The sequence below is a fragment of the Amycolatopsis sp. NPDC031561 genome (assembly GCF_055580625.1).
On the sequence record NZ_JBVILA010000012.1, the window covers coordinates 1 to 57137 of the forward strand.

General features: G+C 68.4%; 54 protein-coding genes and 2 pseudogenes (1 of these 56 running past the window's edge). 32 read left to right on the forward strand and 24 right to left on the reverse strand.

From position 1 onward, the window contains the following. Window positions 1-322: 322 nt before the first annotated feature. The 3 genes from ACZ5IK_RS23265 to ACZ5IK_RS23275 all read right to left on the reverse strand — a co-directional run bounded on the left by ACZ5IK_RS23265 (window position 323) and on the right by ACZ5IK_RS23275 (window position 1713). Complete coding sequence (locus tag ACZ5IK_RS23265) at window positions 323-1045, reverse strand: hypothetical protein (protein ID WP_465489562.1); 723 nt, start codon at window positions 1043-1045, stop codon at window positions 323-325. Window positions 1046-1166: 121 nt separating this feature from the next. Next, window positions 1167-1520 carry a hypothetical protein gene (locus tag ACZ5IK_RS23270; protein WP_465489563.1) on the reverse strand — a complete coding sequence of 118 codons (354 nt, stop codon included), beginning with the start codon at window positions 1518-1520 and terminating at the stop codon, window positions 1167-1169. Further along, window positions 1504-1713 (reverse strand): hypothetical protein, encoded by a 210-nt coding sequence (locus ACZ5IK_RS23275; RefSeq protein WP_465489564.1) that lies wholly within the window; start codon window positions 1711-1713, stop codon window positions 1504-1506. The genes ACZ5IK_RS23270 and ACZ5IK_RS23275 overlap by 17 nt, the downstream gene beginning before the upstream one ends. Before the next feature lie 44 nt (window positions 1714-1757). Between ACZ5IK_RS23275 and ACZ5IK_RS23280 the strand changes: the two genes are divergently transcribed. Further along, complete coding sequence (locus tag ACZ5IK_RS23280) at window positions 1758-1952, forward strand: hypothetical protein (RefSeq protein WP_465489565.1); 195 nt, start codon at window positions 1758-1760, stop codon at window positions 1950-1952. A 68-nt stretch (window positions 1953-2020) separates the two neighbouring features. On the opposite strand, the gene ACZ5IK_RS23285 is transcribed toward ACZ5IK_RS23280, so the two are convergent. The 4 genes from ACZ5IK_RS23285 to ACZ5IK_RS23300 all read right to left on the reverse strand — a co-directional run bounded on the left by ACZ5IK_RS23285 (window position 2021) and on the right by ACZ5IK_RS23300 (window position 4279). After that, window positions 2021-2239, reverse strand: a complete 219-nt coding sequence (locus ACZ5IK_RS23285; RefSeq protein ID WP_465489566.1) for a hypothetical protein — start codon at window positions 2237-2239, stop codon at window positions 2021-2023. 299 nt (window positions 2240-2538) lie between these two features. Further along, entirely contained in the window at window positions 2539-2901 is a 363-nt protein-coding gene (locus ACZ5IK_RS23290; protein ID WP_465489567.1) for a hypothetical protein, read from the reverse strand. Beyond that, on the reverse strand, window positions 2898-3725 hold the full coding sequence (locus ACZ5IK_RS23295) for a hypothetical protein (RefSeq protein WP_465489568.1): 828 nt from the start codon (window positions 3723-3725) through the stop codon (window positions 2898-2900). The genes ACZ5IK_RS23290 and ACZ5IK_RS23295 overlap by 4 nt, the downstream gene beginning before the upstream one ends. Beyond that, window positions 3725-4279: a GntR family transcriptional regulator gene (locus ACZ5IK_RS23300; protein ID WP_465489569.1), complete on the reverse strand. Its 555-nt coding sequence runs from the start codon at window positions 4277-4279 to the stop codon at window positions 3725-3727. The genes ACZ5IK_RS23295 and ACZ5IK_RS23300 overlap by 1 nt, the downstream gene beginning before the upstream one ends. Before the next feature lie 245 nt (window positions 4280-4524). On the opposite strand from ACZ5IK_RS23300, the gene ACZ5IK_RS23305 reads away from it, so the two are divergent. From ACZ5IK_RS23305 to ACZ5IK_RS23320, 4 genes are all read left to right on the forward strand, one after another. Further along, complete coding sequence (locus ACZ5IK_RS23305) at window positions 4525-5316, forward strand: competence protein CoiA family protein (RefSeq protein WP_465489570.1); 792 nt, start codon at window positions 4525-4527, stop codon at window positions 5314-5316. A 239-nt stretch (window positions 5317-5555) separates the two neighbouring features. Next, a complete protein-coding gene (locus ACZ5IK_RS23310; protein WP_465489571.1) occupies window positions 5556-5711 on the forward strand; it encodes a hypothetical protein in 156 nt (51 codons plus the stop codon). A 100-nt stretch (window positions 5712-5811) separates the two neighbouring features. Beyond that, window positions 5812-6885: a hypothetical protein gene (locus ACZ5IK_RS23315; protein WP_465489572.1), complete on the forward strand. Its 1074-nt coding sequence runs from the start codon at window positions 5812-5814 to the stop codon at window positions 6883-6885. Between the two features lie 199 nt (window positions 6886-7084). Then, the gene (locus ACZ5IK_RS23320; protein ID WP_465489573.1) at window positions 7085-7429 is read left to right on the forward strand and encodes a hypothetical protein; all 345 of its coding nucleotides are present in this window, start codon (window positions 7085-7087) and stop codon (window positions 7427-7429) included. A 49-nt stretch (window positions 7430-7478) separates the two neighbouring features. Here the strand turns inward: ACZ5IK_RS23320 and ACZ5IK_RS23325 are convergent, their stop codons facing one another. Continuing rightward, window positions 7479-7649, reverse strand: coding sequence for a hypothetical protein (locus tag ACZ5IK_RS23325; protein ID WP_465489574.1), 171 nt, complete (start codon window positions 7647-7649; stop codon window positions 7479-7481). A gap of 46 nt (window positions 7650-7695) precedes the next feature. Here ACZ5IK_RS23325 and ACZ5IK_RS23330 point away from each other — a divergent pair, with 46 nt between their 5' ends. From ACZ5IK_RS23330 to ACZ5IK_RS23340, 3 genes are all read left to right on the forward strand, one after another. Further along, a complete protein-coding gene (locus ACZ5IK_RS23330; protein WP_465489575.1) occupies window positions 7696-8118 on the forward strand; it encodes a hypothetical protein in 423 nt (140 codons plus the stop codon). 967 nt (window positions 8119-9085) lie between these two features. Further along, window positions 9086-11158 carry a DNA ligase D gene (gene ligD, locus ACZ5IK_RS23335; RefSeq protein WP_465489576.1) on the forward strand — a complete coding sequence of 691 codons (2073 nt, stop codon included), beginning with the start codon at window positions 9086-9088 and terminating at the stop codon, window positions 11156-11158. 336 nt (window positions 11159-11494) lie between these two features. After that, window positions 11495-12301: a hypothetical protein gene (locus ACZ5IK_RS23340; protein ID WP_465489577.1), complete on the forward strand. Its 807-nt coding sequence runs from the start codon at window positions 11495-11497 to the stop codon at window positions 12299-12301. A 120-nt stretch (window positions 12302-12421) separates the two neighbouring features. On the opposite strand, the gene ACZ5IK_RS23345 is transcribed toward ACZ5IK_RS23340, so the two are convergent. Beyond that, window positions 12422-13033 (reverse strand): site-specific integrase, encoded by a 612-nt coding sequence (locus ACZ5IK_RS23345; protein WP_465489578.1) that lies wholly within the window; start codon window positions 13031-13033, stop codon window positions 12422-12424. Window positions 13034-13143: 110 nt separating this feature from the next. Here ACZ5IK_RS23345 and ligD (ACZ5IK_RS23350) point away from each other — a divergent pair. After that, window positions 13144-13608 (forward strand): annotated as a pseudogene (gene ligD, locus ACZ5IK_RS23350) (non-homologous end-joining DNA ligase LigD). Between the two features lie 111 nt (window positions 13609-13719). Here the strand turns inward: ligD (ACZ5IK_RS23350) and ACZ5IK_RS23355 are convergent. Together ACZ5IK_RS23355 and ACZ5IK_RS23360 are read right to left on the reverse strand one after the other, a co-directional pair. Beyond that, window positions 13720-17004 (reverse strand): CHAT domain-containing protein, encoded by a 3285-nt coding sequence (locus tag ACZ5IK_RS23355; RefSeq protein WP_465489579.1) that lies wholly within the window; start codon window positions 17002-17004, stop codon window positions 13720-13722. Between the two features lie 13 nt (window positions 17005-17017). After that, window positions 17018-18826 carry a WD40 repeat domain-containing protein gene (locus ACZ5IK_RS23360; protein ID WP_465489580.1) on the reverse strand — a complete coding sequence of 603 codons (1809 nt, stop codon included), beginning with the start codon at window positions 18824-18826 and terminating at the stop codon, window positions 17018-17020. 235 nt (window positions 18827-19061) lie between these two features. Here ACZ5IK_RS23360 and ACZ5IK_RS23365 point away from each other — a divergent pair, with 235 nt between their 5' ends. Genes ACZ5IK_RS23365 through ACZ5IK_RS23380 form a run of 4 tightly spaced genes read left to right on the forward strand, consistent with a single transcriptional unit; the run spans window position 19062 to window position 22520 of the window. Continuing rightward, window positions 19062-19409: a hypothetical protein gene (locus ACZ5IK_RS23365; protein ID WP_465489581.1), complete on the forward strand. Its 348-nt coding sequence runs from the start codon at window positions 19062-19064 to the stop codon at window positions 19407-19409. Window positions 19410-19413: 4 nt separating this feature from the next. Then, window positions 19414-20325, forward strand: coding sequence for a hypothetical protein (locus ACZ5IK_RS23370; protein ID WP_465489582.1), 912 nt, complete (start codon window positions 19414-19416; stop codon window positions 20323-20325). Beyond that, window positions 20326-22023: a tetratricopeptide repeat protein gene (locus ACZ5IK_RS23375; RefSeq protein WP_465489583.1), complete on the forward strand. Its 1698-nt coding sequence runs from the start codon at window positions 20326-20328 to the stop codon at window positions 22021-22023. Then, complete coding sequence (locus ACZ5IK_RS23380; protein WP_465489584.1) at window positions 21987-22520, forward strand: hypothetical protein; 534 nt, start codon at window positions 21987-21989, stop codon at window positions 22518-22520. Before ACZ5IK_RS23375 ends, ACZ5IK_RS23380 begins: the two co-directional genes overlap by 37 nt. Before the next feature lie 42 nt (window positions 22521-22562). Here ACZ5IK_RS23380 and ACZ5IK_RS23385 read toward each other — a convergent pair whose 3' ends face one another. Then, window positions 22563-23066, reverse strand: a complete 504-nt coding sequence (locus ACZ5IK_RS23385; protein WP_465489585.1) for a hypothetical protein — start codon at window positions 23064-23066, stop codon at window positions 22563-22565. Window positions 23067-23108: 42 nt separating this feature from the next. Further along, window positions 23109-23786: a hypothetical protein gene (locus tag ACZ5IK_RS23390; RefSeq protein ID WP_465489586.1), complete on the reverse strand. Its 678-nt coding sequence runs from the start codon at window positions 23784-23786 to the stop codon at window positions 23109-23111. A 414-nt stretch (window positions 23787-24200) separates the two neighbouring features. Here ACZ5IK_RS23390 and ACZ5IK_RS23395 point away from each other — a divergent pair, with 414 nt between their 5' ends. Next, entirely contained in the window at window positions 24201-24362 is a 162-nt protein-coding gene (locus ACZ5IK_RS23395; RefSeq protein ID WP_465489587.1) for a hypothetical protein, read from the forward strand. A gap of 297 nt (window positions 24363-24659) precedes the next feature. Here the strand turns inward: ACZ5IK_RS23395 and ACZ5IK_RS23400 are convergent, their stop codons facing one another. Beyond that, window positions 24660-25457: an SAM-dependent methyltransferase gene (locus tag ACZ5IK_RS23400; protein WP_465489588.1), complete on the reverse strand. Its 798-nt coding sequence runs from the start codon at window positions 25455-25457 to the stop codon at window positions 24660-24662. A gap of 95 nt (window positions 25458-25552) precedes the next feature. Here ACZ5IK_RS23400 and ACZ5IK_RS23405 point away from each other — a divergent pair, with 95 nt between their 5' ends. The 5 genes from ACZ5IK_RS23405 (at window position 25553) to ACZ5IK_RS23425 (ending at window position 29054) form a co-directional block, all read left to right on the forward strand. After that, the gene (locus ACZ5IK_RS23405; protein ID WP_465489589.1) at window positions 25553-26116 is read left to right on the forward strand and encodes an EF-hand domain-containing protein; all 564 of its coding nucleotides are present in this window, start codon (window positions 25553-25555) and stop codon (window positions 26114-26116) included. 1084 nt (window positions 26117-27200) lie between these two features. Next, on the forward strand, window positions 27201-27509 hold the full coding sequence (locus ACZ5IK_RS23410) for an ANTAR domain-containing protein (RefSeq protein WP_465489590.1): 309 nt from the start codon (window positions 27201-27203) through the stop codon (window positions 27507-27509). A gap of 241 nt (window positions 27510-27750) precedes the next feature. Continuing rightward, a complete protein-coding gene (locus tag ACZ5IK_RS23415) occupies window positions 27751-28179 on the forward strand; it encodes an STAS domain-containing protein (RefSeq protein WP_465489591.1) in 429 nt (142 codons plus the stop codon). Then, window positions 28176-28355 carry a hypothetical protein gene (locus ACZ5IK_RS23420; RefSeq protein WP_465489592.1) on the forward strand — a complete coding sequence of 60 codons (180 nt, stop codon included), beginning with the start codon at window positions 28176-28178 and terminating at the stop codon, window positions 28353-28355. Before ACZ5IK_RS23415 ends, ACZ5IK_RS23420 begins: the two co-directional genes overlap by 4 nt. A gap of 348 nt (window positions 28356-28703) precedes the next feature. Beyond that, entirely contained in the window at window positions 28704-29054 is a 351-nt protein-coding gene (locus tag ACZ5IK_RS23425; RefSeq protein ID WP_465489593.1) for a hypothetical protein, read from the forward strand. A gap of 334 nt (window positions 29055-29388) precedes the next feature. Here ACZ5IK_RS23425 and ACZ5IK_RS23430 read toward each other — a convergent pair. Continuing rightward, window positions 29389-30572 (reverse strand): annotated as a pseudogene (locus tag ACZ5IK_RS23430) (IS3 family transposase). A 490-nt stretch (window positions 30573-31062) separates the two neighbouring features. Here ACZ5IK_RS23430 and ACZ5IK_RS23435 point away from each other — a divergent pair. Next, window positions 31063-31940, forward strand: a protein-coding gene (locus ACZ5IK_RS23435; RefSeq protein ID WP_465489767.1) for an IS5 family transposase whose coding sequence is annotated in 2 segments (ribosomal slippage) — window positions 31063-31453 and window positions 31453-31940 — 879 coding nt in all. Because the reading frame shifts where the segments join, the coding sequence is not laid out codon by codon here. A 263-nt stretch (window positions 31941-32203) separates the two neighbouring features. Next, complete coding sequence (locus tag ACZ5IK_RS23440) at window positions 32204-32734, forward strand: hypothetical protein (protein WP_465489594.1); 531 nt, start codon at window positions 32204-32206, stop codon at window positions 32732-32734. Between the two features lie 151 nt (window positions 32735-32885). On the opposite strand, the gene ACZ5IK_RS23445 is transcribed toward ACZ5IK_RS23440, so the two are convergent. The 3 genes from ACZ5IK_RS23445 to ACZ5IK_RS23455 form a co-directional block, all read right to left on the reverse strand. Continuing rightward, window positions 32886-33380: a DUF6283 family protein gene (locus tag ACZ5IK_RS23445; RefSeq protein ID WP_465489595.1), complete on the reverse strand. Its 495-nt coding sequence runs from the start codon at window positions 33378-33380 to the stop codon at window positions 32886-32888. Window positions 33381-33941: 561 nt separating this feature from the next. After that, entirely contained in the window at window positions 33942-34517 is a 576-nt protein-coding gene (locus ACZ5IK_RS23450; protein WP_465489596.1) for a hypothetical protein, read from the reverse strand. Window positions 34518-35246: 729 nt separating this feature from the next. Continuing rightward, window positions 35247-35816, reverse strand: coding sequence for an SMI1/KNR4 family protein (locus ACZ5IK_RS23455; RefSeq protein ID WP_465489597.1), 570 nt, complete (start codon window positions 35814-35816; stop codon window positions 35247-35249). A gap of 304 nt (window positions 35817-36120) precedes the next feature. Between ACZ5IK_RS23455 and ACZ5IK_RS23460 the strand changes: the two genes are divergently transcribed. From ACZ5IK_RS23460 to ACZ5IK_RS23470, 3 genes are read left to right on the forward strand one after another with little or no spacing between them, the layout of a single operon-like run. Further along, window positions 36121-37398 carry a cation:proton antiporter domain-containing protein gene (locus ACZ5IK_RS23460; RefSeq protein WP_465489598.1) on the forward strand — a complete coding sequence of 426 codons (1278 nt, stop codon included), beginning with the start codon at window positions 36121-36123 and terminating at the stop codon, window positions 37396-37398. Window positions 37399-37413: 15 nt separating this feature from the next. Then, complete coding sequence (locus ACZ5IK_RS23465; protein ID WP_465489599.1) at window positions 37414-37605, forward strand: MbtH family protein; 192 nt, start codon at window positions 37414-37416, stop codon at window positions 37603-37605. 27 nt (window positions 37606-37632) lie between these two features. Next, the gene (locus ACZ5IK_RS23470) at window positions 37633-40959 is read left to right on the forward strand and encodes a non-ribosomal peptide synthetase (protein ID WP_465489600.1); all 3327 of its coding nucleotides are present in this window, start codon (window positions 37633-37635) and stop codon (window positions 40957-40959) included. 79 nt (window positions 40960-41038) lie between these two features. On the opposite strand, the gene ACZ5IK_RS23475 is transcribed toward ACZ5IK_RS23470, so the two are convergent. Both ACZ5IK_RS23475 and ACZ5IK_RS23480 read right to left on the reverse strand, forming a co-directional pair. After that, window positions 41039-42004, reverse strand: coding sequence for a ParB/RepB/Spo0J family partition protein (locus ACZ5IK_RS23475; protein WP_465489601.1), 966 nt, complete (start codon window positions 42002-42004; stop codon window positions 41039-41041). Between the two features lie 155 nt (window positions 42005-42159). Next, the gene (locus ACZ5IK_RS23480; RefSeq protein ID WP_465489602.1) at window positions 42160-42915 is read right to left on the reverse strand and encodes a leucyl/phenylalanyl-tRNA--protein transferase; all 756 of its coding nucleotides are present in this window, start codon (window positions 42913-42915) and stop codon (window positions 42160-42162) included. A gap of 82 nt (window positions 42916-42997) precedes the next feature. On the opposite strand from ACZ5IK_RS23480, the gene ACZ5IK_RS23485 reads away from it, so the two are divergent. Beyond that, entirely contained in the window at window positions 42998-43789 is a 792-nt protein-coding gene (locus ACZ5IK_RS23485; RefSeq protein WP_465489603.1) for a thioesterase II family protein, read from the forward strand. A 226-nt stretch (window positions 43790-44015) separates the two neighbouring features. On the opposite strand, the gene ACZ5IK_RS23490 is transcribed toward ACZ5IK_RS23485, so the two are convergent. The 3 genes from ACZ5IK_RS23490 to ACZ5IK_RS23500 are packed head-to-tail and all read right to left on the reverse strand — an operon-like array spanning window position 44016 to window position 48193. Next, window positions 44016-44153 carry a hypothetical protein gene (locus ACZ5IK_RS23490; RefSeq protein WP_465489604.1) on the reverse strand — a complete coding sequence of 46 codons (138 nt, stop codon included), beginning with the start codon at window positions 44151-44153 and terminating at the stop codon, window positions 44016-44018. A 31-nt stretch (window positions 44154-44184) separates the two neighbouring features. After that, window positions 44185-46020 carry a carbamoyltransferase family protein gene (locus tag ACZ5IK_RS23495; protein WP_465489605.1) on the reverse strand — a complete coding sequence of 612 codons (1836 nt, stop codon included), beginning with the start codon at window positions 46018-46020 and terminating at the stop codon, window positions 44185-44187. Next, window positions 46013-48193, reverse strand: a complete 2181-nt coding sequence (locus ACZ5IK_RS23500) for an iron-containing redox enzyme family protein (protein WP_465489606.1) — start codon at window positions 48191-48193, stop codon at window positions 46013-46015. Before ACZ5IK_RS23500 ends, ACZ5IK_RS23495 begins: the two co-directional genes overlap by 8 nt. 414 nt (window positions 48194-48607) lie before the next feature. Here ACZ5IK_RS23500 and ACZ5IK_RS23505 point away from each other — a divergent pair, with 414 nt between their 5' ends. Both ACZ5IK_RS23505 and ACZ5IK_RS23510 read left to right on the forward strand, forming a co-directional pair. Continuing rightward, complete coding sequence (locus ACZ5IK_RS23505) at window positions 48608-49711, forward strand: branched-chain amino acid aminotransferase (RefSeq protein WP_465489607.1); 1104 nt, start codon at window positions 48608-48610, stop codon at window positions 49709-49711. Between the two features lie 54 nt (window positions 49712-49765). Then, on the forward strand, window positions 49766-50581 hold the full coding sequence (locus ACZ5IK_RS23510; RefSeq protein WP_465489608.1) for an alpha/beta fold hydrolase: 816 nt from the start codon (window positions 49766-49768) through the stop codon (window positions 50579-50581). 11 nt (window positions 50582-50592) lie between these two features. Here the strand turns inward: ACZ5IK_RS23510 and ACZ5IK_RS23515 are convergent, their stop codons facing one another. Beyond that, complete coding sequence (locus ACZ5IK_RS23515; RefSeq protein ID WP_465489609.1) at window positions 50593-51378, reverse strand: SDR family NAD(P)-dependent oxidoreductase; 786 nt, start codon at window positions 51376-51378, stop codon at window positions 50593-50595. 652 nt (window positions 51379-52030) lie between these two features. Between ACZ5IK_RS23515 and ACZ5IK_RS23520 the strand changes: the two genes are divergently transcribed. The 5 genes in view from ACZ5IK_RS23520 to ACZ5IK_RS23540 are tightly spaced (at most 46 nt apart) and all read left to right on the forward strand, a layout consistent with a single transcriptional unit that may run on beyond the window. Beyond that, the gene (locus tag ACZ5IK_RS23520; protein ID WP_465489610.1) at window positions 52031-52957 is read left to right on the forward strand and encodes a chlorinating enzyme; all 927 of its coding nucleotides are present in this window, start codon (window positions 52031-52033) and stop codon (window positions 52955-52957) included. After that, the gene (locus ACZ5IK_RS23525) at window positions 52947-53228 is read left to right on the forward strand and encodes a hypothetical protein (protein WP_465489611.1); all 282 of its coding nucleotides are present in this window, start codon (window positions 52947-52949) and stop codon (window positions 53226-53228) included. The genes ACZ5IK_RS23520 and ACZ5IK_RS23525 overlap by 11 nt, the downstream gene beginning before the upstream one ends. A gap of 46 nt (window positions 53229-53274) precedes the next feature. Continuing rightward, window positions 53275-54207: a hypothetical protein gene (locus tag ACZ5IK_RS23530; RefSeq protein WP_465489612.1), complete on the forward strand. Its 933-nt coding sequence runs from the start codon at window positions 53275-53277 to the stop codon at window positions 54205-54207. Next, complete coding sequence (locus tag ACZ5IK_RS23535; RefSeq protein ID WP_465489613.1) at window positions 54204-56585, forward strand: non-ribosomal peptide synthetase; 2382 nt, start codon at window positions 54204-54206, stop codon at window positions 56583-56585. Before ACZ5IK_RS23530 ends, ACZ5IK_RS23535 begins: the two co-directional genes overlap by 4 nt. Beyond that, a protein-coding gene (locus ACZ5IK_RS23540; RefSeq protein ID WP_465489614.1) for an FAD-binding oxidoreductase crosses the window boundary here: on the forward strand, window positions 56563-57137 show its 5' end (the start). The gene runs 832 nt beyond the window's last position; the window shows 575 of its 1407 coding nt (coding positions 1-575); its start codon is at window positions 56563-56565; the stop codon falls past the right edge of the window. The genes ACZ5IK_RS23535 and ACZ5IK_RS23540 overlap by 23 nt, the downstream gene beginning before the upstream one ends.

Below are 57137 nucleotides of genomic sequence, written 5' to 3' on the forward strand. Positions count from 1 at the left end.
GCGAGGGTGTCAATGTCGGTCGTCACAACCCGTACATCGACACCCTCGCTTCACGTCTCCAGACACCCACCCCTTGGACTTACTCATCTAGTCCTCCACCACGCTGCCCCAGTCGATGTCGAACTCCGCGCACAGTTCGGCGACCTCCACGTAGGGGATCTCGACCTTGATGCCCTCGGTCGCCGGTCTTTGGCATACGGGTCTCGCCGACCTCCCTCGGACAACGCCGCGCGCTTGCTGTGCTCACCGGGCCAGCACGTCGCGACCAGTATCACCCCGGCCGCGATCAGCTCGCGAACCTGTCGACGACGGCCGGTCCGGCTCAGGTGGTCGGGAGGTAGGTGCCGACGTCGGCGAGCGCGTCGAGAGTTTCCCGGTCGACGCGGCCGCGCGCGGTGTCGGCTTCGGCGACGACGATCGCGTTGCGGTCCGGGCGGGCGTGGTAGTGCAGGCCCGTCATCTTCACGCCGGCTATGCCGAGAACCGCGGCGATGTCGAGCGGCCGGACGTCGCCACTGCCGTGCACGTCCTCGATTTTCTTGAACGCGGTCGCGTCCTTCTTCGTCTTGAACCCGACGCGGACGACGGAGACGACCGCGGCGTTGCCCTGGCCGTCGCCGACGGCCAGCAGCATCCGCTCCATCGACGCGCACGACGTCCGGACCAGGAACTCCCGCACCTGGTCCGAGGCCGCCGCCACGCAGTTCGTTCCGCGCTCGACCTCCCGCCGCAGCTTCTTGAGCCGAAGACGACTCAGCGCCTCCTCGGTCCGCCCCCGTTTCGCGGACTCCCTGCTTTCCGTGCGCCGGGTCTTCATCGACCGGCCTGGCAGCGAGTCCGCCACACCGCCGGTGTTGCCCGCGAGCGCTTCCGACGCCGCACCGGCACCGGCCTCGCCCGCCGCGCCGCCGAACGCGCCGAGGCCCGCCGCTCCCCCGCCGCCGGCGACCACCGCCACGACAGCGACGGCCGCGACCACGGGCCCCGCCTTGCTCTTGATCAAAACCTTCCGCCCGTCTCCGAGCGTCACCCATCGTTCCGCCACCCTGCGATTCCCCTCGCTGCCGGACCGAACCACGTCACCTGCGGCGACATGGTGTAGCCGACCATTCACGCACAGGCCCCCTCGCGAGGTTGCCCGCCGAACGGGCGAACCACCGATCGGGTCACGAGGCGGACGGACATCCCCGAAGATCAGTAGCGGTAGATCCGGCGGGCAGGCTCGCCGCCGCGGCCTGCACCCCGAGCTGGTCGTCGACCGACTGGCAGAACTCTCGTATCGCCCGCCGGTAGCACTGGACGTGGCCGACCGACAGGCCGACAGCGTCTTGATAGTCGACCCATTCGTCGGCCAGCTCCGCCGCCAGGCCGGCACACCGCCACTGCGCCGGATCGAACCGCACCGTCCGCGTCTGGCCGCGCGCGTCCGGACCGTGCACGACCCGGACACCGATCCGGGACGGCTCGACCTGCCGGTCCTCAACAGGGAAGGTGCTCTGGTATTCACCGCGACGAGGCATCAGCCGCACCTCCCGAGGCGAGAATATGCCGGGCGATCTCGACGTACGTGTCGTCGTCGAGCACGGACCACTCGCTGAACGCGGCGTCGACGGCGTTCATCGGGTCATCGGTGAACTCGAGGTAGGCATACGCCGTCGCCGGGCCGGCGTGCCCCAAGCGCTTACTGACGATCAGCAGCGGATTGTGCTTCACGTGGCCGCCCAGGAAAGACGGAGATCGTCGAGTACATCGACGATGTGCACGAGCGCTTCCCCGGCGATGCGGCGCACTACCTGACCGGTGGCCTTGTATCGATCGCGTTCACGCTGCTGACCCAGCTCGCGACGCTCTCCGGTGTAACCACGCACAGCCTGATCGATCAACTCGCGCTCGGCTTTCACCCCGGTCTCGACGATCCAGGCGATGAAGCCAAGCCGCCCGTGATGAGCTGATCTCCCGGCGAGGACAGCGAGAACAAACGGATACCGGTAGTGACGCACACCTCGGGCCCCCCGAATGGCTACACAGGCTCGTAGATGAGAGTGAGCGCGCAGTCGTTTTCGTTGGTGCGAGCGTAATGGTCGTAGTTCACCGCCCGGATGATCAATTTGTCCCCCTGAGCCTCGAGCCACTCGGCGGCCGCGGCGAACACGTCCTGGTCAGTGGGGCCGATGAACTCCACCGCCTTGAAACTGCTGACGTAGACGTCGGTGTTGACCGCAACCTCGGATGTCGTCACCAGGAAAGCGTTCCAGGTCGCCGCCGGCCACGATCGAGCGATAGCCCGACTGGCCGCCACAGTGTCTCGCCCCGGTCCGGCCGTTGAAGTCGCTGTAGGTGCCGCTCTACAGCCGAAGCCTTGTGGAGTAACGGTTCCCGACGCGGGGCAGGCACGCACCGGGGCGGGCGGCCCCGACAACTGTTCCTCACCCGGCAGAACCACCGGGAGTGGCTGATGGCCAGCGTCGATTCGAGTTCTACGTGGCACTCGTTCCGGACCGGCGAGCCGCGTCGCGCAGCAGACCGGTGAACGGGCAATCAGCTGGGCTCGTGATCGTCGTTCCGCGCGGTCGCGTGAATGGTCAGGAGATGCCAGCGACGATCGAGTTCGGCGGCGGCCGGGGTGATCAGCGCGTCCGCCGCCGGGCCGATCCAGCTGTTGGCCCGACCCAACGGGAGCGTGAGCAGCCCGAAGGCCTCCACGAATTCCCGTCCGGCGTCGGTCAATTCAGCCTCGGGTGCGTCTTCGGCCGGGTCACTGACCTCGGTGACGAGGCCGAGGCGCTTCACCCGGTCGAAGTGCCCGCTGAAACCCAGCAACGATCCGAAGTGCTGGCGGGCGTCGTGGTTTGGGCGGGCGGCGCCGACGACCACCGCCAGGACGTGAGTCCAGACGTTCACCCGGCGTCACCGTGCCTCGTGATGCGGGCGGGCGCGGCGTTCGGTATCTCCGAGGTCGTGTGGGTTCGCGGGTCGCGGACGGTCCAGGTTTGCCACCAGGCCGCGCCGCTCTCGGGCAAGGGGAGACCGTTGCCGAGCACGCCGTCCCGGACGATCTCGGCGTGGCGATAGCCCTCGGCGGCGGACAGGTGCGGGCACACCACGACAGCGAGGTCGAGGCATCGCCGGTGCAACGCCGCGCTGGTCACGACCCTGGCTCTGTCGAGCACGACCCACACCCGATCCTGCATTTCCTCGCCGCACAGTTGACAGCGCCACACGTTCTGGGCGGCGAGCATCCGCTCTCCGTCGGTGAGCCGCCACCACGGCCTCCCGTTGCTGACCGGAACCACCCACGGATGCGGGCCCCGGTCCATCACCGGGCGCGGCCATCCCGGACCGGGCGCTGGAGAGTCCTTGCCGCGCTCGACCCGGCGACGCTGCGCCATCCAAATTTCCTTACCCATCCCGCAATCCGGGCACTGGCCGTTCCCGCACACGACCCGGCCGGGATCTTCGGTGATCAGCTGCCGGTCGCACTCCCCGCAGGACAGATCCACTTGCGTCACGATCGCGGGCGCGCTCCAGGACGCCACGAACCTGTTCAGCTCGGTCCAGGGACCGGTGACGGTGTAACCGCGACGGGCGAGCACGGCCACGGCTTCGGCGTGCCGCTCCTCCGCCGTGTGCTGAATCCGTACTTCCAGGACGAGGCCGAACGCATCGTCCAGCCGCAGGGTGGATGCAGTGTCGGACAGTCGGGAGATCAGGGCGTGCAAGGTCATCAGTCCACGTCCCTTCCCCCGGCATCCAGCGGCGAGCCGGAACCCAGCCGTTGACGAAGTGCTTCTCCACCAGCCGTTTCGACACGTTCGGCGAGCGAATCGGCGATGGCCACGAATCGCAAGCGCTCGTTGAAGGTCCCGGCATCCGGCGCGATGTCGGCCCGGCCCTGCAGGAAGTTCTGCCAGTGCCGGAGAGCGCAGGACAGGACGTACCAGGTGTCGGCGTCCTCGGCGTCGAAGTCGAGGGTGACGCTGTGCGGGGTGGCCAGCGCGGCGAGCGCGGTGGCCAGCAGCCCCTGAGCCTGCGTGAGGGCGGCCTTGACGTCCACCGCGTGCACCGGTGTCGCGCGCAGGACGGTCGTTCCCACACCCTGCCGGGTTTCCAGCATTCCCTCCTCGACCAGGATCCCGATGGCGGCCCGAATCGTGTTGAGACCGGACACCCTGAACTCTTCCTGCAGTGCGGGAATACCGGGGAGCCTGCTTCCCACGGGGTACTCGCCGTTCTCGATACGAGCACGGAGCTCGTCGGCAATCTCCTGATACTTGGACATATACATAGCTTACTATTACCCCTCATGAGGAGCAATAGGGACCTGTGAGGGTGTTTTCGGCTCGACCGAGCCACGAGCAACGCCTGGAGTGCCCGACGTGCGGAATCGGATCGCCCTGCGCGACTTGCGTCTGCTCCCGCACGACAGGGTGCGCGGCGCAGCCCGGCTCTGTCGTGCGGGAGTCGGGGCGCTGACGGCGCCCGGCTCGCGTACCGGTCGCCGGCGGACCGAGGGATACTGACGTCGTGGCCTTGACCGCATCGTATGGACCGGACGGTCGGATCGCCGACCTGACCTTGCCCGGCCGGGGAATTGGCGTCTCGTTCGAGAGCATGGCCCACGCCAGCGCGAATTGCCGTCTCTGCGGCACCCCGGTACGAGCGACTCTCACGACGCGCGGCCACCGATTCTTCGCACACACCACCGGCGCCGGATGCCCACTCGCCGGCGACAGCACCGAATACCTCGACCTCGCGACCGCGCTCGCCCAGTACAGCCGCGAATGCGGCTGGCGCACAGAACCGGAACATAGCGGCACGGACTGGCGCGCCGATGTCCTCTCCACCGCCGCGGACGGCCGCCGGATCGCGTGGATGATCCAGCTCAGCCCCCAGACCCTGGGCCAGGCGGCCGAACGCACCGGCCGCTTCCGCCGCGACGGCATCGAGTGCGTGTGGATCGCCGTCGGCGACCGTGACGCCGACTGGCATCGGCCTCACGGCGCGCTCGTGGCCACCCCGCTACACCCCGACACCGGTCACCGCGGCTGGACCGTCATCTCCGGCCGCCGCAAACACCACATCACCACCGACGACAGTGTCGAGCACGGCACCTGGGCCGACGTCGACCGGCTCGCGCTCGACGCGATCGCACGCTCGATCCTGCGCGGGCAACTTGTTCCTCATCCGCAGCAACGGTTCGGCGCCCGCCCGTGGTGGTGGATCCGTGCCGACGAACGCGCCCGCGCCTACCGCATCGGAACCGACGTCGAGGCGGTCCACGCGGAGCGAACCCGCTCGGCGTGGCGACAGCGGTGAGGAACCCGAACCGCTACTCGTACATGGCGGTCACAACGGAAGACGAGCAGAGGGTCGGCCCCGACGTCGAGCGAATGCTGCGACGGCGGGGCCGGATTTCGCCGGGGTGGGCGGCCCGGATCGCGGCGGGCGTTCCCGTGACTACTTCAGCACCAGAGACCGCGCCATCTCCTTAAAAGCGGGAAGCTCGTCGCCCGGCCAAGTCCGGGATCAATCTGCTCGGCACCCGGCTCGGCGCCATGCGCAGCCTGGTCCTGGAGATGCCGCCCGCCGTCGCCGCCCAAGCCCTCGGCTACACCGCCGAATGCGCCGAAGACCACGCCATCCTCGCCGGAGCGACCTGGGCCAGCTACGCCTCCCACCGACGTCCGCTTGGCGAAGTGGCCAGGCCCTGACATGCGGTGACGTCGGTAACGATCAGCTGTCAGCGCGTTTTGTCGGTGGTGCCTCGTATGGTCACACCGCAATAGAGATCAATCTTGGTCTAGGAGTGGGATGAAGGCAGCTGTGCTGACGGCCGAGGAGGCCGCCGCGATCATGATGGCGGCGGGGGCAACGCCGGTAGAGGATTACCCCGGTAGCATCCACAAGCCATGGCGAGTCCGTTGCGACACCTGTGAGTCCGTGTTGCCGCGAATCACCAAGCACGTCCGCAGTCGCCATGGTTGTCGGGCCTGCAGGAACGTGCTCGCGGTCAAGGCCAGGGGGCTAGTTCCCAAGGAGCCCTACGTCAACGGACGCACAAGGTGGTTGTGCCATTGCACTCACTGCGACACCGACGTGAGGATCCTGGCCACCGACATCAAGCAGGGTGGTGCCTGCCCAGGCTGCAAGCAGGCGATCACCCCTGAGAGCGCCCTCGCGGAGATGCGCGAGTACGGGTTCGAGCCGAGCCCGACCGTGCCATACCCCGGCGCCAACGAGCCCTGGCCGAGCCTTCACGGCCAGTGCGGCAAGCTGGTAGAACCGGCGCTGACCAACCTGCGCTCCCGTCGCCGCCAAGGAACAGGCTGTAGGTACTGCTCGGGCAGGGCTTTGGATCCAGCCGATGCGGTGGCGTACATGAAATCCAAAGGCTGGACGCCCTCGGAGGCGTTTCCGGGCCCCCGAAACCGGTGGTCATGCCTGCACACGAAGTGCGGAAACCCCAGCACTCCGACCTACAAGAGCGTGCGGCGCGGCCACGGCTGCCGGTTCTGCAACAAGCAGGGGATCGACTACTCCGGACCGGGCTACGTATACGTGATGATCAACGAGCGGGCCGGCGCCGTGAAGATCGGCATTCACGGCAAGCGTGCTCAACGTGACCGCAAAACGATCCTGCGTCGGTACGGCTGGGAGACGTTCAAGTTGCTGCCCTGTCCTACCGGTGAGCAGGCGCGACAGATCGAGCAAGCGGTTCTGCGGCATCTGCGCCACGACCGAGGTCTACCACCGTTCATGTCCAAAGCGGAGATGCCGCAGAACGGCGCCAGCGAGACTTTCAGCGATGAGCACGTGACGGCGCTAGAGATGTGGGAGCTGGTCCGCAGTGAGGCCGAGCACCGCGGCGTTACCGCCGGAGCGTGATACGCCCGGTCTGCGTCAGCGCGGGGAACTCACGACACCTTGTTCGCGATGCCCTCAGTAGAGGGCCAGGGTGACGACCTTGAAGGTGAGGGCGAGTTCACCTGGCCACGCCCGGTTTCGGCAAGAGGCGTGGGCCGAGTGTGGGTCGACTGTGGGTTGGGACGTTTGCGGTCGTGCTCGTTCCGGCCACGGTTTGGCCATGAAGACCACTAAGACGGTGATCCGCACTGAGCTGCACCGCATCGTGCTGGACGAGGCGTGGGTAGCAGAGAAGCTGGCGGAGCCACAGGAATGGACACCCGAGGAGCTGACTCCCGAGCTGTGGGTCATCTTCCGAGACCGCGAATCCGACATCGAGGGCAAAGACGCCCAGCTGCCCGCCATGATCGGGCGAGTGCTCGCCGACGTCCGCACCAGCGGATTCGGGGAGGGGTCGGTGGCTTGGACACTGACCGGGCAGGCGCCGGAGGGCAGCACCCTTGCCGACGAGCTCGAACGGCTCGGCGTCACGCTGCACGAACAGCGGCCTGATGCTTGGCGATAGCGAGCCAGAACCTGTGCTGGACAGCTCGGCGAGTCAGGCGCAGCCTGGACTACCTGGATGAGGCCGAACGCGGCGGATCCTCGCCCAAGTGGCAGTCCAGGCCGCCGAGCTGCTGGCGAACACGTGGATCGAGCGCGAGCGGCGCGCAGAGGCCGGAGAGGACACCGCGTGGCTGGACCAGTTGCTGCGCGAGCTGGAGCCGGCCGCGCAGCAGATCCACGACGCGGATGTTTTCCGGGCGATTCGGGCTGTGGTGGAGCAGCACGGTGTCGGGCCGTATCCGGCTGACCGCCACCTTGTCCAACGGCTTGAAGGTCAGGATCGTCTCCGCGAAGTCCGAGACCGTGGATTCGAAAGGCTACGACTCCGGCCCGACCGAGAGCGTCCTGGTCACCATCACTACCGAGATCACGAATGTCGGCAGCGCGACGTTCATCTTCCCGACGGCGAAGGGCAAGGTCCGTGCAGAGTTGCTCTACGGCCGCAACCACGCCAAGGCGACGGACCCGGCCGTTCAGAAGGGCGACTTCACCGGCCTGCCGGAGCAGCTCATCGCGGGCACATCGGCGACGATGACGGCGACCTTCACGATGCGCGCCGGGGGCGCGGACAACGTCGTCTTCCGGTTCAACCCGGACACCACCACAGACGACATCACCTTCACGAACGTCCAGACCTTGTACAAGTAGCGCTCGCGAGCCTTCCCAGCTACCGGCTCTGCGGGGAGATCGTCGAGAGGCCCTGTCCCAGGTGTTGTGCCGCGGAGGCCAGTTCGCCCTGCGGGGTCTGCTCTCCGCGCCACCGTGATGGCGCGGCCGAAGGATCTCCGATCAGGCCCCGGGCCGCCGGCGTGTGCACGCCGGGTGCCCGGTGTTGTGGAAGGGCGGCTCTCCCCCGTCGTGAACTGGCGGTGGCTGGATCTCGCCGACTGGCCTGCCCAGGTCGTGATGTGATCACGGTGTACACCGGCGTGGCGAGCCTCCTCCGCGCCGATGCCGCTCCTGGAGCCAGCCTGCGTCCCGATCGTGACAAAGGGGTCTACCGAGGTGTAGCCGCGGTAGAAGTCGCCGAACACCACGATCACGGTGTCCGGGTCGATGGACATCAACCGGGTCGCAGCGCCGTTCCGCATGAGGTCCTGGCTCAGGCCCGGACCCCAGTCATGCACGAAGCCCTGTTCGGGCAGCCAACGGAGGGGGCAGTGGTAGAGGCCGGAGGCGCAACCGTCCGGCTCGTCTTCGCCGAGAAACGCTGTCACTCCCACGTCGAGAACGGGGACCTGGTCATGCCCGATCCCGGTCGCGACAGTGTTGTACTCGCCGTGGAAGCGCCGGCGGCCGGTTGGGCCGCCGGCGCTGGGTGGCGGCGCTGGTGTCAGCACCGCCACCCAGCCGGGTACCCACCCAACCCAAGGCAGTCTCGGGCGCGCGGATCATCGCATCCAGCACCGACAATCCCAGCAGATCCGCCGCCACCACACTCCGGCCGAGGTCATGCACAGTGCGTCCGCGACGGACTCACATGACCACCAGATCGATCATCGACGCTGGTCACACGATGTTCGATGTGGACAGTCAAGAGGCGGGACTGCGCCGTTCGAGGGACGATGAGGACCGCGGCGGAAACCCGTCGCCCTTGGGTCGTGGGAGGTGCGGGATGGCGGGTAAGCCACGCCGTGGCAGGTCCCTGGTGCCCGGGTGGGTCGAGCCGATGCTGGCCAAGCCCGACGGCGGCCGGCTGCGTGAGGGCCCGGACTGGATGTACGAGTACAAGCTCGACGGCTACCGCGCCGCGATGCAGATCGCCCCGGACGGAACCACCCAGTTGACCAGCCGCAACGGCATCGACTTCACCGCCGAGTTCGCCGACCTCACCGGCATCCTCACCCCGGCCCTCAACGGCCAGGCTGCGGTGCTGGACGGGGAGATCGTCGTCTACAACGACGCCGGGCGACCCGACTTCGGGCTTCTGCAGGAACGCCGCGGCCGCTACCAAACCCACCGCGTCTCCGCGCAACGCGACGAACCCTTCGACGACCTCCCCGTCCGGTTCCTGGCCTTCGACCTGCTCCAACTCGGCGACGACACCCTGCTCCACGCCCCCTACGACGAACGACGCCAGCAGCTGGCCGCGTTGCCGATGCCGGACCCCTACCGTGTCGCCGTGGTGCGGGCCTTTCCCTTCACCGAGCTCGACGCCGACCGCCGCACCACCGAGGATCTTCTCGCTCATGTCGCCGCCACCGGCCACGAAGGTCTCGTCGCGAAGAACCGCCGCGCGCCCTACACCCCCGGCAAACGCACCGACGCCTGGCTCAAACACCCCTTGATCCAGACGACCGAAGTGATCATCTGCGGGTACCGGCCCGGCCAAGGCCGCCTCCACGGCACGATGGGCGGACTACTGCTCGGCGCCCACGACCCGGACACCGGCGACCTCGTGTACATCGGAGACGTCGGCACCGGGTTCTCCGAAGCCGAACGCGCCCGCCTGCAGACCCGGCTCGACACCCTCGAACGGAACCGGCACCCGTTCGCGGTGGCACCACCCCGCGCGGACACCGCCCGGGCGCACTGGGTGGAACCGGCCCTCGTCGGCGAGGTCGTGTTCCGCCAATTCACCCGCGGCGCCGGCCGCCTGCGACACACCGCCTGGCGAGGCCTGCGGGACGACAAACAACCCACCGACGTCCTGACCCCGCGGCGTCGGGACTCAGCAGTTGCCGAGCCCCGCACCACTACGTCCTCCCGTGTCGCAGCGCGCACCAGCGACCACAAGACGGCAAAACCCACAGCAGAGGAACATCCCCCGGCGCGGGAACTCGGCGGGGCGAAGATCACCGTCCAGGCGGGCGCCCGACGGCTCACACTGTCCAATCTGGACAAACCCTTGTATCCGACCGGGTTCACCAAGGGCGAGGTGATCAACTACTACTCCCGCATCGCCCCGATCCTGCTACCACACCTGGCCGGGCGCCCGGTGACGTTCATCCGGTTCCCCGACGGCGTCGGCGGTGAACAGTTCTTCGAGAAGAACGTCCCCCGCGGCGCCCCATCGTGGCTGCCCACCGTCCAGATCGCGCGCAGCGGAACACGCGGCGCAGCCGAATCGATCACCTACGCGTTGCTCGACGAGCTCGCGGCCCTGGTGTGGGCGGCGAACCTGGCCGCCCTCGAACTCCACATTCCCCAATGGACCGTCGACGCGGCCGGGGCCCGGCGGCCGCTGGACCTGCTGGTGTTCGACCTCGTTCCCGGGCCCGGCACGTCGATCGTGCAGTGCTGCCGCGTCGCCGAACGACTCCACGACGACCTCACCGACGACGGCCTCACGCCACTGGCGAAAACGTCAGGGTCGAAAGGCATGCAGCTCTCCTGCGCCATCACCACCGACGATCCCGCCGCCCCCTCGGGGTATGCCAAGAAACTCGCCCAACGCCTGGCCCGCGAAACACCAGACCAAGTGACCGCAGTGATGGCCAAAGCACAGCGGACCGGCCGGGTATTCATCGACTGGTCCCAGAACAACCCCGCCAAAACCACCATCGCCCCCTACTCCCTCCGCGGCCGCGACCACCCCACCGTCTCGACCCCGATCACCTGGGACGAAATCCGCACATGCCGCCGCCCGGGACAGCTGATGTTCACCGCCGACGACGTCCTTGACCGCGTCGACAGCCACGGAGACCTACTCGCCGACCTCGACAGCACACGAGCGGCTCTCCCCTAACCACACACGCAAGCCCGGCGACCGCGCTGATCGCCTCCTGGACCGGCGCCCACTCGGCGGCAATCCTGCTCGGGTGTCGACCGGCCCTGCGGCGACCGGCCCCGAAACACACTCTCGGCACGACGGTCCCGGACCGTGCGGGGTACAGATCGCCGGCAACGTGCACGGCTCCGGACCCGCCATTACCATCGGCGCGGCCACCGGCGACCACCTCACCATCGGCACACCACCGCCTTCGGCGCAGCAGCCGCACGACCCCCGCTAGCCGACGCGGACCACGGGCACACCGCGTCGGCGCCCGACCCGCCCCACACCGCCACCACCCCCGGCACCGCGGTGACCACGAACATCCACGGCGACCTCGTCGCCACCGACCACGGTGCCGCCGTCGGCGTGGTGCACGGCAACCTGAACCTGCACCCGCCACCACCGCCCACGCCGCCCACCCCGCGGCAGCTGCCCGCCGCACCGGGACTGTTCACCGGCCGGACCGCGGAACTGGCCCGCCTGGACCGCGCGCTGACCCACGCCGTCACACCGCAGGGGCAGGGCACGACGGTGCTGGTCTCGGCGATCGGCGGTGCCGGGGGCATCGGCAAGACCTGGCTCGCCCTGGCCTGGGCATACCGGCATCTGGAGCGGTTTCCCGACGGGCAGCTTTTCGTCGACCTGCACGGCTTCAGCCCCACCGACGAACCGGTGCAGCCGGCGACGGCGGTGCGCGGGTTCCTCGAAGCCCTGGGCGTCGACCCGGACCGCATCCCCACCGACCTCGACGCCCAGGCCACGCTCTACCGCAGCCTAGTGGCCGGGCGGCAGATGCTCATCGTGCTGGACAACGCCGCCACCAGCGACCAGGTCGCACCCCTGCTGCCCGGCTCGCCGTCCTGCACCGTGCTGGTCACCGGCCGGCACCGGCTGGCGTCGCTGATCGACCGGCACGGCGCCCGCCACCTGCCCCTGGACGTCCTGACCCCCGAGGAGGCCCGCGGCCTGCTGGCCGCGCACCTGGGCGCCGACCGCGTCGCCGCCGAACCCGAGGCGGAGGACGAGCTGATCGGGCTGTGCGGGGGCCACCCGCTGGCGTTGTCGATCACCGCCCGCACCGCCGGCACCCGCCCCGGCCGAGGCCGCCGCTGCTGAAGATGCTCCCGAACACGGCGCACGATCTGTGACTCGGCCTCGACGGTGTAAATGTCGGCGGTGGTCGACAGGTGCGCGTGCCCGAGGATGACCTGCACGTCCCTCAACGACAGGCTCGCATCACGCAACATCCGTAGCCCAGCGGTGTCGCAGATCGTGCATCGTCCAGTTCGTGCCAAGCACTATGTTGACGCGGCGCCAGACCGCCCGTAACGCCTCATAGTTCATCGGATGCCGACGCAACCCGTCACCGCGGTCTCGCCGGCGCAACGTCCACCAGACCGAATCGTTTGGCTGCAGCGGCTCGCCAAGATCAGCTAAGTACAGCCGCAGCCACACAAACGCCTCGCTGCTCGCTGGCAGCCACTGCCTAGCCCGGGTGCCCTTGTCGATCCAGTACACGTAGAACGCGCGCACGACCGCGTTCGAGTGCCGGATCGTGCGAAGCTCGTAGCCGGCGCCCGGAAATCGTTTGCCGGTAATCGGGTTGATCGCGCATACCGGCCCAGCGGCCGCCGCCGCCGGGCCGGGTTTGGTGGGCCTGTCGCAGCCACAGCACCAGATCACGTGCCTCAGCTGGGTCGCCTGGTCCCAACTGACCTCGACCGCTCGCAACCACCGCCACAAGGCATAGGCGTAACTCCGCACCGAAGCTTGACTCAAATCCCTGGCGACCAAGTCGGCCAGGAACCGGCGGATCGGCTCGACGGGCACCCCGTCGTCGTCGACCACCAGCCACGAAGCCGGGCCTGCCGACCGAACCACACGGCCCCACTCACGGACCTGAACCTCCGCGACAACGCGACCACTCTCCAACACACGCACACACCTTTCTGATCAAGGTGTGTGAGGTCTACCCGCCGATCGTCACCAGCGAGTTGGGAAGCTCGGCGTGTCGCGCTTCAGTCCGGTCAACAGTCAACTACTACTCCCGCATCGCCCCGGTTCTGCTGCCGCATGTGGCCGGGCGCCCGGTGACGTTCATCCGCTTCCCCGACGGGGTCGACGGGCAACAGTTCTTCGAGAAGAACGTCCCGCACAGCGCACCCGCATGGCTCCCCGCCGTCCGGATCGCCCACAGCGGCTCACGCGGCTCGGGCAAACCGATCACCTACGCGCTTCTGGACGAACTCGCCGCCGTGGTATAAGCGGCCAACATGGCCGCCCTCGAACTCCACGTTCCACAATGGACCATCGATACAGTCGGCGGCCGGCGGTCGCCGGACCGGCTGGTGTTCGACCTCGACCCCGGCCCGGGAACCACGATCGTGCACTGCTGCCGCCCTGCGCGCGGCCCGACGACCTGACGCATCCGACGCGGACCGGATCGACTCTCCCGTGGATGGCCGAGGATCGGCTCAGGAGTCCACTCCGGATGTTCGCGGTCGCTGAAATCGCTGCTCAAGCAGTGTGGCCGATCAGGGGCCACTGTGGACGAGGGCTGCCCAGAGGTCCGGGCGGTCGTCATGGTCGGCGCGCAGGTCGCGGGTGACATGGTGCAGGATCGTCGCTGCGTCGTCGGCGACAGGTGTATCAGGCAAGCGGCGGTAGAACGCCTGCGCGGCTTCGGCCGCGATCTTGTCGTCGAGTGGCCACAGTGTGGCGACCACGTGCCGGAATCCGGCGAGTTGGAATGCCGATGCGAGGTGAAGTACTTCATCGGCGTGGCGGATTCCGTAATTGGCGGTGGAGCATGCGGACAGGTAAGCCAATTCTGCTCCGGTCAGGCGCAGGCCGCCGATCTCTGGTAGCCGCAGGACCCGGTCGTGCAGGAGCAGCCCACCTTCGGACGGCGAGACCGGGTCGGTGACGGCGTGGCACGCGAAATGCGCCCAGGTCGACGTGGTCAGGGCGGCCAGAACGTCGCCGGCGACGGCGTCCGCGTCGCGCAGTGGGGTGCCGGGCAGCGACTCCGCTTCGGCTGCGACGCCGGGCAAATCGGAATGACCGGGGGTGTGCCGCATCGCCACGACCAGCCCGCAGCGCGCCTGGGCCGGTGGCCGCCGACGGGCATCGCGCAATCCGCGCAAGGATGGGATAAAGGACGACACCATCGCGTCAAGGGCGCCGGGCTTCCCCGGGCGGCCGGCGGCATGCAGGGGCAGAAGGCCGAGTACGCCGGTCGGCGCCCACCACACCCGATGTGGAGTGTCGGACGGGGGCAATGCATGCAGTACTGGTTCGACAACCGCGTCCCACAGCCACGCGAGTATTTCCGGCACGATCCGCTGACGGCGCAACATGCCGGTCATCGTCCCGTCCGCGACCACGTTCAGTAGCGCCTCCACCCGGTCGTCTACGTCGCGCAGGTCGGGTAGCGCGATCGTCATCGGGTCGGCGTCGGATCGGACGAGGACCGCGTGTCCGCCGTGCCTGTCCGCGTTGACGAGCACCGTCGTGCCCGCGTCCGGTCGCAGGTCGTGCGCCCGTGGTGCGGCGAGGAACTCCTGGAAGCCGGGTAAGGCACGAATCTCGTGCAGCAGGGCGTCGTAGTCGGTCCACCACCGCTTCCGCTCGTCGACGGGGAAGCCGGGCGTGTTGAGCCGCTCGCACACCCACTCGAACCGGTCGGCCACCCGTGGTTGCCGTTCGCGCAGTTCGGCGAGGTCGACACGTGTGTTCGCTTCGGCGGCCAGCAGCAGCCCGCGACCCAGTTCCGCGCTCTCGATCGCACCCACCGGGTCACCGGTGATGCAATGCGCCGACACCGCTGCTGCGACCAGGCCGAGCTGGCCTCCCGATCGCTGCTGCCGGTCCACCCAGCCGGACTCCCGTGGTGGCAAGGACGGCAGCAGGGCGATTGCCGAGTCCAGCACCTGCACCGCGAGCTCCGCCTGCCCGCCGGCCAGGGCGAGTTCACCCACCGCGTGCCGTCCTGCTACCTGGTCGACGGGAGCCGCTGCGCGTGACTCGAGGACGTCCCGCACGAGTGCCTGCAACACTTCCCGCTCGACCTCCCCGCCGCTTTCCACCCGCGTGAGCATCACACCGGCGAAAACAGCGGCCAATCGGACACCAGCGGGGTGCCCTGCGCCGTGCGGGCCAGTGGCGCGCCAGGCGCGCTCACTCAACTCCACGGCTTTGTCTAGATCCGAGACGTCCCCCTCCACCCGGTACCGGCCTAGACGGGTCTCGGCCACTGCCGACAGGCGCCACGGCAGGTCGACGTGCTCCTCTGGCGTGTTGTTCACGGCCTGGGTGCCTAGCTCAACCGCCCGGCTCAGGTCCGCCGAATCCGGGGCCGCGCTCGCGCCGCAGCGGGTGCGGTACGCAGTGGCTAGATCGGTGCGGCGGGCCGGCAGGGCCACGTCGGTGTCGGCGGTCTCGGACACCGCGCGTTCACCGAGCTCGATGGCGCGGTTCAGGTCCGACATGGTCGTGGTGACCAGGAAGCGGGAGTGCAGAGCACGGCTGAGAGTCGCCGTCCACTCCGGCGGGCAGCCGCCGATCACGACGCTTTCCGCCAGCTCCATTGCGCGTTCAAGTTCGGCGAGCACGCCGTTGCGGGCGTGCCGGGTCAGGTGGATCGTGGCGAGCGCCACCGCCGTCTCGGCACGACCGGGCTGGTGTGCTGAGACGCTGTCGTAGGCCCACCTCGCCATGGTGGTCGCGCGCTCCAGGTCCGCTTCGGCCCCCGCGCTCAGATGACGGCGATGCCGGGCCACCGCGGCCATGCGCAGTAACTCCGACCTCCGGGGGTCGTCTTCCCGGATCGTGGCCAGGGCCTGCTCGCCGAGACGCACCGCGCGTTCGAGGTCCGCCCACTCACCGTCGTACTCGTGCTTCGCCAGGAACACCGCGGCGACCTCAGCTGCGTTCTCCGTGTCCACCACGTGCACATCGGCGGCCAGCGCGGCCGCCCGCAGCAGGTCCGGCAATGAGCTGTCACGGCGGAAGCGGCGCAACAACGTGACGCTCAATTCGATGGTGTCCGCTCCCCGCTCGGCGTAGGCCACCGCTCGGTTCAGTGTCTCAGCCTCGCCGGTCCGGTCGTAGCGGAGCCGGTAGGCCGCGGCCAGCTTCGACGACACCCCCTCGTCCGCGCGCACCACGTGTTCGAACAGGTCGATCACTCGCTGCAAGTCCTGGAGATCGGCATGCAGGGCGTAGCGGCACCGGTATGCCTCAGCCAGGTGAGTGCTCGTATCGGCGTCCGGCGCGAGCGTCGCGGCCTGCTCACCGGTCTCGATGGCGTGTTCGAGATCGTCGATCGATCCGGACCGCTCGTAACGGCGCCGGTAGGCCAGGCACAGACCGTACAACAGGTCCGCTCGGCCCGGCGCTGACGGCGTCACAAGCTGGATACCCGCGTCCAGCAACGCCTTCTCCGGATCCGACAGGGAGGCCGTGAGCAAGGCGGTTCCGGCACGCGCCTGTTCCTCCGGATCGGTGAAGCGGCCGACCAGGGCTCCCAGCTCCGGCGGCACGTGACTGTGGTCGTCGGCGACGATCTCCAGGCACACCACGGCCTTCGCCAGGTCCACGGGCTCGCGCCGCGCCTGGTAGCGCAGGTGGTGGAACCGCCCCAGCAGGGCATTGGCCCTGTCGAGTTGCCGGGCGAGCGGCGACGGAGCGGTGCCGGGGTCGACCGAGCGCACGGTCTGCCACAGTGCTGTGGACTCGGCGTTCGCGTCCAGCCCGAATAGCGGGGCGCCGGACGTCAGCCAGTCCCGTACGCGTTCGATCTGCTCGTCGATCGGCATCGCCGGCTACCTCTCAGAGATCGAGCCGCAGCAACCGCGCCGGCGCGTCGCCTCGGCGGCTCACCGCCAGCAGCAATCCGCCGTCCGGCCTGGCCGCAAGGGCGACGGCGTACGGGAAATCCGCCTGCCCGCTCGTCACCGTGGCCAATTCTGCCCCGGATTCTGCGTCCCAGACGACCGTGCAACCGCCGTCCGTCGCCGCGACAGCCGCCCGGAGGTCGGGCAGCACCGCCATCGCCACCGCCGACTCGCGCGCGCCCGGCAAGGACAACGTCCGCACGACGTCGCCCGTCAGCCCGTCCCACACCCGCACGGTGGCGCCCACCGAAACCGCGACCCGGAACGACTGGTCTATTAACGTCACCACGGCTACCTGTGGCCCCCGGATGGACGCGTCGTCCTGATCGACCGTGAACCTATGCAGCGTCTTCTCATCGGTCACGTCCCACACATGTACCGAAGTGGTCATGCTGTCGTTGGCCCCCACCACGACACACACGTGTCCGTCGGCCAACACCGTGGCGGCGACCGACCAGACGAGATCAATTCCGGGTTGTCCGACTTTCAGCACAGCGATCTCGCGCTGAGTGTCCGGGTCCCACACCCGCACGGTCGCATCGTCGCTGCCGGTGACCAGCCAGGGGATCTCATCCGGTGGGCAGACCCACGCGACAGTGTTGACCGGCGAGCGGTGCGCCTCGATCTCCACCACCGGCCGATCCTCGCGCACCGCCCACAACCGAGCCAGTCCGTCCTTCCCCCCGGTGGCCAGCACGACCTGACCGTCTTCGAGCGTGAGCAGCGCGACCGACAGGACCCATTCGCTGTGCCCGACCACATCACGCATGGCCGAGCCGTCCCGGGCGCTCCACACGCGTGCCGCGCCGTCGTGCGCGGAGGCAAGCAACACTCTCCCATCCGCGAGCGCCAGGAGTACCAAGGCGTTGGCTCGCAGGTCCGGAGCCCCGCTCCGCCACACCGCCGGAGTGACGTCCTCGACCCGCGCCTCGCCCGGTCCCCAGTCGCGGAAAGCCGTCATCCCGCGCACGCGTCCGGTGGCCACGACAGGCGGCGTACGGGGCCAGGTGATCCTGCTCGGCGGTGCGCCGTATAGGTACCCGCGGTCGTCTTCGACCATCACCGTGCCGTCGTCCCGCATCATCAGGCCGGCCGGAAGAGGCGAATCGCGCTTGACGGGGATCTCGGGTAGGTCACTCGACCGGTAGGGCAACTCCGCATCCAAGTGGTCGCGCACCTCCTTCTCATAGGCATCGTCCGCGACATCGCGGACGAGGTAGTCGACGACGCGATAGTCCGAGCCAGGGTCCACCGCAGTCACCACAGCGTGCCGCTCGACTCCAGTGTCGGGATCGGTATACGTGACCGCTTCGATGCGGCCGCCCAGCAGTGTGTGCATCTCGGTCCGGCGGAAGGTGTGGCCGCGGGACAGCGCGTCCAGGTACCCGTCCCACCGCTTGTCCTTGTCGTCGCCCCAGTGCCCGAACAGGCAATTGCCACCGGTGTCGTAGACCACCCGGGACCCGTCCGGCGAACGCAGCTCCTCGAACGGTGCGTGGTCGCGCTCGACTTCGCGCCACCTCCCGCGGTGTCGGCGCATCAGGTCCTTTATCGCCTCCCAGGCGGCGTTTTTGTCCGGGAACGGTCGGCGGCCGTTCCCCGTGTGGTCCACGTAGTACCCGGTCGCCAGCGTGCCGACCTGGATGTGCACCTGCTCGTCCATCGGACCGCGATCGGTCAGCGCCCACTGCATGACCGGGTGTGCCGACCCGTTCTCATCGACTTCTGCCCGGCTGATCTCCATCAGCTCTCCCCCAGCGCACGTTCACCGCCCGTCACGACCCGAGCCTAATGGTTGCCGATTCCCTCGGGACGAGGCCGAGCCGTCCCATGCGCGCCGCCGTCCTCGGTGTAATACCCCGGCGCTCGCATCCGAGCAGGTCGGTGCGCTCGGCGCTCACTGCCGTCTGCCGGGCTGTTACGGAAGTCCGGACTGCACCGATTCACTGACGACACGTCCATCGACCGGGAGGAGACCCGTGGAAGCGGCCGAACAATTGGCCTTAGCCAACTTCTGCGCAGAATTGAAGGGGCTTCGCGCGGAACGGGAATACCTTTCTGAGGAGAAGCGGCAACTGTTCGACCGGATAGTCCGGGCAGCGGCCGACCGCCAACCGATTCTGGAGTTGCTCGAACAATTACTGGGCACCACCCGCGCCGAGACCGTGCGGTCGTTCCCCACGGCCCTGCCCGGAATCGGACCCGGCCAGCCAGATGAGGAACGCTACGTCTGTCCCGACGACGTGTGCGGTCGGACCAGCTCGCCCGAACCCGGCGGCGCGGTCCCCCAATGCGATCTGCTGCGGCGATCGATGAAGCGAGCCTGACGCGATGGGCAACTTCTTCCAGGAGCTGGCGAAGAAGCTCGCAGAACGCTGGGTCACGCTGCTGATGCTGCCCGGAGCGCTGTTCTTCGTCTTGGGCTGGCTCGGGCTCACCCTCGGCCACGATCACGCTCTGGACTGGGCTGTGATCGGCGATCGGTTCAGAGGCACCACCACTAGCCTGTCCCAGCTGTCCGGCGCGACGCAGGGCGTTCTCGTCGTGGCACTGCTGCTTGCGGCGACCGGGATCGGGCTGGCTGTGCAGGCACTCGCCGGAATTACCAGAACGATCTGGCTCGGCACCTGGCCGCGGCCTATCGCGCCGCTGCGGCGACGCCTTACCTCACGCCGTGAGAGGCGCTGGGTGCATCTCGTCACGGAACGTCAACGACTTCAGACCGCCTACCCCCAGGCCAGCCGGACGGCGGCTCAGCAAGACGAGCTCAACGCGGTCGCAGCCCGGCTGAACCACCTGGCCCTCGCCAGGCCCGGACGGCCGACGTGGATGGGCGACCGCATGCACAGTGTCGAGGTGATAGCGCACAATCGCTACAGGCTCGACCTGACCTTCGGGTGGCCTCGTCTGTGGCTGCTCCTCCCCGAACCGACCCGCACCGAGATCACCCAAGCCCACACCGCCTTCGCGGCGGCTGTTGCCACGGGCGCCTGGGCATGGCCCTACCTGCTGCTGACCGCGATCTGGTGGCCGTCAGCAGCCGTCGCGACCGCCCTCGGACTCGTCGGCTGGGCCCGGGGCCGCAGCGCCGTCAAAGATCTCGCCGCTCTGTCAGAGGCCACACTCGACCTTCACGGCCGCACCCTCGCCGTCGCACTCGGCGTTTCCTCCGCCGACACCGCGGGCCCGCTGACCACGACCGAAGGCGAACAGTTGACCGCCCTCTTCCGCAAAGGACGTTGAATGACATCCTTCGACGAGGTGGACCACGCTCTCCGGACACGCATCGAGAACCACCGGAGAACAGGCGACCACAACGAGATCACCGCCAATACCGCCGACGACTTGGCGGCACGACTCGCCGGCGCGGACCCGCCGACCACCGACGCCCACCTCCGCTCCCGGACCACCCTCGGCTGGTTCCACTTCGCCCGGTTCGCCCTGGATCCGACCGAGACGAACTACCTGGACCTGGTCCGGTCGGTACACTTCTTCGAGCAGATCGCTCAGGACACAGCAGGCCTGCCTGACGCGCTCAAGAACCTCGTCGGGTCCTCCGCGAAGCCGGACACGCAAGCGGAGTTCGCCACGGGCCTCATCAGATACGCCCTCGCTACGACCGAACCGGTGGTTCTCGACTTGGGGACACGCCTGCTCGACACCGCGCTGGCCGCGACCCCCGCCAAGCATCGTCACCGGGCTTCGCGTCTGAGCACGGGCGGGATCGCGCACCGCCTCGTTTTCGAACGGACCGGCGTCACCGCACACCTGGACAAAGCCCTGGCCCTTGGCGAAGCCGCCGTCGAGGACACCAGCCGGCGAGACGCCGACTGGCCCTTGCACCTGTCGAACCTGGGCACTTCACACCTGATCAGCCACAAATACCGGGCAGGCGCCGACGACCTCGACAACGCGGTCAAGGCGTTCCAGCGCGCCGCTGACGCGATCCCCACCAAGAAGCCAGAGCACGCCGTCATGCTGCCCAACCTGACCAGCGCATACTACGAGCGCTTCCTGCGGAGCGGTCATCGCAACGACCTAGACCAGGCAATCCTCCACGGACACACGGCAATCGACCGGCTGCCCGCAGGAGACGACCAGCTGCGAGCCCTGGCCATCTTGGCGAACTCGCTGCGCCTGCGCTTCCAGCAGGACGGCGACCCGCAGGCACTGGACGACGCCATTCGGTTCGGCCAGGAAGCCATCACGGGCCTGCGCGAGGACCAGCCGGAATACCGCATCGTGCTCGGGAACCTGGGAGGTTGCCTGCAGAACCGCTTCACCATCACCGGCAACCTGGCCGACCTCGACAGCGGCATCGAAGCCAGTGAGGCCGCCCTGGTACTGACCCCGGTCGGCACCGTCGATCGCGCGGTCGTGCTCACCAACCTGTGCGGCGGCTACGAGTCGCGGTTCACCCGGACCGGTGTGCACACCGACCTGGACCGGGCCATCGAACTGGGCGAAGAAGCCGTCGAATTGAGTCAGGTCGACAACCGCGAGCGAGCCGAGCGGATGTCCAACCTGGCCGACTGCTACCGCACACGGTTCGAACGAGCAGGCGTCAGGGAAGACCTGGACCGTGCGATCGACCTCGCCGAACGTGCCATCGGCATCGGAACGGATGATCAACCGGGACGAGCGGGCATGCTGTCGAACCTGGGCGCGTCGTACTTCATCCGGTTCGGCGTGCAGCAGCGACCCGCCGACCTCGAGCGGTCGATCGAACTCGGCACGGCGGCCATCGCCTGCGCCCCAGCGGGTCACCCGGACCGCCTCAACTACCTCTCGAACCTCGGCAGCGCACACCAATGCCCGACGGACATCTTCTCCACGACACCGCGGGACCATCACGTGAGCCACACGCCGACCTCGGCATCCCTGTCATCCTTGATGTCGTCCCCTTGGCCACTTATCTCATCGACCGCGGCGCCGTCCTGACCCGTGATCAGCTCGCCGTCGCGGTGTACCGGGTACCCGGCGACGACATGCCGATCCTGCTCGACGTCCTGCACCGGCACCGGCTCATCACCGACCACGACCTGAGCGGCTTCGTCGGGCTCGCCTGGGCGAACGCCAAACGACCCGATCTCGCACTCGGCCACGACCGCTGGCAGACACTGTTCACCGCCGCCGGATACACGCACGACGGACGCCGCGTCCCACGGCCCAACCGGCCGCTACGCCTGTACCGCGGATCGGTCGCCGACCGCCGGGCAGACTGGTCCTGGACCGACTCCCGCCAGGTCGCCCGCGTCTATGCCGCTGGCGGATTCGGCGGCCGCCTCCCCGGCGCCATCTGGACCGCGCTGGTCGAACCCGAACGCCTGCTGGCCCGCAACACCGATCGCGACGAGGCTGAATATGTCATCGACACCGCAGGCCTAACGATCAGCCCGGTTTCGGCCGGAGCTGTACTCATGGACCGCGCCACCTGAAGCCGTGTCGCACAACCACATCGCGTAGTCACGCGTGCCGGGTCACGTCCGGGGCTCACGTTTGACCAGACGGACTTGCTCGCCCTCCAGAAGCAGGGAATCGACCAGGTCATCGGTGACCTCGTCGTGCTCAACCGCCCGCACCGTCACAGTGATCGCGAAGTCGCGCAGGGCTTGCCGGAGCCGCCGAGGAACGGCGGCGAAATCCGCCGTCTCCTCGGCGTTGCCGCTGAGCACCACCAGCGCTTCCCTCGGCGCCTCAATCCCGGACACACTGGTGTCCACTATGGACGCCAACCCGGCTTCGCCGACCGCTTTCTTGGCCGATTCACGCAACGCCAGCGCGGCGAGATACTCGATGACCTGGTCACGACCGAAAGCAGGCATCGCTGCAGCCGCCACCGTCCTCGCGGAGCATCCCGTCACCAGGAAGTCATACGTCATCGCGTCGATCAAACTTCGCCGTACACCCACGAAGTTCGTTACCTCGACGGTCGCCTTCGTCGCCTTCGTCGCCTTCGTCGGCTTCTTCGGTTTCTCTGTCACATGGCCACCCTGCAGGTGTACTGAATCCCGGACGACCTGAATTCAGTACAGTGGCAGGCGGATCGCGCGCTCAAGCTCGGCTTGCGCGTCGTCGTCGTTGGTGCCGAGGAACGGCGGGTCCGGCTCCTGCGGCACCGAATCCGCCGCGACGAGCTCTCGATACCTCTCCAGCAGCTCCTCGCCTGTGCGATATCGGTACAGCCCACGGGGCTCGGTCAGCTGCAGCGTGAACACCAGATCCGGCCGGTCCGGCCACCACCGCAACCGGTACGGAGCGAACCCGGCCAGCGCCGACTCCTCACCCCGCAGGTCCCCGGCCCGCACATCGGCCGCCAGCCCGTCGCCGTCATGCCGGCGGCGCCCGCCGGGCGATGACAGGAACGGGCACACGATCGCCGAGTACACCATGCACACCTCGTGCCCAGGCGCCTCACGGGTCACGATCGGCTGCGCGAACTCCCCAGCCCGGCGCAGGACATACGCGACCCGCCTCGCCGTCGACGTCCCCACGGCATGCCACTCAGTCTCACCCTCACCCATCCGCCGTCCGCACACCGAACACCGCCGCTGCACCGCGCACAACAGCTGGCGACTGCCGGACGCCTCAGCCCACTTCGGAACACCTTCACTCCAATGCGTGATCGCCGGGACACGCACACCCCGGGGATCACGAGGGCGCGTCGTGACCGCCTGGGGAACCGGCACAGCTTCGATCCGCATACCCGCAATATAGCTACAGCGCACCACCTCGGCAGCTATTTACGTCAATTACCGGGCAACTTTGAAGACTTTCGCGCCCGCATTAGCCATGACACTGCTCTCAAGCTGAGAAAAGTCCAATAGATGTTTACAGGTAAGCTTACGTGTAAGAACTCTGACTCTGAGTCAGAACAATGTTCCTGAGCGCGAAGCAGTGCCTGAACTGCTGTTACGAAGATGAGCACAAGCATTTTCTGAATTGCGTGACTCGTTGACCCCACCGAAGCCTCCTCTGGCCACCTTCGCTAGAGTTCACCGTCATCGGCACATGCCGAGTGAGTTGTGCGGATTCGATCTCCATCACGGCTGGTTCCGGGGGAATCAGTCCGTCCGGCCTGATTCTCGTGAATGCAGAGCCGGACCGAAAGGAGCACGATGCAGCAGGGCTCGGAGGAGGAAGACGTGGAGCGCCGCGAGAAAGATCAGCGGCGTTACCCCACCAGGTGGGAGAAACTCACCCGGTGGGGCACCGTTTTCGTCCTGGTAAATCAGCTGGTGGATCTCAGTGACACGCTGATCCGGCTGATGTACCGCTGAGGTCGGGTGGCCAGTCGTACCAGGGCTGACCACCTGACAAGATCACCCAAAAGGGTTTCCTGTTTTGCTGTTTTGACGCCCAGCAATTCCGAGACTAGTCCACCCTGCGTTCACGCCAGTACAGGCCCTGCCGAAAGTGAACGCGTGATGGCCCTCGAGCCGCCGGATGGCGTATCGAGGCCTGGGACGTTGTCAGGACACCGCATGTCCGTGGCTGCCGTCGGACGTTGTCGGCCGGGTCACCGGTTGGCCTTAGGGTGGAAACCTGCTGGCGCCGGAGTAAAGGGTCCAGCGTCATCACTTCGACCGCAGCAGCGTGTCGGCAAGCCGCTGGCCCACGGCGATGCCGACGCCAGTGGCCAGCGCGGTCAGTAGCCGCCCGGCCAGCCGAGGCCCTTCCCTGCACAGTGCTGCCGATGCCGGTGCTGCCCTGGCCGGACCGACCAGCTCGATCGGAGCGAGTTCGGGCTGTGCCTGGTCGGCGATGTTGTCGGCAGGCGACGCGCCGGTGGGCCGGGGCACGCGGTGCAAGTCCCCGGCGACGTCGGCGAGCTTGGCGGCCACGGGCTGGCCATCCCAGACCAGCAGTTCGACGCGGCCCAGGGCGGCGAGTTCGGCGAATCGGCCGTCGGCGCTGCCGACGAGGAAGATCCGCCCGCCTTCGGCGTGGACATGGCGGGCGTGCGTGAGCAGCGCCAACTCCGCGGCATCCGGACCGGGCGACACCCGCAGCGGCGCGATCCGCAGCTCGGCCAGCACCGACGCGACCGGGTCGGCTTCGTCACCGTCGGCCAGGGCGTAGGCGGCTACCACGTGGTGGACTGCGCCGGCGGCAACGAGCAGTGCCTTTAACCGGGCCCGCAACGGCCGGGGCCGCAGGAGCACCGTGCCGAGGTTTTCCAGGTCCACCAGGAAACCGACGACACGGCCAAGGAACGCGCGATTGGCGCGGGCGATCTCGATGATCTCCGGCCGGATCGCCAGCGCTCGGCGTGCGGCGGCGCGATCGACCGGGCGGTGGTCGCTGCCGCCGAGGTAGTAGTCATACATCCGGGCGATGCTCGGCAGCTCCTCGGCGTCGTCCGGTGTGGCCACCCCGTCCCCTGTCTCCCGGTGTCTCGATCGTGTCACCGGCAGCCACGTTACAGTCCCGCCGGTCTCGATCCCATCCCCGACAACAGGTGGCGTCCATGTCCTCCCGCACGGTCAGCGCGCTGCGCCAGCAGAAGATCGACCACTGGTTCGACGCCTTCGACACCACCGGCGACCAGACCTTGGAACGCGCCGACTTCGTCCTGCTCGCTGATCGCTACGCCACCACCTGCGGCCTGCCCGCAGGCGATCCCGCGCAGCAGCGCATCCTGGCGGTGATGCTCGGCCTGTGGGACGGCCAGTTCCCCGACGGCACCGGCCACACCGCGTGCCTGGGCAAACAAGACTGGGTCGCGGCCGTCCTGGACGCGATCGACACCGATCCCGACGGCTACCGGTGGACGCTGGGGCTCATCGCCGACACCTTCTTCGATGCCTGCGACTCCGACGGCAGCGGCGCACTCAACCGCGACGAGCACGCGCCTCTCCTCATCGCCGCGACCGGCTGCACACCGGAGCAGGCCCACCGCGCGTTCGACCTCATGGACACCAACGGCGACGGCGTCCTCTCCCGCGCCGAAGTGTGCCAAGCGTTCGAAGACTTCGTCCTGAGCCAAGACCCCCACGCACCCGGCAACTGGTTCTTCGGCCCCTTCACCTGAGCGCCACCCGCACCGCGAGTCGGACCCGGCCTTGAGACTGGCTCGCTAGACGCCTGCCGCTGCTGCTCGTCCCCCACTCTTTGTCGTGGGATCAGGGACTCACCCGAAGTAATGGACCGGACCGTAATGGAACGCCGTCCACCGTGGATGTCCTACCGTGCTTCGAAAATGGTGCCCCCTCGTCCGGCGCGGCATCACGCCGACGGACAAACCCACCCGGCCCCACCCGTCTCAGCGGGGCGGGGCGGGCGTACGAAAACCAGCCTGGCAGCCCCGGGACCCCACGGAGGCCAGCCACCGGGCCACTCACCCGTTGCAGCTGGACATCGGGCCCGTCCGGCGCCCACCGCTGGGCCGACCGGGACCGGACAACCAGTCCGCACCGCGCGATGTCACCCGACCGGCCCCTGAAACAAGCAGTGCCGCGACTGGCGCTTCCTGGCCCGGGGCTAGAACCAGCGCACCGGCGTGGCTGCCGGACCAAACCTGGTCGCTGCCCTATGACCAGGTCCGTCAGCACCGGCAGGGCTGCGGTCCCTTCGTGGACCGGCATCCGCCCAGTGCCGCGTAGACGTCGCCGGCGAAAGCGAGTTCCTCTATGAAGGCCTGTTCGCCTGCCGCGCGGCCGCTTCCCAGCTACCGCCGGGATCCCGGCGACGGCCTGATGCCTGCACGGCCGCGGTGCCGGTGGGCCGAGCAGCCCGACGTGAGTCCAGAACCCGCTCGCGCTGAACTGTCCCTCGGTCTTGTCCGGAAGTCCGGACGTCGCCCGCGCGGCCTGGCGCTGGAGCGGATCAGTCGCCTGAAAGCGTGGTTTCTCCCCGCTCGCGCCAGGCAACTCCGCGGGAAGGATCCCCGTGGCCCGGGATTCGCAGGGTCGGCGGCGTGTACACCTCTCCCAGATTCACGCCGCCGGCCACGTGGCCGGTTCCCCGGTGTCAGCGCAGCAGGGGAGCCGGCCACTTCCACACTCGCTCGGCGGCTCGCCCAGGCAGCGTCCTGAATGGACAGTGAAACACGGTGGGCGAAAGTCAGGGCCCGGTGGCCAGTTTCCGGCCAAGGTGCCGTGCGGAAGAATTCAGGGGTGAGTGCGTCCAGCGAACCGGCCGACCTGCAGGCCGTGATCGATCACCTCCACACCGCGCTGGCCTCGCAGCCGGTGATCGAGCAGGCCAAAGGGATGATCATGATGCTCCGGGACTGGAACGCCGACCAAGCGTTCGCCGCGCTGCGCGAGGTCTCCCAGCACGCCAACGTCAAACTCCACCACGTCGCGGCCGTGGTCGTCGCCTCCGGCACCAGTGCCGAGTCCTCCGGCGTCACCGAGAACGTCGCGCGGCGGGTGCGGCACGAAGTCCAGCGGCGGATCCTCGGAGCCGGATTCGGCGACTAGCAGCCCCGGCCGGGGCGCCGGGAAGATTGTGCGCCCCGCCAGCCCGCTGCTGGACTAACGGGGCCCGGACCGTCTACCCCATACGACAAACGATCCGCTCTTCCGGTTTCCACCCTCCGCTCGGCGCAAACCTCCAGCGACGGGGTGAACGTGATCATGAGTGGCGGGCAACGCTGCCTCGGCTACCGTCAACAGTTGTCACGAGCCGTAGCGGGCTGTGTGTCCCGCAGAGGAGGTCGACATGAGCACGGAAGAGCACAGCGCGATGGCCGAGCGGGCCGCCGCGGCCGGCGGGAACGCGTTCGAGGTGAGCGTGACCCGCCTCGGCGATGGGCGCGTGGTCGTCGACGTCGCCGGCGAGCTGGACATGGCGACCACGCCACGCTTGACGAACGCAGTGGCGGCGGAGCCCGGGCCGGACACCACCTGCCTGGTGGTGGACCTGTCCAAGGTCACGTTCCTCGCCACGGCCGGGATCACCCAGCTGGTCGCGCTCCACACCCGTGCGGTCGGGGCGAACGTGCCGCTGCTCCTGGTTCCCGGTCCCAGGATCGTGTGGCGGCCGCTGGAACTCATGGGCCTGCTGGACCTGTTCATCGTGCATCCCAACCGGGCCGCCGCCCTCAACGCCGCGCCCATCAATCCCCGGCGCTCAACGGACGCGGGGTGACTGCGGAGCCCCTGGTCTATCCGGGGATCCGGATCTCGCTTGGCTCCCACCTGGCCCGCGCCCGCCGACTGCTGCGCGGCCTTGCCGCCGCCGTCCTGGTCACCCTCGTCGCCGGTACCGCGATGGGCGTTTCCACGATCCGTCTCGGATCGGACGGCTCGGGCTCAGGGGGTTAGGGACGTTCGCATCGCACCGCCTCTCCACATCAACACTCAGACCACGCGGGCCGGCACAAGGGAACCGGCGACCCGATATGCCGCCTCCTTGGCGCCGTCGCCCTTGTTATCTCCACATCAGGTAGGGGGTCGTGTTCACGCGATAGCAGCCCGATACCGGCGAGCAACATACGACGAGCAACCCCATTAGGGTCATATGCGTGCCGGTCAGGGGCTCCCGGCACCCACTCGATAGGGGTGAATGCCGACAATACTTACGCCCGTGTCAGTAGATTTGACTTTCGCGGGACCAAGACGCGTTCGGCACTGTCCCCTATATCCGACGCCTTCGCCAATCAAGGAGAACGTATGCTCAAGAAGATCGGCATCGTCGCGGCCGCCATCGCAGCTGGTGCCCTACTGGGTGGCGGCGTCGCTTCCGCCGACACCCCGGGCGGGCATAACCACGGCTCGGACCACAGCGGCCAGGTCGGACTGCTCAATCTGAACAACCTGGACGTCTTGCACAACGTCAACGCGACCCTGGGGGTCTGCGACAACGCCGTCAACGTGCTCGGCGTCCAGGTGCCCGTCAAAAACTCGCTTAATGGTATCGGTATCCCGATCCTGTCCCCGGGCCAGCACCACGCGAGCAGCCAATCGCCCCAGAACTGCGCGGCCGGCGGCATCGTCAGCGGCGGCTCCATCCAGGACAACTGATTTCCGCGTGCTGACTGAATCGTGATTACCGCGTAACCATTTGCACGAGATCAGCAGCAGGTGCCACTGCTGCCGATAAGCACCTGCCGAAACGCGAAAATAGCAATTTCACTTGGCCTTCGCGTTCCGACCAGGCCCCTGATGATCTCGTGCCAGTGCGGGTGGGATCGGCGATGCATCGACGCATTACGTCGATCCCACCCACACCTCACAGGGCACAGGCCGTCTGTACAACTGACAAGCCACAACCAACTGAACGATCTCTCTCACACACACTGGCGCTGCCGAACTGAGGGGCCCGGGCGTTTTCCGGACAGCTGCCAAGTTGCTTATTTTAAGCTGCGAGCTGTTGGTTCAAGTACTCGGCGTGGGCGTCGTCTGGCGTTTTGTACCCGAGCGCCGAGTGGAGACGTGGGCTATTGTAGCGTAATTCAATGTAGCGTGCAATATCCGCTGTCGCATGCTGGCGTGCGGGATAAATGGTGCGATGGAAAAGCTCATTCTTCAGGGTCGCGAAGAACAATTCGGCCATGCTGTTGTCGTAGCAGATTCCTGTGCGTCCGACCGATTGTCGGATCGTGAGCGATTTCAGCGTCTTGCCGAATTGTGCTGATGTGTAATTGCTGCCGAGATCAGAGTGGAAGATCGCGTCCGGGGTGAGAGCGTAGTTTTGTGCGGCCCTGCGGATCGCGTTTTTGATGAGTGGGGTTTTCTAGCTGTCGTCCATTGCCCATCCGACGACCGCTTTGGTGTGACAGTCAATGACCGTGGCGAGATAAACCCAGCCTTCCCACGTCGGCACGTAGATGATATCGCCAACCATTTTCTCGCCGGGCGCGTCCGCGGTGAAGTCCCGTGCCACGAGGTCGGGGGACCTGTCGGGCGGCCGGATCGGCGTCGGTCAGGCTGTGCCGCCACGGACGTGGCCGGCAGGGCATCAAGCCCAGCTCGCGCATGATGCCGCGGATCAGTTCGGGTGTGCGGAACTCGCCCTGGCGGGCCAGCTTGGCGTGTACGCGCCGGCGACCATAGGTCTCGCCAGACGCCTCGAAGATCGCCGTTACGAGCATCGTGAGGCCGGCCCGCCCCCGAGTCCGGCCGCTCACGCCATTCGTAATATCCCGAGGTTGATACGCCAAGCCAGGCGCACATGTTGATGACGGTGTGTTTCTTCTCGTCCTGCTCGGTGGCATCCTTCTCCGCGTCGATGAACTCGTACTTGTCGCTCACCGATATTCGCTCGCGAAGAAGGCAGCGGCTTTTCCCAAGAATTCTTTCTCGAGCCGCAGCTCGCGGACTTCTTTCTCCAGCTCACGTAGCCGCGCCCGCTCTGGCACCGTCAAGGGCGGCTCATCCGCGGCATGAGTTTTTCCGGTGGTCGTTGACCCAGTTACGGAGCGTCTGCTCGGTGAGACCCAACTCCCGCGCGACCGACGCCGTCGACCGAGACGACTCCACCACCATTTTTGCCGCCTCCTCCTTGAACGCAGGAGTAAACGACCGACGTTTCCTTGACACGAAAACCCTCTCTTCCGAATGAAAACCCTAGCGGGTTCGCTATCCGGAAGATCCGGGGCCCCTCAGCGTCATCTGGTACTCGCAAGCCACAGGAGATATTCGGCCCGGGTTGAAGGCATCATGACCACCTAGTCGCAATGTTGATTCAGAATCAGGAACAGCGCGAATGGTGGGCGGATGCCCGGGGAGACCGAAGGATGGGCCGCTTTCGCGAACGGTGCGTCAACCTGACCTTGAGCACTCCCGCGCCGCCTGTGGATTTTGTGTGGAGGAGCCCACCTTTCTTGACGACAAGATTTTGATCAGTGCGTCGCACGGTATGGCGCCAAAGCTGATCTAGGGCCTGTATCGAAGTCGTTGCGGGCGGGGTTGAGGTGGAAGTTGGTGTTGTTGGGCGTGTCGGTGGTCGACATGGGTGAGGTCTCCGGTAGTTGGTTCGTCGACCAAGAAGAACCTGAACACCACTGGAGACCTCGTGGACACCTTAGCGGTGACGAGGCGGTTCGACCTGACCGACGAGCAGTGGGCAACGCTGGAGCCGTTGCTGCCTGAACCGTCACGGCCGGGTCGCCCGTCGTTGTGGAGCAAGCGGCAGTTGATCGACGGGATCCGGTGGCGGGTGCGTACCGGTGCGCCGTGGCGGGACATGCCCGAAGGGTATGGATCCTGGGCGGCAGTTTATGGACTGTTCCGGCGCTGGCAACGCGCTGGTGTCTGGCAGCGGATCCTGACCGTGTTGCAGGCGCTGGCCGAGACGGCCGGGCGGATCACGTGGGACGTCAGCGTGGACTCCACGATCGCCCGGGCGCACCAGCATGCCGCGGGTGCGCGGAAAAGGGGGATCTGCAGGCCGAGCCGCCGGGCGGGGTCACCACCGAACCTGATGATCATGCGTTGGGGCGGTCACGGGGCGGACTGACCACGAAGCTGCATCTGGGGTGTGAGCAGGGGCAGAAGCCGTTGTCGATCGTGCTGACCGCCGGACAGCGGAATGACAGCCCGCAGTTCATTCCGGTCCTGGCCGGGATTCGGGTGCCTCGGCCAGCCGGTGGCCGGCCGCGCACGCGTCCTGATCGGGTGTTGGCGGATAAGGCCTACACCTCGAAAGCCAACCGAGCGCACCTGCGCGGTCGCGGGATCAAAGCGACTATCCCGAGCAAGGCCGATCAGGACGCGCACCGCAAGGCGAAGGGGGCGAAGGGCGGGCGGCCACCGGCTTTCGACCCCGAGATCTACACACAGCGCCACGCCGTGGAATGCGGCATCAACCGGCTCAAACGCCACCGCGCCGTGGCCACCCGCTACGACAAACTCGCCGTCCGCTACGAAGCCACGGTCCAACTCGCCGCGATCAACGAATGGCTCTAACCGACTTCGATACAGGCCCTAGGGCGTGTTTCATAAGCCATGTTCGCGGTCTTCGCGCCCAGGTGGCCCCTGACGGCACGGGCGGACGCGGCCGAGTACGACCCGGTACGAGGCCGATCCGCCCGCACCGTCAGGAACCACCTGGATCACGAAGCCCATCGAACAGACTTATGAAACACGCCCTAGCTCCCTTTCGGCTCGGGGCACCACGCCTTGGCTCATACGCTCTTGGCTGTCCGCGGATCCGTGGTTGGATCGATCACATGTCCGCCATCATCGTCGCCGTGATCGCAGCCGTCGCCTCCGTCGCCGCCGCGGTGGTCGCCGGGATGTTCGCGTCGGCATCGCGTCGTTACGAAGCCCGTGCGCAACGTGTGGATCAGGCCAGGGAACGGATTTCGGAACCGAAACGCACCATGTACGAACCCGTCGTCGACATGCTGGACCGCATGTTCACCAGCGACGACGTGCCCACCGAGGAGGAACTGAAACACAAGCGCCGTTTCGACACCTGGGTGAACGTGTACGGCTCCGACGGCATCGTCCGGGCGTACTCCCGCCTCATGCAGGCCCTGCCCCTCGGCCCTCCCGCCGACATCCAGTTCCGGCTCTACGCGGACTTCCTGATCGAGGTCCGCAAGGACATCGGCGATCAGGACAGCACGGTCGACCGGATGCAGATCCTCGGCCCGCGGTCGGCGCATCTCTCCGATCGCCGAAGCCTGACCGACTCCGACATCGACACGGTCTGCAAACGCCTCGGCTGGACCCCGCCTTGGCGCACCGGCAAGTGAGCCGTCAACGTAGGCGTCGATCTTGGCCTGCTGCGATGCCGACCTGCTCCGATGCCGGGCAATGCGCAGTCTGGTAACTCGTTTCGGACGGATCGGCGCCAGTCCCGGCACCGCCTGTGCGGGCGGTGCCGGGACTTGGCCGCGCCGGCTCTCAGAGTTTGCGTCCCACCCGTACGCCGTTGGCGCCTTGGCCGTCGAACGGCGTCACTCCTTCGGACTTGAGGCCGAACTCGGCCATCCAGCCGGAGTACTCCTCCGCCGTGTAGTTGCGTCCCCAGGTCTCGATGATGGCGGGCCGGACACCGATGTGGTCGGCGCCGAACCGGGCCAGCCATCCGGCAAAGCCGATGTCAGCGTCAGCCCCGGGTTCTCCCCTGCCGGTCCTCGGTTTTCCCTTGTGGCAGCCGAACATCGGGTCGCCGGGCATCGGCTGCTGACCTGTCTCCGGGTCACGCACGGTTCGAGCCAGGGCCCGCCAGCGTTCGGCGGGGAACTTCGTCTCGGGCATGTGGCAGTTGTCGGCACGAACCGGGCACGGACCGCACGGAAACGTGCGGTACGGGATCGCCCGTAGTTCGGACGCCGAACGGGCATCGCACCGATGCGAACCAGAGGAGAGCGACACCTCGGCGTCAGGAGTGCTCATCGTGGCGGAGCTCCAATCCGGAATCGGTGATCGTGGCGACGAGGAATGATCGCAGCAGCCCGCTCTCGCCGTCAGGCGAGGAGAGCGGGCTGCGAGCGTACCGAGATGGACGTCGAGGCCACCTACGTCGATTCCCATGGCCCGTCCGAAATCGGAGTCGGCGTCACCAAGCTGCTGGGTTTGAGCTCAAGCCACGGTTGAGCGGATCAACGTCACCAAACTCTACCTGCCTGACGGCGACCTCCGGTCCCAGATCCCGGACCTGGCGCCGTTGCTGTCGCGACGCGGCCCGATCCGGTGGGACCCGACCCAGCTGATCAGCAGCGTGTCCAGCTGGGTCAGGTTCACCCCACGTACTCACGGTGACGTTCCGCGCCTGCGTCGTACGAACCCCGCCCTCGAAGGACACCGTGACGCAGTCGCCACGCTCGCCGAACGCCTCGCCAAGGTCCCCATCCTGCCGGGCCTACACCAGAGCAACTCGGCACCGACCACGCGTGTGTCGCGCTCACCGCCGTCCAGGACAGCATCACCGGAGAGGCCATCAAGCCCCAGCCGCTATCACGATTCGGCGGCAGGCGACCAATCGCCAATTCGAGTGAGCCCCCGCCGCGACGTGGTCCACGGGGCAAACTCAGCAGCGGCGGAATCCGTGACTACCAATACCGACTCGTCCAGCGTGTGGAACAAGCGTTCCTTCGCGCCCGTCTCATCGATTTCGCCCGCGATCAGCAGCAGCGGCCGTTCGCCGATTTGCAAGCTCGCCTGGGCCAGAACGCCCTCGTCAGCGAAGACAGCCACATGTTTGACCTGTCCAATCGGCAACTCGACCAACGTCCTCCATCGGTAGATTCCGCCCCACAGCCCCTTGTCTCGAAACAGTGCTTCCGGGACAGCCCGTAGCCCGAACGCGGTGTCGTCTTGGTAGGTATTGACACTCCACACGGCGTCATCGTCCAGACGTACCTGCAAGCCGAGCAGCTGCAAACAGTGCGCCCTCGAGTCTGCGAACTGGGGGCCGCTGCCCGCCACACTGTCCCGCAGCGTCATCTCCACGCCAGTCCACGACTCGACGTACCTACCACACAGCGACGCGAACTCCCGCGACCGCTCGGCTACCCAGTCATCCTCCATCACACCAGCAGTATGTCCGCAACTCCGGAAGATCGTTACCGGATATTCGCAATAACCTGCCGCGCCTCGCGCCTGCGCGGGACCCTGGTCTGGCACATCGTCCGACGCCCTCGCGGCCTGATCGGCGGAGCAATCCAATATGGACACTTGTTCGTGAAAGTCACTCGCGGATAGGCGGGGAGCTACGACTCCGGCTTCCCCGACCACCACGCCTTTGAGGACTGGCTCTACCGGCTGGAACAGCTCGGCGACTGGGAGCAACGCCTCGCCGCCGGCGAACACGTCAGCGGCCCCGCCGCAGACACCTATCAGACCCGACGAACTGCGGCTTACACCGCTTACGCCACCGGCGCACGGCCACGGTGACCAACGCCCGGGACTGCTCAGGGTTTGGTTGACACCTGACCCTGTGACGCTTCGGTCTTGCTTGGAAGGAGTCATCCTGCCTAACCCCACAGGTCGCCTCACGACAGCAGGGTCTCGCCAGACGACACGGTGAGGACGGCGGCCAGCCCGGCCGGACGCCGACTACCGCACGTGGTGAGTGCGCCCCGCCGAACTGCCACTGACGCCGCCAGCCGCGCCGCATCATCCCTGCATCGGCACGAACCCACGGTTAGCCCAGACCAAAGATCCATGACCGCCGGACGATCACTTCCTGAGCATTGGCCGCACTGGCTAAAATATTAGCCGCGCCTCGTTGCCTGCTATCCCTCGCACACGCGCATTAAGTCATTCATATCCCGAATTCGGCTTCCATATTTCATTACCAATATGCACCGAGGGGACCCTGAAGACCGCTGGCTCATGGTTTAGATTCCAGCCGAGTATGTTGTCATCACCGTTATTGATGAGCACCTCAAGGATAATCTCGGCCATCGACTTCGAGCTTTCTTTCCACTCATCGAGGTCTTGGTTGCAGTAAGCGACTGGCCAATGATCCGGCTCAGATCGGCCGGTCACCCAGCAGAACATTCCTCCTTGCAGGTCATCTCCCCATGGAAGAAGTCCTCCACACTCCGGGAATAGCCGGCAGTCGACGTCATCCAGGTAGGCCATTTCCTCGTCCCCGATGACATCGATCACCGCGCGAACATCTTTTTCGATGTAATCAGAAAGGTCTACGCGGGCGTCGATAGGGTTACGAACCCAGATCGCGTTTCGATAGCTTCCAGAAGGAAACCTCGAGAGCAGCTGCTTGTAGTCACCCGGTAGTGAAGTGCCGAGTTCGCGTTCAACGAACGCCCAGTCACGTGCGGTCTCGTTTTCGCCCCGAGAAGGAGTACACCGTTGACGAAGCACTCGCCGTTGGTGAAGAGCACGACGAGTCCACTGTCGAACTGTGCCGCCTTGGTGTCGGAGGCCTCTGGTCCGGGGTGTGCCTGTCCAGGTGCGGAGGAAGTGCTCGGCGACGTCGCTGGCGGCTCGGCCGGCCTCATCCGCGCTCTTGCCCGCGGCCACTGCGGACTTGCGGGCGTCTTCGGCGTAGCCGGCCGCGCGGGTCGCCGCGCTTCGCGCCGACGGAGCGTCGCCGGTTCACGTGACTGCGCCGCGGCGGCCTGTGCTGCCTACGGTCGACCCCAGCAGCGGCGAAAGGGGGACGGCGGTGGACCTCGGTGCGGTCGTGGCGTTCCTGCGCGCACTCGTCGTGATCATCGTGGTCGCCCGGCTATTGGGCCTGCTCTGTCGGCGGTTCGGACAGCCGGAGGTGATCGGTGAGATCACTGGTGGCATCCTGCTCGGCCCGACCCTGTTGCACGGCGCGATCACCCGAGAACTCTTTCCAGCCGATATCCGCCCGGCGCTCACGGCGCTGTCTACCGTCGGGATCTGCGTCTTCATGTTCTTGGTGGGGCTGCACCTGGCCGACAGCGGCCTGCGTGGGCAAGGTCGGATCACCGTGGTGCTGTCGCTGGGCTCGATGGTCGTGCCGTTCGTGGTCGGCACCCTGTTCGCGATCGGCTTGATGGGTGATCGGTCGGGCCGGACCGCAGTCCTGTTCTGCCTCTACGTGGGTACCGCGATGTCGATCACCGCGTTCCCGGTACTGGCCCGGATCTTGACCGACCGCAACCTCATCGATACCCCCATCGGCGGTCTGGCGCTCGCTACGGCGGCAGTCGGTGACGTGCTCGCCTGGTCGATGCTCGCGGTCCTAGTGGCGTTCTCCAATGGGGACACTCCACCGTGGCGCGTGCTGCTCGTGCTGCCGTTCGTGGCGGTCCTCGTCGGGGTGGTGCGGCCACTGCTGGCTAGGCTGGCGGCTCGCCCGCCCGCGGTCCGGCCTCGTGGAACGGGCACCCGGATGATCCTCGGTACCGGCCTGCTGGTCGCGATCGCCGCCGCCCTCACGCTTTCGTCGAACGCTACCGCGTGGATGGGGCTGCACAGCATCTTCGGGGCGTTCCTGCTCGGCGCGGTCATGCCCCGTGAAGGCGCCGCCACCCTCCGGGCGCGGGTGCTGCCATGGACCGAGCGGACCGTCCGGACGGTGTTGCTACCCCCGTTCTTCGTGGTGGCCGGCTTCGCGGTTGACCTGTCTGGAATGGACGGTCGGGAGCTCGGCCTGCTGCTGTTGATCCTGCTGGTCGCGAATGGCGGCAAGCTGTCCGGCGCCTTCGGGGCCGCCCGGCTGGCCCGAATGTCCACCCGGCACAGCGCCACCCTCGCCCTGCTGGTCAACACTCGCGGGCTCACCGAGCTGATCGTCCTGGCGGTCGGTCTCCAGATCGGCCTGCTCGACCAGCGGCTGTACTCGCTGATGGTCGTGATGGCGGTGGTCACCACGCTGATGCCGGGTCTGCTGCTGCCCTTCGTCTATCCGCGGCGCCAGGCGGCGCGCGACCGCGAGCCTGGGCCGTCACCGAGTCCGCACCACCACTGAAAAGGAGTCGATGCCGTGAACCCGTTCGCCGACCCGGAGGGCCGTTTCCTGGTGCTCGTCAACGACCAGGACCAGTACTCGTTATGGCCGAGCCGCCGGGCGGTACCGGCCGGCTGGCAGATCGTGCACGCCGAGAACGGCCTGCAGTCGTCCCTGGACTACGTCGAGAGCCACTGGACCGGCCTGCAGCCGCTCAGCGCCCGCTGAGCGCGGATAGAACGGAACGGGCAACCTGTGCTTGCTATCTCGGACTTCCTGGAAGAACTGCGCCTCGCCGGCGTGCAGCTGTGGCTGCAGGACGGCAGGCTGCGCTACCGGCCGGCCGGCGGGCTCGACGGGGAACGGCTGGCGGTGCTGCGCGAACGGCGTGCCGAGGTGATCGCCGCCATCCGCGCCGACCCGGTGCCGGCGGCGCGGCCAGACAGGATCCCGCTGTCCGAGCACCAGCAGGGCATGTGGTTCCTCGATCAGATGGACCTGCTCGGCCCCGCTTACAACCACACCGCGCTGTACCGGATCACCGGGGAGCTGGACGTGCCGGCGCTGCGGTCGGCGATCACGGAGATCCTGCGGCGCCACGAGATTCTGCGGACCGCCTTCCCTGCGCGCGACGGGGTCGGCGTCCAGGTGGTGGAGTCGGCGGGCGACCCCCGCTTCACGATCCACGATCTGTCCGGCCTCTCCCCTGCCGAGCAGGACCGGTGGCTGGACGACCGGAAGCAGCGATACCGCGAGCACCGGTTCGACATCTCCGTGGCACGCAACTTCGGCACCGAACTGGTCCGCCTCGGCCCGGCCACGCACGTGCTGGTCTTCCGTGCGTACCACCTGGTGATCGACGGGTCCTCGTTTTCGATCCTCTTCCACGAGCTGCGCACGCTCTACGCGGCCTGCCGCAGCGGGACACCGTCCCCGCTGCCCGAGCTGACCATGCAGTACGCCGACTACGCGCTGTGGCAGCAGGGCCGGGACGGCACCGAGGCCGAACGGCACCTGGAGTACTGGAAGGACCGGCTGGCGGGCGCGCCGCATTCCCTCGGCCTGCCGACCGACCGGCCCCGGGCCGCCGTCGCCCAACTCGCCGGCGACCTGGTCCAGGTGCCCGTGCCTGCCGAGGTCGCCGACGGGCTGCGCCGGTTGGCCCGGCGGGAGGACGCCACGCTGTCCATGGTGCTGCTCGCGGCGTTCCACACGCTGCTGTACCGGTGGAGCGGGCAGACAGATGTCAGCATCGGGATGATCGTCGACGGGCGGGCGCACCCGGACGTCGCGGCCAGCATCGGCCACTTCGTCAACCCGGTGGTGCTGCGGGCCGACCTAGCCGGGCGCCCGACCTTCGCGGGGGTGCTCGGCCAGCTCCGGCCGCGGCTGATCGAGGCGCTGGAGCACCGGCACGTGTCATTCGACCGGCTGGTGGCCGAGCTGCGGCCGCAGCGGGACCTGGCGGTGCACCCGCTGTTCCAGGTGCTGTTCACCCACCTGGTGATCAACGATTTTGACCTCCTCGACGGCCTGGCCGTCACGCCGATCGAGGCGGCCGGGCGCAAGGCGATGTTCGAGCTCACGCTGGCCGCCTCGGAGACCGAGGCGGGTGAGCTGAGCATCGACATGGACTACCAGACCGCACTGTTTGACCGGGCCACCATTGAGCACCTGGCCGGCTATCTCGTCACGCTGCTGGCCGGGTTGGTCGCCGCGCCCGACGAGCCGATCGACGACCTGCCCCTGATGTCGGGCGCGCGGCAACACGAGGTGCTCGAGGGCTGGAACGACACGGCCCGTCTGTTCGACGACGATGCCTGCCTGCACCAGCTCGTCGAGCGGCAGGCCGCCGCCACGCCGGCCGCCGTCGCGGCGGTGTTCGAAGACCGGACGCTGACCTACCAGGAGCTGGACGAGCGGGTGAACGCCCTGGCCTGGCGCCTGCGCGAGCTGGGCGTCGGCCCGGACGAGCGGGTCGGCATCGGCCTCCATCGATCACTCGACCTGCTGGTCGCCACCCTGGCAGTGCTCAAGGCCGGCGGGGCCTGTGTCCCGATCGACCCGACCTACCCGGTCGCCCGCCGACAGCTGATCGCCGAGGACGCGGCGCTGCGGCTGCTGATCCACCCGGCCGCGGGCGAGGACGGAGCCGCCGAGCCAGCCCCGGTGCTGGCGTTCGACGCGTTCGGCGCCCCGGCCAGCGCCACCGGCCCGGCGAACCTGGCGGACCCGGCCAACATCGCCTGGGTTCTCTACACCTCCGGGTCCACCGGCCGACCGAAGGGCGTGGCCATGTCGCACCGGGCCCTGCACAACCAGGTGCAGTGGCAGCGCCGTCAGCGCCCCGGCGGCCGCGGACGCACGCTGCAGTGGGCCGCGCTCAGCTTCGACATCTTCTACCAGGAGATGATGACCACGTTGTCGGCCGGCGACACGCTCGTCCTGGTCAGCGAGGACGTGCGACATGACTTCGAGCGGTTGCTCGAAGTCATCGAGCAGCAGCGGATCGAGCGGATCTTCATGCCGTACGTGGCCCTGCGCGAGCTGGCCGAGCTGGCCATGCGCCTCGGCCGGATCCCGCGGTCGCTGCGCGCGGTGCTCACGGCGGGCGAGCAGCTTCAGGCCACTCCGGCGATCCGGGCCTTCTTCGGGCAGCTGCCGGACTGCACGCTGTACAACCAGTACGGACCGATCGAAGTGCACCTGGCCACCTCCCACCGGCTCGACCGCAATCCCGCAGAGTGGCCGGCGCTGCCGCCGATCGGCCTGCCCTTCGACAACGTGCGGACCTATGTGCTCGACGCCGAGCTGAGGCCGGTGCCACCCGGAGTGGCAGGCGAGCTGTTCGTCGGCGGGATCGCGCTCGCCCGCGGCTACCTTGGCCGGCCGGAGCTGACGGCGGAGCGGTTCCTGCCCGACCCATTCGGCGCCGGCACCCGGATGTACCGCACCGGCGACCAAGTCCGCTGGAACTCCGCCGGCCTGCTGGAGTTCCTCGGCCGGTTCGACGACCAGGTGAAGATCCGCGGGTTCCGGGTCGAGGTCGCCGAGGTCGAGGCGGTCCTCACCGGCTGCCCCGGGGTGCGCGAATGCGCCGTCGGCGCCCACCGGTACGGGGCGGGCGATCGGCGTCTGGTCGCCTACGTCGTGCCGGATCCGGACGCCCCGCCTGCCGCCGCCGAACTCCGCGCCTTCCTGGCCGCGCGTTTGCCGGACTACATGGTGCCTGCCGCCTACCAGACGGTGCCGGACCTGCCGCGGACGCCGAGCGGGAAGCTGAGCCGTCGGCTGCTGCCGCGGCCGGACGACGAGGCCGAGTGGGCAGGCGCGGCCGAGTACGAGGCGCCGGGCACGCCGCTGGAGCAGCAGATCGCCGCGGTCTGGGCCGAGGTGCTGGCCGTGCCCCGGGTCGGCAGGCAGGACAACTTCTTCGAACTGGGCGGCCACTCGCTGCTGGCGGTCGCCGTCGTCGCCCGGCTCGCCGAGGTCACCGGGCGGACAGTCACCCTGCGCACCCTCTTCGAGGCCCCGACCGTGGCAGGCTTCGCCGAGCGGCTGAGCGACGCCGAGCCGCGATGACCGGTGCCGCCCGGCGGAGGTTCGACGCCGAGGACGTCGGCCCGAGCGTGCCGTCCGGATCCACAACGGACGGATGCGGTCAGCGGGTCTGGCCGCTCGCCTGGTCGACGTCCTCGAGCACGATGGCGAACTGGATCCAGGCGGCCGCGCAGGACCTCGCGAGCGTGCCGAGGTTGATCCGGGAGTGCGGCGGGATGCGGCGCAGCGGGAGCCGGATCTCGTCGGGCAGCAACACCCGCGGACCGAGCCAGCGCAGCAGCGTCCGGCCGGACTCGGTGCAGCGCAGGGCCGGATCCTGCTGGAGGGTCTCGAGCAGGGACCGCAATTCCTCGGAGGGATCGTCCTGCGGCAGCTTCACGGTCAGCTGCCTGCTCGCCGTCCGGTTGTCGCGCATGGGCCGGGTCCGCCGGTCAAGGACCGGGTCTTCGCCGGCCCTCAGGCGCGCGCGGACGCTGCGCGCGGTCTCCACCGAGATGCCTGCCTCGCGCGCGATGCCGCGCAGCGTCGCGTCCGGGTGCCGGGCGATCAACTCGGCCGCGGCCTGCCGTCCAGCCGCACCGTTGACCGGCCGGACTCGGCCGTCCCGGCCGACCCTCGCCGGTGCGGGCGAGCCGTCGAGCTTGCGGCGCAGCGCTCCGACGGTCTTCGCGGCTAGGCCGGAGGAGACGGCGATGGCCCGGTCGGACAGCCGCGGGTGGGTACGGATGATCCGAGCCGCCGCGGCTCGCCGATCGACGAGCGTGAGGGGCATGCCGTGCGACACGTTGAGCCGGACGGCGAGCAGGAACGCCTCGTTTTCGTCGCCGTCGAACAGCTGGGCGGAGATCTCCGGCTCGCCGCGCAGCCGGGCGGCGGTGAGCCGGTGCATACCGTCGATGACGCGGTTCGTCCCGCGGTGCACCACGATCGGCGGCAGGTCCGCCTCCGTCTGCGCCAGCGATCTCGCGTGCGCCATGTCCACGCCGGCGGACCGCGGCGAATCGGCCTCGCGGATCGCGGAGACCGGCAGCCGGACGACAGTGCTGTCCCAGGGGCGCGATTCCACTGTGGATCGAGAGGTGTCGACTGGCACTCGGTCAGCCCCGTTCTTGGTCACGGCCTCGGATGTCGAGCGAAGACACGGCCTCAGCTTCATCCTGACCACGCGGCCGGACGTGCGGGACTCACTTGTTTAGGGGGCAACCGCCGGACGCGGCAAGCTCACTCGGCGGGCCGGCGCAGGAATCCCAGGCGGCGTACCTCCTCCTCGCCGTCGGCCAGCGGGACCGGACCGCCGCCGAGGGCCAGGGTCGCGAGGAACTCGCGGCGCGGCACCGGTCCGGCCCCGAGCCGCCGGCTCGACTTGCTGTCCCACTCGACGTCCAGCAGCGTCACGCCGGTGCCTGCCAGCCGGTGCTCCATGTCGAGCAGCGCCACCTTCGACGCGTCGTTTCGCCGGTGGAAGCAGGTTTCCATGGCGAACACGCTGCCCATGCCGACCCCGACGGCGCCCCCCACCAGGTCGTCGCCCTCCCACACCTCGACGCTGTGTGCCCAGCCCAGCTTGTGCAGCTCTGCCATGCACGCGCACAGTTCGTCGGTGAGCCACTCCGGCTCGCGGTCGCGGCGGCACTCGGCGAGCACCTGGTCGAAGCTCTGGTTCGCGGTGGTGGTCCAGGTCAGCCGGTTGCGCAACAGCCGCATGAGGGTGCGCGGCTTGGCCAGCCGCCCGTACGAGATGACCGGTCGCGGGTCCGGGGACCACCAGGTCAGCGCGTACGGGTCGGGCAGCGGCGAATCGAGCACCACGGTCGTCCCGGCGGCCACCGCGTCCTCGTACAGGAAATGGTTCGCCTCGATCTCGGCTGCCGAGGCGGCCGGCATCGCGAACGCGCCGTGCCGGTAGGCGCCGAGAACGATGGCCGGGTCGAGGCTGCCACCGATCGCGACCGGCTCCTCGGTCGGGGCAGTATTCATCGGGAGTTCGTCCCAGGCGCATCCCTCGCAGCGAAACACAGCTGAATTCTGGCCCCACACCGGCGAATGACGGGAGCCTTAGATGACCGTATCCGCGACAACAGGCACCTTCGGCACATCGGCGCGCTGGCTGCGCCGGCCTCGCCCGCGCCACTATCCTGAGGTCCGCCTCGTCTGCCTGCCGCACGCCGGCGGCACGGCAGGCGAATACCTGCCCTGGGTCTCCCTGCTGCCGGCCCGAGTCGAGCTGATCGCCGTGCAGTACCCCGGCCGGCAGGACCGGCTGGCCGAACCCTGTGCGCGGTCGGTGCCGGAGATCGCCGACGCGCTCTTCCCGGCGCTCGCGCCCTACGCCGACCGGCCGCTGTATCTGTTCGGGCACAGCATGGGCGCTCTCGTCGCCTACGAGGTGGCGGTCCGGCTGCAGGCAGGCACCGGGCCGGATCCGGCAGGTCTGTTCGCCTCCGGCTCGCTCGCCCCGCACCGGTTCACGCCACCCCGGGAGATGCTCGACGACGCCACCGTCGAGGCGGAGATCCGGGCGTCCGGCTGGAGCGATCCGGCGGTGTTCGAGCACCCGGAACTGCGTGAACTCGTGCTGCCGGCCCTGCTGGCCGACGTTCGGGCGGTGCTGTCGTACCACCGCCACGACCCGGTGCAATTGCGGTGCCCGATCGTCGCCTACGCGGGCAGCGACGGCGCCGCCGATGTGCCGGCCGAAACGGCCGCCTGGGGCGAGCTGACCTCCGGCCCGGCCGACTGGCGGCAGTTCGACGGCGATCACTTCTACGTCCGGTCCCAGCAGGCCGAGCTGGTCGCAGACGTCGAAGCCCGGATGTCCAACTGGGGAAATTCGCCGGTTGGACGCCAGTGAGACCGTGGCCTGTTCGGGGTCTCGCCGGGCAGAGTTCTTCATCGACGGCCGTCCGCGGCACGTCGCCGGCACGATCGGCGGATACCCCGTGCCGCCAGGCGCTGCGCCGATGCGTGTGGCGCAGCGCAATGCCCGGGCGGCCGCGGTTGTATGAGGTCGATACGGTCCGGCACCGCGCTACGCGGCCCTCCCCCGCCGTACTCTCGGGCTCCGGTCAGCGACGGCGTCAGTCGTCCGAGTTCTGCCAGTAGCTATCGCGTCCCCGCGTCCAGGACCGACGCAGCGGATCTCGCAGAGCCCGGATCACTAGGCCGGCCGGGATCACGAACAGGACGTAGGCGATCGTGAGAATGGCTTTGCGCATCAGAAATCCTTCGGTGCGGGAGTCTGCGCCGTCAGTCGAGGGGCACTTCGGTGCGCCAGTCCAGGTCCTCGTTCCACTCGGGCTGATCGGCCTTGGAGAGCAGGAATCCGCCGATCGCGAGCAGGTCGATGTCGGTCCGCATGAAACACGTGTAGGCCTCGTGCGGGGTATTCACGATCGGTTCGCCACGGACGTTGAACGAGGTGTTCACCACGACGCTGCTGCCGGTTTCCTCTTTCAGCGCGAGGAGCAGCTGGTGGTACGCGGGGTTGTCCCGCTGCCGGACGGTCTGCACGCGCGCGGAGTAGTCCACGTGCGTGACCGCCGGGATCACCGACCGGGGCACCTTGAGCAGATCGAGACCGGTGAGCCCGGAACCCTCCTCGACGGTGCGGCGAGCCGCCTCGGCGACCGGCGCGACCACCAGCATGTACGGGCTGTCCTGGGGAAGGTCGAAGAAGTCCTTCGCGTCGTCGGCGAGCACCGACGGCGCGAACGGACGGAACGACTCCCGGAACTTGATTTTGAGGTTCATCACCGACTGGGTCCGTGGATCGCGCGGGTCGCCGAGGATCGACCGTGCGCCGAGCGCACGGGGGCCGAACTCCATCCGGCCCTGAAACCAGCCGACGACCTTGCCGGCCGCGATCGCCTTCGCGACCTCGGCGGCCAGCGCCGCCGGCTCGAAGCGGCGGTACGGGATCCCGCCCGCCGTCAGGTAGTCGGCGATCCGGTCGTCGCTGTATGCGGGTCCCAGGAGCGCTCCGGACATGGCATCGCGTCCGGTGCCGATGTGGGCGCGCACGGCGCCCCGATCGAGCGCGACCGCCAGTGCCGCGCCCAGCGCGCCGCCGGCGTCGCCGGCCGCCGGCTGGACCCAGAGCTCGTCGAAGACCGAGTCGGCGACGATCTTTCCGTTGGCGACGCAGTTCAGGGCGACACCGCCTGCCATGCACAGCCGTGACTCGCCGGTCAGCTCCCGCGCGGTCCGCGCGAGCTGGAGGACGGCCTCCTCGGTCACCAGCTGCACGGACGCGGCCAGGTCGAACTCGCGCCGGGTCAGCTCCGCCTCGGGCTCGCGGCGCGGACCGCCAAACAGCTTCTCGAAGCCGCGACCGGTCATCACCTGGCCTCGCAAGTACTCGAAGTAGCGCATGTTCAGGCGGAACGAGCCGTCCGCCTTGAGGTCGATCAGCCGCTCCCGGATCAGGTCGGCGTACCGGGGTTCGCCGTAGGGAGCAAGGCCCATCAGCTTGTATTCGCCGGAGTCGACCTTGAACCCGCAGAAGTAGGTGAAGGCCGAGTAGAGCAGTCCCAGCGAGTGGGGGAACCGGATTTCGACGACGGGCTTCAGCCGGGCGCCCTGCCCGTGCCAGATCGTGGTGGTCGCCCATTCGCCGACACCGTCGACGCACAGCACGGCGGCCGACTCGTACGGGCTGGCGAAGAACGCCGACGCCGCATGCGACTCGTGGTGGCGCCGATAGCTGATCTCCGGTACCGGGCCGAGGTCCAGCCCCGCCAGCTCGCGGCGGACGACGTCGACAGTGCGCCGCTTCGACGTCCACCAGTCGGGCAGCGTGTCCCGGAACGAGGACAGCCCGAACGGGACCGCGCCGAGATAGGTCGCCAGGACGCGGCGGAATTTCAGTGCCGGGTCCTCGTAGTAGGCGATCGCCGACACGTCCTCCAGCGTCGCGGCGGCTTCGCCGAGCGTGTACGCGACCGCGTGCGCCGGGAAAGCCGAATCGTGGCGGCGGCGGGTGAAGCGCTCCTCCTGCGCCGCCGCGAAAGGTTCGCCGTCGCGGACGAGCGCCGCCGCACTGTCGTGGTAGTAGGCGGAAATGCCAAGGACCAGATCAGACATTCGATCGTCTCTCAGATTGTGTCCGGCGGGTCCCTTTGCGTGCCAGGAGTCCGGGTGGCGGGTTCAGCGACCGGTATCCGGCCCGGATCCGGTCCCACACTTCCGCGCGAGCTGACGGCGTCTGCTGGGCCAGGTAGTCGTCGATGGCGTCAGCTGCCCAGGCGGAGTGCCCGGTCGCGACGTTGTCGATGGTGTTGTGGATGTCGAGGAACGCCGTGCTGAAGCCGTACTTCTCGAGCGCCTGCCTGCCGCGGCGGTAACTGCCGCCGACGCCGGACAGCTCCATCGCCAGGTTCAGGCCGAGAATCTCCGCCTCGAACGTGCGCGGGAACCGGCCGATCGACAGCCAGTAGACCGGCGTTTCGAACGACCGGTCCCGGAAGCCGGGCCAGGCCGCGAACTCCGGCGACCGGGTCGGTGGGAGATCGATGTCCATCTCCCGCAGCATGGCGCGGTAGATCAGCGGATGGTTCAGGCTCAGGTCGCCGTTCCCGAGTTCGTCCCAGTAGGTCTCGAACAGGAAGTGGCCGCGCTCGGAGGAGGCTAGCTGGTAGTCGGTGCTCCCGGCCAGCCAGGAACCGTCGATCAGGGTGAGCGGCGCCAGTTGCAGGCTCGAGTCGATCAGGTCGGCGCGGTCCGGCAAGGGATCGTCCAGGCCGTCGTGGAAGTCGTCGTTGTGCCGGTCGTGCTGGTCGAGCAGCCAGGGCCGCAGGCCGTCCACCGGTTGCTCGGCCGGCAGTGTCCGGGCGGATGGCTCCATGTCGCTCCGGCACCGGGCGAGCCGCTTTTCCACGTATCGCTGTGCGTACCGGCGGGTCGCGGGCGTGGTCGCGCGCTGCAGCAGAGACGTGTAGGCCTGCCGTATGCCCGCGGGAGCGTCGCCGTCGCCGCGAGCGCTGTCCGGGGCCGGCCGGAGCATGATCCGCCGGGGCTGATGGGCGGGCGGCCGCCACTCTGCCCGCTGCGTGGCATCCGTCGGCAGCGCGTCGATCCATCGCTTAATCGTGTCGAGGTCGTGGTCCGGGAACACTCGGAACATCCGGCCCTTCTCCGACACCAAGGCGCCGGTCAGCCGGCTGGCCTCGGATCTGCCCGGCCGGACGAGGCGGCTGTTCGCCAGCGCGGTCAGGAACGGGATCGGGTCCGTGCGCGCCTCGGTGAGCCACTCTTTCAGCGGCCGACCCTGCATGTTGAACCGGTCGTGATAGGCGGACGCCTCCCTGGCCCGCGACTGCACCAGCTCCGCCATCTCGAAACCCGGGTCACGAGCGGCGTCCAGCTCCTGATACACCTCGTCGCACCACTGTCGCAGCGCGCCGAACGCCCAGGCGAAGCCGCGTTCGACCGCGGCCCCGCCGGACGCGCCCGCCGATTCGGCGAACGCGTCCGCCAAGGCCCGGGCATCCTCGACCGCCGACGGCCCGTCCGGCATGCGTGCGCGGCTCGGATCCAGCGCGTCCCAGCCGATCCCGTGCGGAAGCCGGGACTGAACACCATCGAGCGGCGGGAGCAGACCGATCTCGCGCAGGCAAAGATCGAGACCGATGATCTCGCCCCGGTACTCGTTCGGGCGCCTGCTCATCGTCAACGCGACGGCCGGCAGGTAGAAAGACCAGTCGGCGATCCGGCGGTCCTGCGCCAGTTGGCTCGCCGGATGCGCGTGCACGGCGACCCGGAGGTGTTGCAGGAGCGAGAGGTAAGCGCTCCCTCGCGACGCCCGCGGATGCCCGGCGCCGACGTCGCCCGCGTAGAGGGACAGCGCCCGCATGGTGACCGCTTCCTCGGCGTTGCCCGGCTCGCTCATCCATTGCAGCCAGGCACCGGACACCGAGGCCAGGGGGGCGCACCCGAGCGTCGCCCGGCGGACAAGCACGTCGGCACAACCCTCGCGTTCCGCCGTGGCGAAGAGGGCCGCGAAGCGTGCACGTTGCGTGGCGGCCCACGCCGAAACGGACGGGCCGAGACTCAGCGGAGCGGACTCATCGGCCGTGGTGGCCGGCGATTCCGGCGGGCCGTGCTCCTCGCGGTTCAGCTCGGCGACGATCTCGGACCGCAGCGCGTCGGGCAGCGGCGTGCTCTCCGGGTCGCACGCCCGCGCGAACACCGTCCGCACCGACAACGCCGCGGGATCGCCGTCGGCCGCGTGGTCAGAACCTCGGGTGAATGGACGCATCGCGTGTCTTCCTCCTCTTACCTCGAAGAGCTTGGCGACCGCTTTGCGCGGAAGGGCCATCGCGCCCTCGCCTCCCCTCCTCGGCGCGTCGACGTCCGTACCTCACGTCAGCTCGGCGAGCAAGGTCGCGGCCGTCGTCCGTGCCGTGCCTGCGAAGGGGACGCCGCGTCGCGCGCAAACCTCGAAGATCATCGACTGCCCGACTCCAGGTTCACCTCTGCTGCCGAGCACACTAACTCCGCGCCGAAGCGTTGCCGCGTCCCGTAAAACGGCCCCGCACGGCCCTCGGCCTGGTGGCGGCGCGGGCCAGGTCCGGGGAGTCGTGCGAGCAGCCCGCTGCGTCACCGGTTCAGGTGACTGCGCTGGTCCGGCCAGCATTGCCTACGTTCGAGCGGGACGCTCGTGGAGGTGATCGTGACAAACACCAAGTACGCCCCGGATGTGGTTTTCGAACGGCAGATCGGTCCGGAAGCGCAGCGGGATTCCGCCGACCCGCCGTTGGGCGCGGGTGGATTCGGCAGCGTCTTCACCGACCACATGGTCACCGTCCGCTACCGGCCCGACGAACAATGGCACGGCGCGAGGGTGGAGCGGTTCGGGTCGACGACGGTGTCGCCGGCGGCGGCCGGCCTGCACTACGGCCAGACGATCTTCGAGGGGCTCAAGGCGTACCGCGCGCCGGACGACCGTATCCTGCTGTTCCGGCCGGACGCGAACGCCGAGCGGTTCCAGCGGTCGGCCCGCCGCCTTGCCATGCCCGAGCTTCCCAGCGAACTCTTCGTCCGGGCCGTGGAGGAGCTGGTCGCCGCCGATCGGCGATGGGTGCCGTCGGCCGACGAAGGCAGCCTCTACTTGCGTCCCTTCATGGTCGCCACCGAACCCTTCCTTGGCATGCGTCCGGCCGAGGAGTACCTCTTCCGCGTCATCGCCTCCCCCGTTGGCGGTGTCTTCGCCGGCGGGCCGGGAGCCATCTCGGTGGACGTCTCCCACGACTACGCACGGGCGGCCGCGGGCGGTACAGGCTCCGCCAAATGCGGCGGCAACTACGCCGCGGCGCTGCCCGCACTGCGACGCGCCGTCTCGTCGGGGTATGACCAGGTGGTGTTCCTGGACGCCGCGCAGCACCGCTACGTGGAGGAACTCGGCGGCATGAACATCTTCTTCGTCTTCCGCGACGGCCGGATCGCGACCCCGCCGCTGCTCGACAGGGTTCTCGCCGGTGTGACCAGGGACTCGGTCATCACGCTGGCCGAGGAGGCCGATCATCGAGTGGTGGAGGCCCCGTACACAGTCGAACAATGGCGCGACGACGCGGCAGCCGGCGAGCTCCGTGAGGTGTTCGCCTGCGGGACCGCCGCGACGATCGCCGGAATCGATCGCGTCCGGTACCTCGGCGAGGAGTTCGCCGTCGGGGACGGTGGCATCGGCCCGATCACCGCGGGCTTGCGCACTCGGCTGCTCGATCTGCAGTACGGACGCACCGCCGACGTCCACAACTGGATTCGGGTCCTCCCGTGACCGGCGCCGCACCGGCGCTCGTCGGTCCCCGACCATCCCGGTAAGCGGCGCGGGATGCCTTACTTCCGGATCGGCGACGCCGACCTGTACGCGGAAGTCGCCGGGGACGGTGAGCCGGTCCTGTTGCTGCATGGCGGCTTCTGCTCGCTCGAGTCGATGCGGGCCCAGGCCGACGCGCTCGCGCGCGACTACCGCGTGTTCGCCTTCGAACGTCCTGGGCACGGCCGTTCGGCCGACGTGGACGGGGAGTACGGGTACGAGCGCGGTGTCGCCAACACCCTCGCCTATCTCGACATCGTCGGCCTCGAGTCGGCGCATGTCGTCGGCTACAGCGACGGCGGGATCATCGGGCTGCTGCTGGCGCTCCACCATCCGGAGCGGGTGCGGTCGCTGGTCGCCATCAGTGCGAACCTCGATCAGTCGGCGTTCACGACCAGCCTGGAGGCGGACGCCGCCACCGTGCTCGTTCAGTCCGAAGAGGACGAACCCAAGCCGGAAGCGAATGCCGAACGGCTGCACTACGAGCGTCTCTCGCCGGACGGCCCGGGGCACCTGGACATCGTCCTGAAAAAGCTTCTCCGTATGTGGGCGAGACAGCCGCGGATCGATCCGGGTGATCTGGCCCGGATCACCGCGCCCGTGCTGGTGATGTCGGGCGACCGCGACACGATCCGCCCCGACCACAGCCTGCTCATCGCCGCGTCCGTTCCCGGCGCGCAGCTGTGCATCGTCCCGGGGACCACGCACGACCTCGTCGGCGAGCGGCCCGAACTCATCAGCCTGCTCGTCCAGCAGTTCCTGGCGGCCGGTCGGGCACGAGCGCGGAGCACCGCGCCGGGAGCCGAGCGGGCCACCGGCCACAGTGGGTAGTGCTCGTTAGTTCACCAGTCGATCGCCCCGCGCTCGCCGTAGAACGCTCCGGTCGGTCCGTCGTCGGGCAGGCTCGCCAGCCACACCGGGACTGCGGGCGACGCGGATGGCCAGATCGCACCGCCGCCCTCGTCGGCCTCGGCGTCGGTCGGGCCGGGACTGCAGGCGTTGACGAGGATGCCGGAGCCGGCAAGCTCGTCGGCGAGCACGCGGGTCAGCGCGTTGACCGCGCACTTCGAAACGCGGTAGGCAGGCAGGTTCGCCCGCATCGAGGCGAGGCTGCCCAGCCCGCTCGAGATGTTGACGATCCGTCCGTAGCGGTGGACGCGCATCAACGGCACGACGGCCTGAGTGAGCTGCCAGGCGCCGATCAGGTTGGTCTCGATCGTGCGCCGGACCAGCTGCGGGTCGACCGTGCTCGCACCGTCGTCGTCGTCGAGCAGCACCGCCGCGTTGTTCACCAGCACGTCGCACCGGCCGAGAGCGCGCAGCAGCCAGTCGGCCAGCCGGGCGATCGATTCCGCGTCGTCCACGTCGAGCTGGCGAACCGCGACCCGGTCCGCGAGGTCGCCAAGGAGGTCGACCGCGGCCCGGCCTCCCGCGATCGGTCGGCAGGCCAGCACGACCCGCATGCCGTTCGCGGCCAGCATCCGGACGATATGCAGCCCGAGGCCGCAGCTGGCGCCGCTGACGAGGGCGACCCGGCCGCCGGCCGACTCGTCCGACGACGGCTCCGGCGAGCCGGCGAGACGGCCCGTCGTCACCGCCAGCAGGGCCGGGAGCTTCGTGCCGTTCACGGCATCGGGCCTCGGTACTATTCGTGGCGGATGGGCGGGAAAACCAGGTTGACACGACACATGAGTGCCCTCCTCTCGTCTCGATAACTCCGTCTCCGTGCTTATGCCCCGGCGAAGTAGTGCGGAATAGGCAACCTTCGTTCAAGTCCTGGGGGGGGCCGGCGCGGCGGGCGCGGTCAGCAAACGGGCGACCGGTGCCGTCATGGTCCGGGCGATGTCGGCCCAACCGACAGCTCGCACACCGTCGACACCTGCCTCAAATGCATCCGAGCCAAGCCGGAGACCGGCGACAAGGCCGAGTTCGCGCGGGCGGCCGGCCCGAGCATGGCACGGACGGGGCGGACGCGTCATGCCGACGAGGTCGCCTGAAGCTTTGATCGATGTTCACACACAGGCTTCGGCGGAGCAACAGTCCATTTGCCAATAGGTCCATTGTGGACGATAACGAGACGCGTTCGGAATTCCGGCTTTCACGCCGCCACCGCGGCGATCTTCGCCGTGCGGGAGGCAAGTCCAGCCGCCGTGCGGAGAGACCGGTTCCGGTGACAAGACGCCTCGGCCGAGGGTGGTTACGTTGGCCGTGGGAGGCCCCGCATTCCTCATTCCAGGCATGTCCGGCCGGCAGGCACCTCATCGAAGAAAGGAATCCAAGGTGACGGAAAGCATAAGCGATACCGTGATCCGAGGGCTGACGACCGAACAGGTGGAGTCGTTCAAGGAGAACGGATTCCTCGGGCCGTTCGACCTCTACGCCGAGGACGAGGCTCCGCTGGTCTGGAGCCAGGCCATGATCGACATGGTGACGTCGGAGAACAAGCCGCACGACTCGACCATCATCAACTATGACCGGCACCTCGACTGTGACACGCTGTCGCGGCACATCGCCCAGCCCGCAATCGTCCACAAGCTTCGCAGCCTCATGGACGACGACATCATGTGCTGGAAGACGCACATCTTCGAGAAGGAGCCCGGCGACTCGGGAACGGGCTGGCACCAGGTCGAAGCGTTCACCGTATTCGAGTCGGAAGACGTCTCCTATCCCTCGCTGCGCTACACCGAGGAGTCCACGGCCGCCACGCAGGAGCTGACCGTCTGGACGGCCTTCTCCTCGGCGGACAAGGAGCACGGCTGCCTGCGCTTCCTTCCTGGCAGCCACAAGCAGTGGTACTACGACGAGACGAAGCCGATGTCCTACAACGTGGAGAACAAATCTCACGACTTCTTCGGCTACGACTACGCGGAGCTCAAGCTCGACAAGGACTGGGATCCGAACAAGCAAGAGATCGTCGACATGGAGCTGAAGGCTGGCCAGTTCGTCATCTTCCTTGCCAAGTGCGTGCACGGCTCCAACCCGAACATCAGTGGCGACAAGCGCGTCGGGCTGGCGTCCCGCTACGTCTCGCCGTCCGTGCGGGTCTACGAGCACATCAACCAGCTCAGCGGGTTCGGCGACGCGATCGACCTCGACTACCACGGCGGCGTGATGGTCTCCGGCGAGGACAAGTACGGCTACAACCGGATGCACCAGAACAACCTCAACGGCTTCCCGTTCCCGAAGGTCGAGAACAATGGGCGCTGACGACTACCGGCACAAGCTCGCCGAGTTCCTCTTGACGCAGCCCGCCGGCGCCGGCCTCACCTACGAGCAGATCGTCCAGGGCCAGTCGCGGCAGGAGCTGGGCATCAGCTCGCTCACCATGATCGTCGTGCTGATGAACTACCTCAAGAAGTACACGAACGGCGGCGTCGCCATCCGCCCGGAGTGGGTCCCGCGGCTCAATGACATCGACGGCATCGCCTCCGTGCTGCGCGAGATCGACGCGAGCGCGGCCGATCCGGTCCGGTCCTGAGCTGGACCCGGCATTTCCGTTGTCCCCTCGGCCGATGGAAGGAAGCATGATCTCGGATCACGAAGACATAGGCATCGGCTCATTCGCGTGCGCCTTCGGCGACGTGGAATGCAAGCCAGAGAACATCCCCGATTTCGAGGCGCTCTGGGACACCGTGTCGTTCGGAACCGACTTCGCCGAGATGGGATGCACAACTTACCGGAAGATGTCGGGCCCGGTGGAGGATTATGTCGTCGACGCCGTACGCCAGACTCTGCGGTCCTCCGGCACCGCGGCTACGGACGTCGACCACCTCGTGTTCGCGACCAGCGACCCGGCCCTCGCCCTGCTGCCGCCGGACTTCGCGGAGCGCGTGCTGCTCGCACTGGACCTCGACCACTGCGTCCCGCATGTCGTGTCCTTCCAGCGGTGCTGCAGCTCGCTGACCGCCCTGCGGCACGGCGAGCGGCTGTTCGCTGATCCGGAGGTGACGCATGTAGTGCTGGTCGCTGTCGACTTCATGCCGCAGGACCGCGACCGGGTGCGCTCCTACGCCATCTTCGGCGACGCGGCCGCCAGCTGCCTGCTGACCCGGACCGGATCGGGACTGGTGCGGCTGCTCTCGTCCGCGGTCAAGGTGGACCCGGAGGGGCTGCGCGGCCGCGACACCTTTGTCTCGCGGAAAGACGTCGCCGAACGGACGCTGTCCGCGGTGCTGCGCGCCGGTGACCGGCGGCCTGGACAGCTCACCAAGGTGTTCGCGGCCAACCTGCACAAGCCGCTGACGTTGTTCAACGCGACGTCTGCCGGGCTGGGGCCCGACATCCTGCACTTCGCCGACACGCTCGCCGCGTACGGGCACTGCGGAAATGCCGACTGGATGATCAACCTGCTCGACTATCACGAGCGGTCCGGCATCCGGTCCGGGGAGACGTATCTGGCGCAGTCCCTAGCGCCCGGGTTCTACGCCTGCGGGCTCCTCGAAGGAAGCGCGCAATGAGCGGAGATCTGTCCACAACGGACTGCATCGGGCCGATCGCCGTTCCGTACGGCGTGATGGGCGCCCTGCACTGCCTCGCCTCGGAGGCCGGGGCAAACGACTTCGTCACGTTGTCGGTCTGCGCCGGCGTGCTGGCGCGACGGCTGCCGCGCCCGGGCATCGGCTGCCGCGTCCTGGTCACCCGGGGGCCGCTCGAGGCGATCGTCCCGGAGACCGGTGCTCCGGACACTTCCCTCAGCTTCCGCGAGGCGCTCCGGCTGGCCCTCCCGCCAAGGCCCGCCATCACGCTCGGCAACGGGTCCGACGACCCGCGGGTAGCCGTGACGATCCTGATCGCCCGGGCAGGCCGGCATCTGTACGTCGAGACCGAGACGGACTCCGCCGACCTGCCCACCGCGCAGGCCTGGGCCCGCTCTTTCCTGCAGCTGCTGGAGTCCCTGGCGAAGGACCCCGATCTGCCGATGCTCGACCACCCGCTGGTCGGCGACGAAGAGCGCGAGCGGATCCTGGACGGCCTCAACCCGCAGCACGACCCGGAGATCCGATACTGCACCCTGGCGGAACCGTTCCAGGAGCAGGCGGAGCGCACCCCGGACGCGGTCGCGCTGCAGGACGAGGACGGGAACACGGTCACCTACCGGGAGCTGAACGAGCGCGCGAACCGGCTGGCCCACCACCTGCGCGAGCGCGGCGCCGGTCCCGGCACGCGGATCGGCATCTGCCTCCAGCGCGGCATCCACCTGGTCGTCGCGACCTACGCCGCGGCCAAGACCGGCGCCACCTACGTTCCTCTCGACGCCGACCTGCCGGACCGGCGCATCGCGCTGATGCTGGCCGACTCGGCGCCTCGGCACGTGCTGACCGACCCGGGGTGCCGTCGTCGCATCCCGGACGGCGCCTGGGAGATCCACGACGTCCGCGACGAGCCGGCCTGGGCAGGGCGTCCCACGACCGATCCGCTCGACGACGGCGCGGCCCGCGGGCCGGTCCACCTCCTCTACACGTCGGGAACGACCGGTAATCCCAAGGGCGTGGCCTCTCGCACGACCGCCGCACTGGCCAACGTCTTCTGGATGCAGCGGCAGTACCCGTTCCACCCCGGCGAAACGGCTCTGTTCAAGTCCTTCGCCGGCTTCGACATCCATATCTGGGAGATCTTCTGGCCGTTGTATCACGGTGCGCGCGTGATGATCTGCCGGCCCGGCGGCGAGCGCGATCCGCGGCACCTCGCCCGGGTCGTCCGAGACCACGACGTGTCGATGGTCTTCATGGTGACGACGATGCTGCCTGCCTTCCTGGACGAGATTTCCGCAGTGGGCGCCGACGCGCTGCGGTGGGTCGTCTGCGGCGGCGAGTCGATGAGCCCGCGGATCCCGGCGGAGTTCTACGCCGCGCTGCCCGCGAGCACCCTCGTCAACGCCTTCGGCCCGACCGAGGCCGGACCGGTCACCGACAACGTCATCGAGCCCGGCTGGGACGGCCTCTCCGTCCCCATCGGCAGGCCTGCCGACAACTTCCGGGTGACCGTGCTGGACGCCAACCTCGATCTCGTGCCGGTCGGCACACCCGGGGAGGCCTACATCAGCGGCGTCGTCGGCCTGGCGGACGGCTACTGGCAGCAGCCAGGCCGGACCGCCGAACGGTTCGTCGCCGATCCCTACGGACCGCCGGGAACGCGGATGTACCGCACCGGCGACCTCTGCCGACTTCGCGAGGACGGCGCGCTGGAACACCTCGGCCGGATCGACCGGCAGGTCAAGATCCGCGGGCTGCGGATCGAACCGGGCGAGATCGAATCGGCGCTGGCCGCCCACCCCGCGGTCGGCGACTGCGCGGTGACCGCCCACGGACAGCCGCTCCGCCTCCTCGCCTTCGTCGTACCCGCCGTCGAGCACGCCGACCTGGACCCCCAGGCGATGCTGGACTACCTGGCCGGGCTCCTGCCCAGCCAGATGCGGCCCGAGCGGGTCGTGCCCGTTGACCGCCTGCCGGCGACGGTCAACGGCAAGCTCGATCACGACGCGCTGATCAAGGTCTGGCAGGAGCTGACCGAACGCGAGCGCGCGGTCGTGCCCCCCGCCGACGAGCTCGAGGCGCGCCTGGTCAAGGTCTACCAGCGAGTCCTGGGCCCGGCGCCGATCAGCATGCTGGACACGTTCGTCGCGCTCGGCGGCCATTCCATGCTCACCTTCCGGCTGCGGGACGAGTGCGAGGCAGCCCTACGGGCCGTGCCCGACCTGACAGAACTCCTGCACGGGACGCTGCGCGACGTGGCCGCGACGATCCGCGACGGCGGCCCCGAGACGAAGGGTTCCGTCGCCGCCGGAACCGCTGGACGAGAACCGGAGGACGGTTTTGGACACGCTGACGACCGGTGACGCGGAGAAGCTCGCTGACGCGCTTCGCGGCGACCTGATCACTCCGGCGGACCCCCGCTACGACCACGCCCGCCAGGTCTGGAACGGCGACATCGACCGGCGTCCGCCGCTGATCGCGCGCTGCGCCGACGCGACGGACGTGGCCACGGCCGTCACATTCGCCGCCGGGCGGGGCCTGCCCGTCGCGGTACGCGGCGGCGGCCACAGCGTGGCCGGGCAGGGGCTGTGCGACGACGGCCTGGTCGTCGACCTGTCCCGGATGCGCGCGGTCGAGGTGGATCCCGAGCGCAGGCTTGCCCACATCCAGGGCGGCGCGCTGTGGCAGGACGTCGACCCGGCCACCCAGGCGCACGGCCTGGCCACGACCGGCGGAATCGTCAGCGAGACCGGCGTCGGCGGGCTCACTCTCGGCGGCGGAATCGGTCACCTGATGCGCCGCTGCGGACTGGCCACGGACAACCTGGTCGAGGCCGACCTGGTGACCGCCGACGGCCGCCACGTCACCGTGGACGAGACGAGCGACCCGGAGCTGCTGTGGGGATTGCGCGGCGG

What these genes read in the sequence shown, in the direction of transcription:
- ACZ5IK_RS23425 (WP_465489593.1), top strand. Translation starts at nt 28,704, where the DNA reads ATGCTCAAGAAGATCGGCATCGTCGCGGCCGCCATCGCAGCTGGTGCC.
- ACZ5IK_RS23360 (WP_465489580.1), bottom strand. Translation starts at nt 18,826, where the DNA reads ATGGAGATCAGCCGGGCAGAAGTCGATGAGAACGGGTCGGCACACCCG.
- ACZ5IK_RS23315 (WP_465489572.1), top strand. Translation starts at nt 5,812, where the DNA reads ATGAAGGCAGCTGTGCTGACGGCCGAGGAGGCCGCCGCGATCATGATG.
- ACZ5IK_RS23270 (WP_465489563.1), bottom strand. Translation starts at nt 1,520, where the DNA reads ATGCCTCGTCGCGGTGAATACCAGAGCACCTTCCCTGTTGAGGACCGG.
- ACZ5IK_RS23355 (WP_465489579.1), bottom strand. Translation starts at nt 17,004, where the DNA reads ATGCCGATCGACGAGCAGATCGAACGCGTACGGGACTGGCTGACGTCC.
- ACZ5IK_RS23500 (WP_465489606.1), bottom strand. Translation starts at nt 48,193, where the DNA reads ATGCGTCCATTCACCCGAGGTTCTGACCACGCGGCCGACGGCGATCCC.
- ACZ5IK_RS23370 (WP_465489582.1), top strand. Translation starts at nt 19,414, where the DNA reads ATGGGCAACTTCTTCCAGGAGCTGGCGAAGAAGCTCGCAGAACGCTGG.
- ACZ5IK_RS23395 (WP_465489587.1), top strand. Translation starts at nt 24,201, where the DNA reads ATGCAGCAGGGCTCGGAGGAGGAAGACGTGGAGCGCCGCGAGAAAGAT.
- ACZ5IK_RS23310 (WP_465489571.1), top strand. Translation starts at nt 5,556, where the DNA reads ATGCGCAGCCTGGTCCTGGAGATGCCGCCCGCCGTCGCCGCCCAAGCC.
- ligD (WP_465489576.1), top strand. Translation starts at nt 9,086, where the DNA reads ATGGCGGGTAAGCCACGCCGTGGCAGGTCCCTGGTGCCCGGGTGGGTC.
- ACZ5IK_RS23295 (WP_465489568.1), bottom strand. Translation starts at nt 3,725, where the DNA reads ATGACCTTGCACGCCCTGATCTCCCGACTGTCCGACACTGCATCCACC.
- ACZ5IK_RS23320 (WP_465489573.1), top strand. Translation starts at nt 7,085, where the DNA reads ATGAAGACCACTAAGACGGTGATCCGCACTGAGCTGCACCGCATCGTG.
- ACZ5IK_RS23510 (WP_465489608.1), top strand. Translation starts at nt 49,766, where the DNA reads ATGCCTTACTTCCGGATCGGCGACGCCGACCTGTACGCGGAAGTCGCC.
- ACZ5IK_RS23485 (WP_465489603.1), top strand. Translation starts at nt 42,998, where the DNA reads ATGACCGTATCCGCGACAACAGGCACCTTCGGCACATCGGCGCGCTGG.
- ACZ5IK_RS23440 (WP_465489594.1), top strand. Translation starts at nt 32,204, where the DNA reads ATGTCCGCCATCATCGTCGCCGTGATCGCAGCCGTCGCCTCCGTCGCC.
- ACZ5IK_RS23530 (WP_465489612.1), top strand. Translation starts at nt 53,275, where the DNA reads ATGATCTCGGATCACGAAGACATAGGCATCGGCTCATTCGCGTGCGCC.
- ACZ5IK_RS23490 (WP_465489604.1), bottom strand. Translation starts at nt 44,153, where the DNA reads ATGCGCAAAGCCATTCTCACGATCGCCTACGTCCTGTTCGTGATCCCG.
- ACZ5IK_RS23415 (WP_465489591.1), top strand. Translation starts at nt 27,751, where the DNA reads ATGAGCACGGAAGAGCACAGCGCGATGGCCGAGCGGGCCGCCGCGGCC.
- ACZ5IK_RS23300 (WP_465489569.1), bottom strand. Translation starts at nt 4,279, where the DNA reads ATGTCCAAGTATCAGGAGATTGCCGACGAGCTCCGTGCTCGTATCGAG.
- ACZ5IK_RS23495 (WP_465489605.1), bottom strand. Translation starts at nt 46,020, where the DNA reads ATGTCTGATCTGGTCCTTGGCATTTCCGCCTACTACCACGACAGTGCG.
- ACZ5IK_RS23445 (WP_465489595.1), bottom strand. Translation starts at nt 33,380, where the DNA reads ATGAGCACTCCTGACGCCGAGGTGTCGCTCTCCTCTGGTTCGCATCGG.
- ACZ5IK_RS23405 (WP_465489589.1), top strand. Translation starts at nt 25,553, where the DNA reads ATGTCCTCCCGCACGGTCAGCGCGCTGCGCCAGCAGAAGATCGACCAC.
- ACZ5IK_RS23390 (WP_465489586.1), bottom strand. Translation starts at nt 23,786, where the DNA reads ATGCGGATCGAAGCTGTGCCGGTTCCCCAGGCGGTCACGACGCGCCCT.
- ACZ5IK_RS23535 (WP_465489613.1), top strand. Translation starts at nt 54,204, where the DNA reads ATGAGCGGAGATCTGTCCACAACGGACTGCATCGGGCCGATCGCCGTT.
- ACZ5IK_RS23375 (WP_465489583.1), top strand. Translation starts at nt 20,326, where the DNA reads ATGACATCCTTCGACGAGGTGGACCACGCTCTCCGGACACGCATCGAG.
- ACZ5IK_RS23480 (WP_465489602.1), bottom strand. Translation starts at nt 42,915, where the DNA reads ATGAATACTGCCCCGACCGAGGAGCCGGTCGCGATCGGTGGCAGCCTC.
- ACZ5IK_RS23525 (WP_465489611.1), top strand. Translation starts at nt 52,947, where the DNA reads ATGGGCGCTGACGACTACCGGCACAAGCTCGCCGAGTTCCTCTTGACG.